This window comes from Thermodesulfobacteriota bacterium, from assembly GCA_040753795.1.
Taxonomy (GTDB): Bacteria; Desulfobacterota; Desulfobacteria; order Desulfobacterales; family Desulfosudaceae; genus JBFMDX01.
Genome location: JBFMDX010000001.1, coordinates 519,044 through 576,714, shown reverse-complemented (window position 1 = coordinate 576,714; position 57,671 = coordinate 519,044). Strand labels below are relative to the sequence as shown.

Below are 57,671 nucleotides of genomic sequence, written 5' to 3'. Positions count from 1 at the left end.
ATGACGATCTGGACGCGCTCACCATCGCCGTGAAAATGATGACGGATGACATCAAGGCATCCATCGCGGAAATAAAAGACCTGCAGGAAAAAGTGTACCGCATGAAAAAGATGGAGGCCCTTGGGCTTCTGGCCGGCGGCGTGGCCCACGATTTGAATAATATCCTGACCGGTGTTCTGTCCTATCCGGAACTGCTGCTGATGGACGCCTCGCTTTCCGAAAAAACAAGAAGAGGCCTGGAAATTATCCGTGGGGCCGCGGAACGGGCGGCCGCCGTGGTCAAAGATCTGATGAGCGTCGCCAGGGGGGTGGCTTCGGAGAAAATCGCCATCGTATTAAACGACATGATTGACGATTTTTTTCTGACCCCCGAATTTATCTCCATCCGAAATACCGCCCCCGGTATTCAGATCCGAACCGACCTTGATCCCGGCCTCAAACATATCACCGCCTCGAAAATCAGCATGTTCAAGCTGATGATGAATCTTGTCATCAATGCCGTGGAAGCCGTGGACGGGAATGGGCAGATCGCCATTTCCACGAAGAATCTTCGCCTGTACGGCGCTCTGTCCGGTTACGATCAGATCGAAAAAGGAGCATATGTGGTCCTGACGGTTTCCGACAACGGCCCCGGTATTTCCCCGGACCATCTGGAGCGGATCTTCGAGCCGTTTTATTCAACCAAAATCATGGGGAAAAGCGGAACCGGACTGGGGCTGACAATTGTATGGAACATCATCCAGGATCACCAGGGTCATATCAACATCGCCAGCAATGAACAGGGCACCCGCTTTGAATGTTTTTTCCCGGCAAGCGAAGGACCCGGGAAAAATGAAATGAAAATCACCCCCTGCAATACCTGCAATGGCCGCGGACAGCGCATTCTGGTGGTGGACGATGACCCGCTACAAAGGGAACTGCTGTGCGAGATTCTCAAAACGCTGGGCTACGCGCCGTCCGCGGTTCAAGGCGGCAGGGAAGCCGTGGAGATTGTCCAAGCGCAGTCTTTCGACCTGATCCTGCTTGATATGCTTCTGTCCCATGGCATAAACGGCCGCGAAACATACGAACTGATCCTGGAAAAAGTTCCCGGGCAGAGGGCCATCATTATCAGCGGATATTCCCAGACGGGTGATATGGCCGCCGCCATGGGAATGGGGGCAGGAGGTTTTATCGAAAAACCTTACACCATCGACAAAATCCGTCAGGCCATTATAAAGGAATTGTCGCGCTGAAGCTGACGCACGGACTTTACGGATAAACGCAAACCGTCAAACCTGCTCTGGTTGCAAGGAGGGGAAAGATGCCGATCAGAATCGACAACAGAAAAGAGATTACCGTCCTGCAGATGGACAACAACACGGAAAACTGTTTTAACAGCGAAATCCTGCGGCAGTTGAATGCCGCCCTGGACCATATCGATACCGACGAGGCCGTGCGGGGCGTGGTGGTGGCCGGCGCGTCCGGGCAGTTCTTTTCCGCCGGCATGGACCTTGCCTATGTCATGGGCCTGGAAACGGACGGCATCAAGCGGTTCTTCAAGGATCTGTTCACCTTCTTTCACCGGGTCTTTCTGTTTCCCAAACCCATGGTGGCGGCCATCAACGGACATGCCGTGGCCAGCGCCCTGGCCTTTTCCATGTGCCTGGACTACCGGGTCATGCGCAAGGAAAAGGCGGTCTGCACTTTTCCGGAAATCGATGTCGCCATTATTCCGCCGTCCGGGTGCCTGGCCATGGTCAACTACGTGATCGGTACCCGCCGGACCGACCTGGCGTTTCTGTCCGGCCGTAAATTCGACGGACCGGAAGCCCTGGCCGCCGGCATGGTGGACGAACTGGCGGACACGGACAATGTCATAGACCGGGCGGTGCAAGTGGCCGCCGAGCTGGGCGCCAAAAAACCGCGGCTGTTCGCCGCCTACAAGCGGCTGTTCCGCGGACGGACCGCCGATTGCATGCTGGCCGAGGACCTGCGCTACATCGAAGAAGAGATGGACGTGGCCATGTTTCAGAACTGCGACCTGGCCTGCCTGCAGTCCCTGCCCTAACGGACAGCGGCTATTCTTCCCGGCTCAATCGGTAAAAATCCCGGGCGTTCTCCGCGGCCGGCAGTTTCTCGATTCTCAAGCCGTCGATCCAGATCGGATAGGCGGATACACCCTTTTCATAACCCTTTACCATGACCTCCTCCGGCGTCTCCGGCATGGTCACGCCGTCCGGGAGGCGCCCCCGGCACCGGTCCATGGTGGCCGCCGATATCATGACATGCCCGATGGGGCAGACGCTTTCCATGCGGTTGGCCAGATTGGTGGCCTCGCCGATGGAAGTGAACTCCAGCTTTAAATCGCAACCGATGGCGCCCACCACCACCTCACCGGTATTGATGCCGATGCGCATAAAAAAGAACGCTTCGCCCCGTTCATCCAGCATCCGGTTCAACTCTCGCATTTTCCGCTGCATCTCCACCGCGCAGCGGACCGCCCGCTCGGCATGATCGTCCAGTTGAATCGGCGCCCCGAAAATGGCGACAATGGCATCCCCGATATACTTGTCCGGGAAACCGCCCCACTTCTTGATGATGGGAATCAGCGCCTCGAAATAGTGATTGAGCAGGCCGACCACCTTTTCCGCCGGCATATGACTGGTCAGCGTCGAAAAACCGGCGAAGTCCGTGAACATCACCGAACATTCCACCTGCTGACCGCCCAGGGTGAGCCCTTTCTCCGCCGCCCGTTCGGCCAGTTCCTCGGAGAGGATCCGGGTCAGGGCGTCCTTGAGGTTGACCATGTGCTTGACCGACAGAATCATGCGGTTGAACACCTCGATGAGATGCCGGAATTCATCTCCGGTTTCACAGGGGACCCGGTGATCAAAGCGCCTGGCCATGACCGCGTCCACGCCGGCGGTGAGATCCCGTATCGGCCTGGTCAGTCGCCGGCTGATCACCGAAGCCGTGACAATCAGCAGCAGGAGGACCAGAACCGCCCCGAAAATCAGTCCGACGGCAATGCGCCGCATCATGGCCACGACCGCGCCGGCATCAAAATCAACGTTAAACAGGGTGAATACGGCCGGGTTGGCACCCAGGGGTTCGGGTGCCAGCCACACCGTGAACCAGGAACCCCATTCATCGGTGTCGAATTCGGGCAGGTACCCGTTCTCCGGATCATGAATCCGGTTGTGGTGATAACCCGGCCGGCCCCCCCGCGCGGGGTGATAGGAAGTCCGCCAGCTTTCAGAATTGTTTTTGACCATATCAAACGGTTGCCCCGGGAACACCGCGTCCCAGCAGGGCAGGCTCTCCAGCACGTAGGCCAGATTGCGCGCGAAATATCCGGCATCGATCGCGTCCACGTCAAGCATCAGGTAAAGGTCGACGACCGCCAGCCCGTTCTCCTCCGCGGCCGTAGCCGTTTTCACCAGGATATCGCGGGTACGGCGAAAAGCCGCCAGCGTTTCCGGCCGACGGACGAATTGATCCATCCAGAAGTCATACCAGGCCGAAAGAAGCGCATAATCAAAATCCGCGTAATTCACCTTTGCTTCGGCGAATATCTCCCGGATTTCCTTTCCCGGCGGCAGCCGGTCCAGATCCAGCAGCAGGTAAAAGGCCATCCCCGGCGCCAGGGCCGTGAAGTCTTCCGGCGCCGTTTCATCCAGCGGCGTTCCCATGCCGACGGCATGTTCCGGAACCGATCGGACTGCTTCCAGCACAAACGCGTTGACGGCGGCCAGGTCCGCTTCCGGAACGGCCGCCCGGACACTGGACAGGAGCATCTCGCTTTGAGCGATCATCCGCCGCAGTTCATCCCAGGGGCGCTGTCCCAGGAGGATCACGGCGGGAACGGACGCGATCAACGTCAACAGCAGCGCGAACAGAATCAGTTTGGTCCTGAAGGTCAGCATCACCCCGTCCTCTGAAAAATGGAAAAGGCAAATTTAACAGGTTGTCCCGCCGGATTTCTGCGGCACCATCCGTTCCGGCCGGATGTTTTTCCAGTGACTGCCCACCGGGCAGGCCCGCATGCATTCGATGCAGTTGTCCACGTCCGTAATGTATGACTGGCCGGATTCAATCAGAAGGTCCCGGTGTTTGTTGTGGCCGGCCAGCATTTTTAAAAACCCCGGCACGTCGCGCAGTTTCCGGGGCAGCGGGCGTTTGAAGCCATAGGTCCAGTAGTTGAAGCAGGGGTCGACATTATACTGGCCGTCTTTCAACGCGCCGGACGGGCAGGCGTTGTCGCATCTGCCGCATTTTTTGCACAAGTTCAATTCCCGCGGCGGATCGGCCTCAAGGGGAGCCTGGGTGATAATGGCGCACAGCCGCTGGTGCGGGCCGAATTCCGGTGTCAGCAGCAGGTTGCTGGCGCCGATCTCGCCCAGGCCGCAGCTGACGGCCGCGTGTTTATGCGACAGGTGGCCGACCACTCTCGTCTGGACAAATTTTCTGCCGGTCGCGGGGTCTCGCTTGTGAATTTCAACCGGCTTGTCGGATGAAACCGGCAGGGTCAGAAAGCCTTCGGCTTCCAGCCACCGGCCGACCTTCTCCGCCGTCTGGTCCAGGAGCCGCGAGGTCTGCATTTTGCTGCGGGTCCAGAGCATGATGTCCGGCGCGACCACCGCGCCCAGGCTGTGGGCCACGGCCATGACAATCACGCTTCTGGCGCCCGGCATCAGCGCCGTGGCCGGCCGGGGCGGATAGGCCAGGATCAGGTTTTGGGCATCCGCGATGCCCACCAGGTCTACGCCTTCATCCCTGATCATTTTTTTTACGATTTCAGCGTTTACCATCCTTTATTCTCCCTTGTTTTTCAGGGCGGCCGGTATCCCGGATTCACAGGGCACTCTGGTGGCGCAGAGGCCGCAGCCGTAAATAAAAATATGGTAGTTTTTCAGGCAGTATTTCAGTGAGCGGGCCACGTGTTTATAGCAGGTTTCCTTGTCATGGGCGTTGTCCTCGCTGATGGCGCCGACCGGGCACCGTCTGGCGCACATGAGGCACTGCCGGCCCTGGTATTGAAGGCAGTAGGCATGGATGTCGTCAGGCCGCCGGCGGTTCGGCTGAAGCGGCCGGTGCACCACGAAACTGCCCAGCCGGTGAGCGCACCCCTTTTCCGTAATTAAAAAATCGTGCATGCCGAATGTGCCCAGGCCGGCGGCATAAGCGATATGCCGGTGGGACCAGGGCGAGGCCCAGCCTACACGGGGATAGCGCTTTTTGTTAAACAGCGGGGTGACATCCGGCGCGATGGCCAGGACCCCGTTTTGCATCAGGAAAGCAACAATTTCCCGGGTGAATTCCTGGCTGAAGATCTCGCCGGACAGCCGGGTCTGGGCCCAGCGTTCCGCCGGCCACTCGGCGCATTCGGCGTTCTGCTGTTTGGTCGCCCGGGTTATGGGCATGACATAGGAGACCACCGACAGCTCTTCCGCCGGCGGGGGCGTCACATGGTTCTTCCTGGCCTGCCAGGCCATGATCTCCATCGGCGTAAAATGATGGGGCCCGATGATGGATTTAAACGCCTGAAAGATCGGGTCATCGCCCCGGACAAAGCCCACCAGGGGTTCGTCGAAGATGGGTTCCGCGGCATAGGGGTATTCCAGGCGGTTTTCAGGATGGCCGGCGATCTGGCGCGTTATTTCACCGGTGAACCAGGCCTCGTCAAACGCCGGCGCCCGGGACGGCGACCCTGCCGGCCTGTTTAACGGCGGCTGTCGGGGGAAACCGAGCCCGCGCATCTCGCCGATGGCGCTTTTCATGCCCGCGAAATCCGAAAGCCAGGGAAAACGGCGGTACCTGTCTTTCATTTTACGTCGAATGGCCATGGATATTCCTTTTCCGGATTGGTTGATATTTTCCCTGATCGGTTACGTTATAGGGTATCTCTAAAGGATGCCCCGCTTCTTAGCCATGGCCACCATCTGCTCCATGCTGTCTCTGGGAAGCTGATAGCGGTCTTCCGTGGCCTTGGCCTCAAGGCAGAGCGCCCCTGACGGGCAGGTGATGACGCAAAGACCGCAGCCGATGCAGCGGTCCGAATTCAAGGCCGCCAGCCCGTCTTCATCCATGGTCAGCGCTTTGGTCTGGCACCGGTCGAGACAGGTCCCGCAGCCGGTGCAGGCGTCACGGTCCAATACGGCATAATGGTTGGAGGAGACGATTTCCGCCGGTTTGGGATGGAAGTTGATGGCCTGCAGCACCCCGCAGCAGTCCCCGCAGCAATTGCACATGCCGGCCGGGTTCTGTGCCGTGGCCGGCTGGGTGACAAGCCCCTGTTCCCGGGCCTTTTCCAGGATGGCGACGGCTTCATCAACGGTGATCCGCCGGCCCAGGTTATGGGCCAGGTAATATTCCGCCATGGTGTTGAACATGAAACAGGCTTCCACGATTTTTCCGCAGCCCTTGCCGAGCAGGTTCTGCTTCTTACGGCAGATACATGCGGTCACCACGATGGTTTTTTTGCTCTTTAAGATTTCGACGGCGTCATCATAGGCGGCCACCTGGTGGTCCGTTCCCAGGGACTGTCGCACCGGGATGGTCCGCAGGAAAGAACCCGCGTTCTGGATCATGTTAATGCCGAAGGCTTCCATGCCGTACTGGTTCATCAATTTGGCCAGTTCCCGGTCCATGCGGTTGACCTGATATTCAAAGATGCCGTGGACGAAGGGCGTGGCCCCGTAAAGCGTTGTCCCTTCCTGCGCTTTGGAAAACAGCAGGCCCCGGCCGGCCATGTCCGCCAACCTGGCTCTGGTTTCCTCTGCCGGCAAGCCCAGTTTGCCGGCAATGGTTTCCGCCGGCTCCAGCAGGGGCGATAATTCCAGAAAGAGCCGGGCGTCCTCGGCTGAAAACAGTCTCTTTAAAATCGTGATCTCCACGCCCGATGGCGTGGCCGGGAACCCGATGGAAAACAGGTCCAGTCTCTCCCGGAGCGCCTGGTAAATATCGGTGGGTGTTTTTTCGGACATTGTCTCTCCTTATTGTTTACAGGTTGCTCTTGTGGTCCCGTGTTTCAAACAGGGTAACACCAAACGGCTTTTTGTAAAAGGGGGGGGCGAACCGGATGCTGATAGCCTGATACGGCTGGCGGCAGGGCAACCGGCCGCAGGGGCTTTGTGGCCGGGCCGGGAGCGCGGGGTTAAGGCCGATGCAGGAGACTATTATTTGGAAATAGAACGGAAATTCGTATACTGTCCCCAATTCGGGCATATAAAATTGCTTAAAGAAAAATTCTGTTATGGTATTTTATTGACATACGATACAGGAAATGATATAAAAATGATTAAATTATTAACAAATAATGTAATAATTCATATGATATTTAAGACGTGGCAAAAATGATTTTTAGTCGTGATCTTGATTCCGAACTTCAATGCTGGAAAAAAGACGCCGACCGTAAGCCCCTGGTTTTGCGGGGAGCCCGGCAGGTGGGGAAAACCTTTGCGGTACGTCAACTGGCCGGCGGCTTTGACCACCTGATCGAGCTGAACCTGGAAAGGCCACGGGAGCGGGAGCTTTTTTCAGGCTGGAACAGCGGCCGGGAGCTGGTGGAACGGATCGGTCTTTACCGGGGGCATGAGATCATTCCGGGCCGGGATCTGCTGTTCATCGATGAAATCCAGCATTCACCGGAAGCGGTTCGCTCCCTGCGATACCTGCATGAAGACACCACCGGTCTTCACGTCATCGCCGCCGGGTCGCTGCTGGAAGTTTTTTCAAACCGGGAGGGATTCTCCTTTCCCGTCGGCCGGGTCCGGAACCTCTTCCTGTTCCCGGTCACTTTCGGAGAATATCTGCGGGCGAAAAATTCCGTCCTGGCCGGCCATCTTTTTTCCCTGGATCCGTTCGCGGCTTCGCCGAATCACGATCTTCTGCTGGAGGCTTTCAATACCTATGCCTTTGTCGGCGGCATGCCGGAAGCCCTGGCCGCGTTCGCGGAATCCGGCTCGTACGCCGCCGCCCGGAAAATTCATGACGACATCTTTATGGGTTATATCGAGGATGTCGAAAAATATTCGAATTTAGCCGCGGCCAAATACCTGACTCATGTCATCGACCGGGCGCCGCTTTATGCCGGTCAACGGATCACCTATGAAAAGTTCGGGGAGTCGGCTTTCCGGTCGCGGGAAATGAAGACGGCCTTTGACGTGCTGGAGCAGGCCCTGATCGTGTACCGAGCCCGTCCTTCCGTCTCCACCCGCCTGCCGGTCGTGGAGAAGCTGCGAAAGGCTCCCCGCCTCTATTTTCTGGATACCGGTCTGGTCAACTTCCGGGCAGGACTGACGACCTTTTTCGAGCAGCAATCCCTGGATCGGGTCTATCAGGGCAAGATCGCCGAACAAGTGACGGCCCAGGAAATCGCGGCCCGGTCTTTCCAGGCGCCGTCACTGCAATTCTGGATTCGGGAGACCGGAGCCGCGGAAACGGATTTCATCTACGTTTTTAAAGACATGGTCATTCCCATCGAAGTAAAGAGCGGCAAAACCGGACGCCTGAAATCCCTGAATCTGTTCATGGAAGCATCGCCGCATCCCTATGCCTTGAGGGTTTACGCCGGCCCGCCGCGCGTGGATACGGTCACAACGGACGCCGGTAAAACCTATTATCTGGGTTCCATCCCCTACTACTTCCTTTCCAGGCTGGATGATGTTCTGGAGTGGATAACGGCCGAAAAAATTCAGACATAACGGTCTTTTTGCAATCCTCGCTTCCATGAAAAATATCGTTCCGCCGGCTCCCGCGATTACATTGACACCCGGGGACCGGCCCTGTTATAGATGATAGCCCAGAAAGCACGGAAAGCAGGATCTAATCCCTATCCCTTAATCTTTTGAGAGGATTTCATGACGGAAAAAAAATCAAAGGCCACCACCATCATCCAGATCAACCAGGGCATTGTCGGGCCCAAGCCCCCGCTGACCAAAAGCCTCAGGATCAAACCTCTCGGCGCCTACCCGGACGTTGCCGAAGCTTTTCGGGAAACGGCCAGGCTCTATGCCAGCCCCCTTCTGGCCGGGCCGCCCGTCTGTGACGAACTGATGGATCTGATCATGCACATGTTCACGGAGGAAGAGGCCGATATCGTGCGGCATTTCAAGCCCATGATGCGGATGACCGCCGAAAAAGCCGCCAAAGCCAGTCATCGACCGGTGGAGGACGCGCGGAAGGTCCTGGACCGTTTAAGCCGCGAAAAATTCATTCTCCTGGCCATGGGCGACGGTCCGAAGCGCAAATACACGGTCATGCCCATTCTGCCCGGCACCTTCGAGGCGGTGATGATGGCCACGTCCATGGAGAATCTGTCCGACTGGCAGCGCCGTTTTGCCGAACTGTTCGAGCGCCTGGTGGAAACCGGATACCTGACCGATTATCTCAAGTACGACCTGCCCGCCGTGCGGTATCTTCCCGCCCATCACGCCATTGAAGCGCAGCAACTCGCCCTGCCTTCGGACCGACTGGAGGAGATCATGGACCGCTATAAGACCTTCGGCGTGACCATGTGCCAGTGCGGCATGACCGAAATTCTGGCCGGCCGGGGGTGCGGACGGCCGCTGGAAAACTGCGTGATGTTCGGAGAAGGCGTTGTCAATGTTCTGGCCAGGGCCGGGAAGGCGCGGATCATCGAAAAAAAGGAGGCGGTGGAGATCAAGCGGCAGGCCGAACAGGCCGGTCTGGTCAGCTGGATCTTCAATGAAGAATCCGGCAAGCACGGCAGTTCGTCCTGCTCCTGCTGCGGCTGCTGCTGCCATATGATGAAGACCGTCACCCAGTACAACATGCCGGCCATGATCGCGCCGCCGCGATACCTGCCGGTGTTTGACATGAAAACGTGCAACCACTGCGCCAAATGCGCCCTCCGCTGCCCCATGGGGGCCATCACCGTGGACACCCGGAACAAAACCCACCATCATGACCTGAAGCGCTGCGTGGGCTGCGGTCAGTGCGTGGTGGCCTGCGACAAGGCCCGGGCCATAGCAATGGAGCCGGTGAAGGAATACAGGAAACCGCCCGGAGGCTATGTGGCCCTGGGCGCCCGGCTGACGCCCAACCTGCTGCGGAGCTCCCTGAATGCCTGGCGGGCCCGCCGCTGAAGACTTTTCGAGAAAGGAAGAAAACAAGATGAGCGATACGGTTTTAAAAGAACTGAAAGATGGGGTGCTGGTTTTGACCTTGAACCGGCCGGACAAGAAAAACGCCTTTAACGCCGAACAATGGCAGGCGTTTGCCGATGCCCTGGCCGAGGCCAGAAAGAACGATGACGTCAACGTGGTGGTGATCACCGGCGCCGGGAATAATTTCAGTTCCGGTCAGGATTTATCCGACAGTAAAAGCCTGCCCGGAGGCGGTGGCGCATCCTACCGAACGGGCGAGGACGCCGTGATTGAATTCGACAAGCCGCTCATCGGGGCGGCCACCGGGGTGGCTGTCGGCGGCGGGGCCACCATATTGTTCTTCTGTGATGTGCTCTATGTGGGAGAAAGCCTGCGCCTGCGGGTGCCGTTTACCAGCCTGGGCATGGCCCCCGAGTTCGCCAGCACGTATATGCTGCAGGCCAGGATCGGGACCCAGCGGGCGGCCGAAATCCTGTTGAGTTCCAAGTGGATCGACGCCGATGAAGCCGTGGCCTGCGGAATCGCCAGGGCCAGATGCGGTAACGCCGAACTTCTGTCCACGGCCCTTGAGAAGGCAACGGAAATCGCGCAGTGGCCGGTCAACGCCTTAAAAGAGACCAAGCGCTGCCTGAACGTGATGCATAAAGCCGGTATCCGGGCGGCCCTGGACGCCGAGCACGATGCCATGAGCCGGCAGGCGGGAAGCCCGGAAAACACCGAGGCGGTCATGGCCTTTCTGGAAAAGCGGAAGCCGGATTTTAAAAAATTGATAAAAAAATAATCACCCCGGATGAAAAGCGGCGAAGGTCCGCTGCCGGGAGGGTTTGGCGCATGAACCGGTGATCGGAGCGAAGATGGAACACCAGAAACTTTTTTCACCCCTAACGATAAACGGCCTGACCATACCCAACCGGATCGTCATGCCGTCCATGGGGCTCGGTTATACCTATGATTTTTCCTTAAACGACCGGGTCAAGGCGTTTTACCGCGCGCGGGCGCTGGGCGGCGTCGGGCTGATGACCATCGGCCCGGTGGCCATCGACACCCAGTGCATGTCGCCGGTCATGCCGGGCCTGTTCGAAGACGGCCAGATCCCCCCGTTTAAGGAATTCATCGATGAAATTCATCGGACGACAGCCGCCAGGGTCGCCATCCAGCTCATGCACATGGGCCGCAACGCGATTCTCTTTAACGGGGAAGAGGCCATCGCGCCGTCTCCCATTCCCGGGAAAATGAACCGGCAGGCGCCCAGGGAAATGACCAGGGACGATATCCTCATGGTCATCGACCATTTCGCCCGGGCCGCCGCGCGGGCCAGGGAGGCCGGGTTTGATTTTATCGAGATCATCGGCTGCACCGGGTATCTGATCAGCCAGTTTTTGTCCCCCCTGACCAATGTCCGGACCGACGAATACGGCGGCTGCCTTGAGAACAGGATGCGTTTCGGCCTTGAAGTCATCCGGGGCGTCCGGGAGGCGGTCGGGAATGGCATGCCCCTGGGCATCCGCATCGCCGGAAACGATTTCATGGACGGCGGAAACACCAACCGGGAAGCCGCCCTGTTTGCCGCTGAAGCGGAAAAAGCCGGGGTAAACGCGATCAACGTGACCGGCGGCTGGCATGAGACGTATATCCCCCAGCTGACGACCCCGGTGCCGCCGGGCGCGTTTGTCTATCTTGCCCGGGGCATCAAAGAAAGCGTCTCCGTTCCGGTTTTCGCCTCCAACCGGCTGGGCAATCCGGATGTGGCGGAAAAAGCCTTAAGGGACGGATCCTGCGACATGGTCTGCTGGGGCCGGCCGCTGATCGCCGACCCGGAACTGCCCAATAAGGTCAGGCAGAAACGGTTTGACGAGATAACGCCCTGCATCGCCTGCAACCAGGGTTGTTTCGACCAGATCATCACCGGCGCCCCGGTCTGCTGTGTTTTAAACCCCATGGCCGGCAGGGAGGCTGAATTTACCATCCAACCGGCCGGGCGGCCTAAAACCATAGCCGTCGCCGGCGGCGGGCCGGCGGGCATGGAGTTTGCCGTCATGGCCGCCAGCCGGGGCCATCAGGTCACCCTGTACGAATCCGGAGACAAACTGGGCGGACAGGTCAACCTGGCCAAGGCGTCCCCGGGCAAGGAAGAAATCGGCAACATTATTAAAAGCCTCGAAAAACGGATGAAAAAAGCCGGGGTGCGAATCAGGCTTAACACCCCCCTTGACCGGGAAACGCTTACCGCCGTCAGGCCCGACCTCCTGGTTGTGGCCACCGGGGCAAAACCCGTTGAAGTCAACGTTCCCGGAATTGACAAGCCCCATGTGGTCAGCGCCTGGGACGTGTTGTCTGAAAAAGTGTGGGACATCGGTGAAAACGTCGTCATTATCGGCGGCAGCGCCACCGGGTGTGAAACCGCCCATTTTGTCGCGGCCCTCGGCGCGCCCGACGCCGCGACGTGCGCTTTTCTGATGTACCACCACGCCGAAGATGAAAAGATCTTAAACGCCCTGATGCATAAAACCGGGAAAAAAATTACGGTGATCGATATGGTTGACCGCCTGGCCGCCAATGTCGGACGCACCAGCCGGTGGGTTCTGGTGAAAAGTTTGAAACTGAGCGACGTGACCATGATGCCGGGCACCAGACTGGTGGAGATAACCGATGACGCGGTGATCGTTCAGGCCGGTGAAGAACGGAAAAACATTCCGGCCGACACCGTCATCCTGGCGCTGGGCGCGAAACCGAACGATACCCTTTCCGCGCAAGGTAAAGCGCTCGGGATTGATACCATTGTCATCGGCGACGCCAAAGCGCCCAGGAAAATCTCGGACGCGGTTTTCGAGGGGTTCGAAGCCGGCCTGAAGGTTTAGAGAGGAAACGGTATGGTCAGAAAATCCATTTTATGGTTTCTGCGGATATCAATTGCCTTCATTGCCCTGTTATCAATGAGTTCCTGCGGGAAAGAGGAAGGCGCGTCCCTGACCCTGCTGCAGGGAAAAATCGATGCCGCCGAAATAAAGGCCAAACAGAAAGTCATTGACGCCGCCGGCTCGGCGTTTGCTCTCGAGAACAACCGCAACCCGGAATCACTGGAAGAGCTGGTCGAGGCAGGCTACCTGGATGAGAAGGCCACCCTCGACAAAAACGGCAACCCCCTGCCTTTTGATCCGGAGGATCTGACCTTCAATGTCGGCTCATCGACTACGCTCATTTCAAAAAGTTGCAGTGCCTGCGGAAACCGGGTGTCAAACAGTTCGAAAGTCGGGGACACCTGTCCGCATTGCGGCGTCCGCTGGGGGTATGAAACAACGACGTACACCAACGCAAAATAAATACATTTACAAAAACGACATGACCGACTTTTCGCAGAAAATGGCCGAGATTCTCAATTATGGCGCCCTGAACCTGGCCATGGCCATTGGTTACAAGAACCGGGTTTTCGATGTCATGGCGAATTTAAACCGGCCGGCGGCCGTGTCGGACATTGCCGCCGCGGCCGGTCTTGACGGCCGTTATGTCCGGGAATGGCTGGGGATCATGGCCACCGGCCACATCGTGGAATTGTCAAAATCGCCGGGCGGCGACAACCTTTACTTTCTGCCGGAGGAAAACGCGGCCTTCCTGACGCGCAAGTCCGGCGGCAGCAACCTGGGGGTGTATACCCAGGAGATCCCCCTGCTGACCTGCTGCGCCATGGAGGCGGTGACCAGGGCCTTTCAGACCGGGGAAGGGGTCCCTTTTTCCCAGTACCCGGATTTCCAGGAATTCATGGGCCAGCTGGCGGACGCCAAGCATGAGCAGGTGCTGATTCAGAAATTTCTGCCCGGGGTGGACAACGGCCGCCTTCTGGGCCGGCTGGCCGATGGCATCCGGGTTTGCGACCTGGGCTGCGGCCAGGGGGTGGCGACAAACCTCATGGCCAGGGCCTTTCCCCGGAGCCGGTTTGCGGGCATCGACAACCATGAGGAAGCCATCCGCCGGGCCGGGGCCGCGGCCCGACAGATGGGGCTGTCCAATGTGGAATACCGTCTGTTTGACGCCGCCGCCATCGACGGCGACCCCGCGTTTTACCGGCAATATGACTATGTCTGCGCCTTTGACGCCATTCACGACCAGCGCCGGCCCCTGGATGCGCTTAAAGGCGTCCGGCACATGCTGGCGCCGGGCGGCCTTTTTTCCATGGTGGATATCAAGGCCTTCTCGGATCCGGCCGACAACCTGGGCCATCCCATGGGGTCTTTTCTGTACACGGTAAGCCTCATGCACTGCCTGCCCATCGGCCTTTACGACAACGGCGCCGGCCTGGGCATGATGTGGGGCCGGGAACAGGCCGAGAAAATGCTGAAAGAGGCCGGATTTGACCGGGTTGACGTTCTCGAGATGGACCATGACGGATTCAATCTTCATTATTTATGCCGGGTACTCACATCATCCGACCGGCGGTAACCCGCTTCCCGGCAGGACATCAACATGAAAAAATGGCTGACCGAACGACTCATCTGCCCGGAATGCACGGGCGAGGAAATCCCCCTGGACCTGACTGTCCATGAAGAACGAGACGACGACATCCTGGACGGGGAATTGACTTGCCCGGCCTGCCGCCGTGCCTATCCCATCCGCGGGGGAGTCGCCATCGTGCTGCCGGCGGCCTCACGGGACGTCCTTCATGAAACGTCGGGCTATAATTCCCGGATCATGCTCTCGGCCTACCTGTGGAGTCATTTCTCCGATCTTTTAAAAGATCCGGAGGCCACCGACGCCTATCGGATCTGGTCGTCCTTTTTCAGGGAATCCGCCGGCGACGCCCTGGACATCGGTTGTTCAGTGGGCCGGCTCTCCTTTGAACTGAGCAAAACCCATTCCCGGGTCATCGGCATCGACACCTCCGTGTCGTTTATCAAAACGGCCCGGGATTTGATGAAGCGAAAAGCCCTGGAATTTGATCTGGTCATCGAAGGACTGCTCACGGAAAAACGGTCCGGCCAACTGGACCCGGCCTTCCGCCTGGATCGTGTGGAGTTTATCGTGGCCGACGCCCTGGCCCTTCCCTTCCGGAAACAGGCCTTTGCCGCCGTCACTTCCATCAACATCCTGGAAAAAGTGGCCGTGCCGCTGAAACACCTGGCGAATGTCAACCGGGTGCTTCAAAAAAACGGCGCCATGTTCGTCTTCTCCGACCCCTTTTCCTGGGATGAATCCGTGTCTCCCCCGGACCTGTGGCTGAGCGCCGGGACAAACGGCAACGGCCGCCTCAGGGGCATCGACAGCATCGGAGCCTATTTAAAGGGAAAGGGCGGGGTTTTCGATCCCCCGCTGACGGTCATTGGATCAGGCCAGGTCCCCTGGAAGATCCGAAAAACGGAAAACCTGTGGGAGCACATACGCTCCCAGTTCGTGGTGGGGATACGATCGCAGGGGGGTTAACAGGTGGCCACCAGTAGAAAAGGTATTTGCGGTCTGTGCTTTCACAGTCCGGGCTGCGGCGTGACGGTCCATTTTGACGACGACAACAAAATCGACCGGCTGGAACCGGACCCGGAGGCGCCTCTGGGCGGCATCCTCTGCCCCATGGCAAGCGCGGCCAAAGAGATCATTTATTCAGCCAGCCGGTTGGCCCATCCCCTCAAGCGGGTGGGACCCAGGGGAACTTATGAATTTACGCCGATCTCCTGGGATGAGGCCCTGGATACGATCGCGCGGAAATTAAACGCCGTCAAACAGGCCCATGGCGCCGAGGCGGCCGGGTTCTACGCGGGTACCGGCTCCTATGAGCGTTCATTCAAGGACGCCTTCCAGCTCAAGGGATCGGAAATCTATCTGGCGTCCAGCATCCTCTTTCCCTTTGGTTCTCCCAATACGTTCGGCGTGGGGGCCCCGTGTTACACCTCCCTGGGGGTTCTGGCCCCGAAGCTGACCATGGGGTGCCTGCATATCGACATGTTTTCCGATGTGGACAATTCCGACCTCATCCTGGTGTGGGGTACGGACCCCTCCACTTCCACGCCGCCGGCCATGTTCGAGCGGCTCCGGACCGCCGCCGATGAAGGAGCGGAGATCGTGGTCATCGATCCCCGGAAAACAAGGGCCGCCGATCTTCCCGGAAGCGAGTGGCTCCCCATCCGGCCGGGATCGGACGGGGCGCTGGCGTTGGGACTGGCCCACGTTCTGATCCGCGACGATCTTTATGATGGACCATTTGTGAAACAGTGGACCCTGGGGTTCGACGACTTCGCGGATTATGTGGAGGCCTTTACCCCGGCCCACGTGTCCGGCCTGACGGGGATCCCGGCCGGCCGGATCGAGGACCTGGCCCGCCGCATCGTTCATGCCGAAGGGGCTTCCTATATCATGTACACCGGGCTGGAATACACCAGAAGCGGGGTTCAGAACATCCGGGCCGTCATGGTGCTGTGGGCCCTGGCCGGACAGATGGATGTGGAAGGAGGCCGGTGTTTTCTGAGGCGGGAGAGCATGATTCCCTTGAACAGGGACCACCAGATCCAAACCCCGGGGTTTGGGAAGTCCATCGGCAGCGGGAAATTCCCGGTTTATGCCCATTACTGCGGGGGTGAACCCCATGCCGGCCTGCTGCCCCGCGCCATTATCGACGGTGATCCTTACAAAATCCGGGCCCTGCTGGTGTATGGGGCATCGCTCATCACCGCCTGGCCCGATCCCGCCCTCTGGCGAAGGGCCTTGAGCGAACTTGATTTTCTGGTCACCATGGACCTGCAGCTCACCGCGGACGCGGCCTACGCCGATATCGTCCTGCCGGCTGCCACGGCTTTTGAGCAGGAGTCCTACTGCTATTACGGCGGGACCCTGCGCCTGCGGGAAAAGATGATCGAACCGGTGGGGGAAAGCCGGCCCGGGTTCCGGATTCTGCTGGACCTGGCCGACCGGCTGGGTTACGGCCATCTCTACCCCCGGACCCCCCGGGAGCTTCTGGAAACGCTGTTGAAGGATTCCGGCATAACGGTGGCGGACCTGGAAGCGGCCGACCGGCATGCGGTGACGATCGGCAAGGCCCCCATGGAATATCGCAAATGGGAAAAGGGCCTGCTGCGAAAAGACGGCCGGCCCGGATTCGAAACGCCCTCCGGCAAATTCGAAATCCGGTCCACGGTGTTGGAGCGTTACGGCTACAACGGTCTTCCCGTTTATGAAGAATCCGTGGAAACCGCTGTCAGCAATCCGGAGCTGGCCAGACGGTTTCCCCTGGTCCTGGGCACCGGACCCTTTAAGCCGGACATGAAATCCTGCCTGCGGGCCATTCCCGCTTTCATAAAAAAGTATCCTTATCCCGCCGTGGAGATGAACACCGCCGATGCCCGGGACCGGGGCATTCAAACCGGGGACCGGGTCATCATCAGGACCGCCCGGGGAGCCGTGCCCATGCGGGCCCATGTAAGCGATCGAATCATGCCGGGGTTTGTCTATGCCCCGGCAGGCGGCGGCGGCCCCCTGGGCACCGAAGAATGGCGCCAGGCCAATGTCAACGAGCTGGCGGATATGGGCCAGTTTGATGAAATCTCCGGCTTTCCGGTTTATAAAACCCTGCTCTGCCAGGTTTCCAAAAAGAAACGGAGCCGGTCCGGCATCGCCGTTCAGGACCCCACCCTGGGTTGCGTGGGCTGATCGTCATCTATTCACAGGCATGCCAATAAAAAAAAGGCCCCGGAGAAATTTTCTCCGGGGCCTTTTTACGTCTTGTGGCAGGCCGGGCTGATTGGCGACGTCACTCACCTGCCGCCATGACCAGAGCGTTTCAATCAGGCCAGGTCAAAACGATCCGCGCTCATGACCTTGTTCCAGGCCGCTACAAAATCATTCACGAACTTTTCCTGGCCGTCCTCACAGGCGTAAACCTCCGCGACGGCGCGAAGCTGGGAGTTGGCCCCGAAAATCAGATCGACCCGGGTGGCGGTCCACTTGAGTTCACCGGTGGCCCGGTCACGGCCTTCGAACACGCATCCGTCTTCCGCGGTCGGCTTCCAGACCGTGCCCATGTCAAGCAGGTTCACGAAAAAGTCATTGGTGAGCGTCTCCGGCCGATCGGTGAAGACACCGTGTTGAGACTGGCCGAAGTTGGCGTTTAAAACACGCATGCCGCCGACCAGAACCGTCATCTCCGGCGCGGTCAGGGTCAGCAACTGGGCCTTGTCAACCAGCAGTTCCTCGGCCGAAACACTGTACCTGGCTTTGAGATAATTACGGAACCCGTCGGCCAGCGGCTCCAGCACGGCAAATGACACGTCGTCGGTCTGTTTCTGCGACGCGTCCGTACGCCCCGGCTTGAAGGGAACGGTCACTTTGCAGCCGGCATTTTTGGCCGCCTGCTCGACGGCGGCGCACCCGCCCAGCACGATCAGATCGGCCAGGGAGACCTTCTTTCCATCGGACTGTTCTCCGTTGAACGCCTTGCGGATCTTGTCCAGTTTCTTTAAAACAGCGTCCAGTTGCTCCGGCTGGTTGACATGCCAGTTCTTCTGCGGCTCCAGGCGGATACGCGCCCCGTTGGCCCCGCCGCGTTTGTCCGAACCGCGGAACGTGGCGGCCGAGGACCAGGCGGTGTAGACCAGTTGAGAAACCGACAGACCCGAGGACAGGATCCTGCGCTTCAGGTCGGTGATATCCCTGGCGCCGATCAGTTTGTGATTGACCGCGGGCAGCGGGTCCTGCCAGAGGAGTTCTTCCCTGGGGACTTCCGGTCCGAGATAGCGCGAGCGGGGCCCCATGTCGCGGTGGGTCAGCTTGAACCAGGCCCGGGCAAAGGCATCGGCAAAGGCCTTGGGGTCCTGGCTGAACCGGCGGGCGATGGGTCCCATGACCGGGTCATAGCGAAGAGAAAGGTCCGCCGTGGTCATCATGGGCCGGTGTTTTTTGGACGGGTCATGGGCGTCCATGACCATGTCCTCTTCGGCCACGTCCTTGGCCAGCCATTGATGCGCGCCGGCCGGGCTCTTGACCAGCTCCCATTCGTACTTGAACAGCACCTTCAGATAGCCCATGTCCCATCGGGTCGGGTACGGCTTCCAGGCGCCTTCGATACCGCTGCCGATGGTGTCGCCGCCCTTGCCGGTGCCGAAGCTGCTCTTCCAGCCGAGCCCCTGCTGCTCGATGGGGGCAGCTTCGGGTTCCGGTCCCACATGAGAGGCCGGACCGGCACCGTGGCACTTGCCGAAGGTATGACCGCCGGCCACCAGGGCCACGGTCTCCTCGGGGTCCATGGCCATACGCGCGAAGGTTTCGAGAACGTCGCGGCCGGAGGCGACCGGGTCCGGGTTGCCGTTGGGCCCTTCCGGATTGACGTAAATCAGGCCCATCTGCACGGCGGCCAGAGGATTGTCCAGCTCCCGGTCGCCGGAGTAGCGTTTATCCCCGAGCCATTCGCTCTCGCTGCCCCAGTTGATGTCCTCCTCCGGTTCCCAGACGTCCACGCGCCCGCCGGCAAATCCGAAGGTTTTAAAGCCCATGGACTCCAGGGCGCAGTTGCCGGCCAGGATCATCAAATCAGCCCAGGAGATCTTTTTGCCGTATTTCTTCTTGATCGGCCAGAGCAGCCGACGCGCCTTGTCCAGATTGACGTTGTCGGGCCAGCTGTTCAAAGGGGCCAGGCGCTGGGATCCGGACCCGGCGCCGCCGCGGCCGTCACCCATGCGGTAAGTGCCGGCGCTGTGCCAGGCCATGCGGATGAAAAGCCCGCCATAGTGGCCGTAATCGGCCGGCCACCACTCCTGGGAGTCGGTCATCAGGGCAACCAGATCCTTTTTTACGGCCGCCAGGTTCAGTTTCTTGAATTCTTTGGCATAGTTGAATTCCCCGCCCATGGGATTGCTCTTGGCATCCTGCTGATGCAGCATCTTCAGATTCAACTGGTTCGGCCACCAGTCCCGGTTCGACATCCCCCCGCTGGCAGTAGATCCCATTATCGGTCGTTTGCTGTCTTGATCCATACGTTCCCTCCTTTTTTGATGAGTCCCCTTAATTTATGGCGCGCTGCTGACAGAAAAAATCCTATCTTTTTATCTTTTTGGACAGGCAGTCACCGCAGACACCGAAAAAGTCCAGCCGATGGTTCAGGATTTTAAAGCCCGTTTCTGAAGCCACCTCTTTTTTCATGCTGTCGAGGCTGTCCAGGTCCGGGTCGACAATTTTCCCGCATTTAACGCAGATGACGTGTGGATGAGAATACGGTTTGTTGCCGTCATAGCGATTGCTCCCGTCCGGAAACCCCAGTTCAAGAACTTCGCCAAGAGACTTAATCAATACAATGTTTCTGTAAACCGTGGCCAGACTCATGGTCGGAAAGTCTTTTTTGATCCGGCTATGGATATTCTCCACGCTGGGATGGCCTTCGCTTGTGGCCAGAATTTTTACAATGGCCAGCCGCTGGGGCGTTATCTTGTGGCCGCTGTCCCTTAATTTTTCAATGATGCGTTCAAATCTTTCTTTTTTGTCTTTCAACTTGAAAACCACCGACCATAAATGATAATTATTATCAAATAACATTAACTCTTCTTTAAGTCAACCCCTTTTTATCAGTGCTTTTTTTGCCCCGGCCCGGATTCCCATTCCTGTTGTTCTATGGTAACGGCATCAAGGTAGAGCTTGACCGTATTTAAGGTGTTGACAAAGACCTGCTTGCCGGCATCGGCGACGACCTGCCCGCCGACGTCGCCGCACAGCCGCAAAAAAGCGGCCCCGACCACGATGGCGGGATCGGCTTCGTCCATATTGGTGTTCAGGGCCTCGGTATAACATTGGGCCCGCTCCCGGATGGTCGCGAAATAGTCAACGGCCGGTCCGGGGGTTCCGGCTGAAGCCATGGCGGAAATCCGGCCGGCAAACCCGTGCAGGGAAAGCCAGAAGGCCTCGGACAGATCGGTTTTGAGGGGATGGTCGGCCAGAAAATAAGCCACCGCCCAGCCGGTAAACACGATCCGCAGCAACTGGATCTCATACTCGACCTTTGATTTGTTGATACACTCGTCATCATCGGGCAGCCTGGCCAGTTCACGCTTGATCACCTCGCGGTTCGTGGCCACGCCGGTCAGCACGTCAACGGCCCGTTCAATTGTATGAGCGGTTTTATTTTCAGTCATGGCAACCTCATGAAAAACGAATATGTTTTTAACCGGATATTTCACCCCAAGCCCGGTTTGTAAATATTCTTCCCGGAGCGTAACGACAAAAAGTCTTTGTGATTATGAACTGATAACGTATATAAAACATACTGTAACATGGACTTGATAAAAAGGGGAAAAGTGATGAGCGGACAAAAAGCAGTGCAAGTGATCATTATCGGCGCCGGCACCGGGGGGTTGAGCACGGCCCTGGAGCTGGCCGGAGCGGGTGTAAAGGCCACCGTGATCGAACAACGGAGTGAAGACCATTTCGGGAACACCTGGTGCAATGACGTGGAGGTGACCACTTTTCTGGCCGCCGGCCTGCCGGAACCGCTGGACGAGCACCTGGCCTTTCGTTATGACCATCCCTATTTTGTCCGCAGCCGGGACGGCAACGTCGAGTACCGCATCGACGGCCTGAAACTCTATCCGCTGATGATGTCAAAGTACCAGGAGCATCTCAAAAAAATGTGCCGGGAACGGGGCGTCGCTTTTCTTTTTGACACCGAGGCGACGGGCCTGCTGACCGAGAATGACGCGGTGGCCGGAGTTACCATCAAAAACAGAGACAGCGGCGACCAACAAAACCTTTCGGCTGATATGGTCGTGGCCGCCTGCGGCGACAAGGCCGCCATCTTCAAATCCCTGCCCGGAGCCGGCCTGATCGATCTTGACATCGAGGACGCGGATTATGTTTTTGCCCTCCAGGAGTTGTGGACGGTTGACCGGGACCGGGCCGCCCGGGTGATGCGCGAAAAACATATCGTCGACAAGGGCGTCATCTGCCATGTCGGGGTTTCCGGCCCGTATTCGATCCTGCTCTACCAGCTGGATCTGGACAGGGGCCGCTTCGGCATCTTAAGCGGCACCAAGATTCAGAATCCCGGGGTCAGCCACCCGCGCCGGGTCATGGACGAGAAAATCCGGGACCTGGGCTTTTGCCTCGAAAAAACCTATGCCGGCGGCCGGCATATTCCTTTACGGTACCCGCCTTTTTCCATGGTCTGCGACGGCTTTGCCGTAGTCGGCGACAGTGCTTATATGGCCAATCCGCAGAACGGCAGCGGCACCTACACCTCCATGGCGGCTGGTAAGCTTCTGGCCCGGACCATTGCCAACATCATCCGTACCGGTTCGCCTTTTGACACCGCCTCCCTCTGGGAATACAACCATCGCTTCCACACTACCATCGGGGCCCAGCTGGCCGGCCTGTATGTTTCGCAGAAGATCACCCGCGGTCTTGTCCAGGATGATGTGCATAAGCTGCTGACCGCCGGAGTGCTCCGGCCAAAGGATATTGTCGACGCCTACGAAACCCGGGCCGTCAACCTGACCGTATCAGACGCCCTGGGCCGGTTTTTCAGCGGGCTGTCCGTTCTGCCGGTCCTGCTCAAGTTCACCAGAAACGGGCTGCGGGTGCAGCAGGCCGTCCGGCACTACCGGAAGTTTCCGGAGACCTTTGACGCGGCTGCTTTTAACCGATGGAAGGAAAAGGCCGCGGCCATCTTCCGTTTTTAGACCACCGGAGATGGAAGGGCTGGTCTGGTATTTCAGGGAAAAGTCCGGAAATAAAATCCGGGGGAACCCCCACGGACTCTATTCGAAGGCGACATTCAGAAAACAGCCGCCACCGCTGCCGCCACCCCCAACTTTTTCAGTGCCAATGCCGGCGGGATCGACCACAACGCCATTGGCAACACCGTCCAGATCGCCAAACCCGCCATCCTGGATTTCGATGGTTACGGACTTCATGTCAGGCGCGAATGTGGCATGATCGCTGTAATCGATCCACCCGTCTATAGGGTCATACTTGTAAAACACGGAATCTGCCGGTGCTTTTTTATCCAAATAAATGATTACCTGAACGGTATCCCCCGGGTTTGCGGTTTCAATTCTGAAATTAATCAACCCCCAGGGCATGTTGGCCGGCATTCCGTCAATGATCTCCTGGCTATTGTTGCCCAGGGATTGCAGAAAAGTGATATTTCCAGAAGTTTCAATGGCGACATTCTTGTTTCCGACTACCGTTCTCACGCTCCTGAAATGATTCCCTTGGGTGTCCGGCTGTCCGTCCCCGTTCAAATCCCTTTTCCCGGTCGGTTCCTGATCATCCGGCATGCCGTCCCAATTGGCGTCATTTTCCACGCCACCCGTCACAAAAAAAGATGGCGTTGAATATTCCGATAAACACCCGCTGCCGCAATGTATATTAGCTCTCCAGTAATATGTCCAGTAGGGTTTCAGCACTCCCGGGGGTACCCGGTGACTGAACAGATCACCTTCAAATACATTCCGGTCATAAAGCAGGTTTTGAAAATCGGAATCTTCACTTATTTGCCAGCGGGTCTTGTCAACCGTGCCGCAGGTTATGGGATCAAGGCCCTTATCAATCACGAGGACCGGCGTCAATGACAGATCCTTAACACCACTTGCCGGGGAAATGGGTTGTGGCGGTTCTTCACATGAGTCCTCATACGGTGAACTTATCGTTACATGAACGGATGCGGATGAAGACAAACCATCATCGTCGATAACGGTCAGGGTAAACGTCAGCGGCACTTCTCCCGTGACAACTGACGGAGATGTAAATTGGGCAACCATGCTGTTGACGTCCGTCAGGGTGACAACCGGTCCATCCGTCTGTTCCCATAAATAGCTCACGATGGTTCCGTCCGGATCATATGAGTGGTAGCCATACAGATAAACCAATGTTTCACTGTCAACAGCCTGATCCGGTCCGGCATTTGCCACCGGCCCCTGGGGGGCGGCAGAGACGCAATCCGGTGTCCCATTACCGTCGGTATCCGTGTCCGGTGTACCGCAGCCGCAAGCACCCGGAGACGTTTTGAGCCGATCATTCGGGCAACCATCAGAGCAGTTCGGTGTTCCATCACCGTCGGTATCCGTATCCGGCGTACCGCAACCGCAAGCACCGGAGGTGATTTTTAAAGGATCATTGGGGCAGCCGTCGGTTATGTCCGGTTCGCCGTCTCCGTCCGTATCCGGAACAAACTCATCCGCCCCCATGTCCGGTGAGGCATCCCGGGTATGGCCGTCTATGTCCGTGGCCGGCGCGCCGGTTGCCGTTCCCTGGTCAATACCGGGCGAGCCGGCTTGAAGGTGCACGTCACCGGCCGTGGTCGGGGCGGCAGCCGGATCTGGCGGGACAACGAAAAGCGGATCAACATCGATGTTGCCCCCGTTGTCCGTCCCCAGGGACGTGTCCCAGGCAGCGCTGCCGCCGCTGCCCTTGACAATACAATTCGTAAACGAGGGCAAAGGGGTGCCATTCAGGAGGATTTCGCTCCCAAACGTTGGAGAAGCGTTGTTCCATAATATGCAATTAATCAATTGAACAGCGCTCGATTCACTGTAAATTCCTCCGCCGCCGTTATTAGGAGGGCCATAACCCCAGTCGTCATCCACAGTCCTGTTGCCGCTGATGGTACAATTGGTCAGGATCGGTTCGCAGACAACGTAACTGAAACCATAGTTGCTGTTCCACATGCCCCCGCCCAACTGGAAAGCCTGGTTACCGCTGATAATACAGTTGGTCAACTTTGGGCGGCATGTTCCGTATGGAGCATTATTGCAAATGCCGCCGCCTGAATTGGCCTCATTGCCGCTGATGACGCAGTTTAAAAGGATCGGGCTGCAGGTGCACTGGTCGTTAGTATTATTGCAGATTCCGCCGCCGAAAGAGCTGGAATTGCGGCTGATGACGCAGTTGGTCAGGGTTGGATTTGACGTGGATCCGGAATTGGTGCCATTAAACACTCCTCCTCCTGACCAGTCCGCATGATTATTGGAAATGGTGCAGTTGCTTATTGTCGGGCTGCTGACAGCACCGCTGCCCAGGCTATCATTATAAATACCACCGCCGACCGCATATCCGCTGTCGGCATTACCGGCTGTAATGGTGAATCCATCCAGTACCGTCTGTGGGCTGACGCCATCGAAAGTAACCACTTGATACGCGTTTTCGCTGTTGTCGCCACCGCCGGTATCGTCCTGATTCAGGTCACCGCTCAGGATAGTGATATTGTTGCGCCAGTCCCGTTGATCGAGACCAGTTTCCAAAATACCGCCGCCGGCCCCGTTCGTGCCGCCAAATCCGCCGTAAACTTCCACATCACTTGGGATATCAAAGGAAGATGAGCGTGCCCCGTCGGTCTGGCCGGCGCCCTCGTCCGGATAGTAGGTGCCGGCCGCCGCCCATATCTGGTCGCCGGGCACGGCAATAACCAGAGCATCCTGCAGGGTTAAGAAAGCGTTCCCCCAGGAAAGTCCGTCATTATTACCCGTAGCGTCGGCATCTACGTAATAAATGGCGGCAATGGCACAATTAATGAATAAGGGCGACGATAAAAGCCCGATCGCTAAGCATAATGTGACCAAGGAAAATGCCTTATTAATTCGAAAGCCCATCTTTCCCCCCCAATCCTGTTAAGTGCTGTCAAATTTTTGCGAATGGTAACAAACGGGGGAAAGAGCCGTCAAGCTTTAATTGATTTTTCGATTAGTCTTATTGATTAATCAGGCGGGATTCCATCGTATCAAGCTCGTACCGCGCTTCTAACCGTCCATCTCGATCGCAAGAGAAATCACGTGGGGTTTTCGGGACACTTCCCGGGCAGCGGAATCGCTCCGACTTCAGTCAAATATGTCTCAACCTGAAAGTCCCTGTTGCCGGCTGATTTCTGCCCGCGCTGCATTCCGGCGCCATGATAGTGATTGGAAGTCCGCTTAGCCCTTCATTTGCTTCAGGTGCCTGAGCAGAGTCGACAAATACCGGTAATGACGAAGGATCGGGCAGATCCTCTGCGTCTCATACCGATCTGATCCAACTATGTCCGTCCTACATTCCCCTGCCCGACGATGGTCCGATTCCTCGCGTTGACACCCGACAGCAGCGCTGCTATAGATAACGGGCGTAAACGATAACAACTTATCCTGTAACCTTTTTCCTTCTGAGCACGATGACCTTACCCCCGACTCAACCGGAATTGTCCCTAAGCGAAAGGCTTTTTGCCGCGACGGGAATTTATGCCCTCTTTTTCGCATCCTATACGCTTGCCAACCGGACGGTTTCTCTTGAGTCAGCCGTCAACCTGACCCTGCCGGTGGACAGGGCCATCCCGTTCATCCCTGAATTTGTTTACCCCTTCTATCTCCTGTATGGTTTTATCGTTCTGCCGTCATTTCTGATCAAAAGCCGCCGGCTTTTTTACCGTTCGGTAGCGGCGTTTTCGTCGCTGATCGTGATGTCGGCCGTTATTTTTCTCCTTTTTCCGGTGTACGTGCCGCGCCCGGAATTTGTACCGGACGGACTGGCCGGAAACATGGTGGCTTCCATTTACCGCATGGACAGACCGATCTGCGGTTTTCCCAGTCTTCATGTATCAACGTCCCTGCTGGCCACCCTGGTGGTTTTCCGAAACAGTAAAGCCCAGGGTATGTTGTTTTCCGTCATGTTCCTTCTCACTTCAGCGGCCACCCTGTTCATCAAACAGCATGTTGTGCTCGACGCGGCCGGAGGAATCGTCATGGCCCTGCTGATCGACCGTCTTTTCGTCAGCGAGAGAATGCCTTCGCTCCGGCCGTTGCTCAAGGCCGGCCGTCTGATGGTGCTGTCGGCCAGACGTCCTCCGGAAGCGCTTCGTTCGCAACGGATTTGCTTCACTGAATGCGTGACCCCCGGAGGCACGCAATACGATTTGTATGATCCCGTTTCGCCGGCGCAAAAGACGTTTATCGTTATCCATGGGTTGACCCTGCAGGGAGAAAAGGATGCGCGGCTGACTGCCTTCGCGGAACAACTCGCCGTATCCGGCATCAGGACCGCCGCCATCGCCCTGGCCGGGTTAAAACAATGCCGCTTCGACGATGCCGACACGCGCGCCATTGCCGATCTGGCCGTGGCGTTGTCCTCGCAATACGGCGACCGAACAGGCATCATCGGTTTTTCCTTCGGCGCGGGCCTGGCCCTGGTCGCGGCCGCCGGTCCGGAGGCGCGTCATCTGATCGACCCGATGATTCTTTTCGGTCCTTATTACAGCCTGGAAACAGTTCAATCGGAAATTTTTCTGCTGGCATTGCGGCAACCGGTCAGTGAAGAAGAATGGAACAACCATATCTGGATCCGCCTGGTCACCGTTTTCCGGAACATGGACGGCCTGGCCCTGGACACCGCTACCCGGCGGAAAGTCAGCGAGATGCTGACGCATTACTGCCATGAGCCCTCTATAGCGGTCAAACACGAATTTTACGAAACGACTCTCCGGCACATCGATGTGAGAGAAAACGGCTTCGCCCCCCTCAACCTGCCTGCCGGAGCCGCCCTTTCCCCTGAGAACAAGCTGGATCTCGTCCAAAGCAGGGTGTTGCTTCTCCACGATTATTATGACGCCCTGATTCCCCCGGACCAGTCACGGCTGATTTTCCGGGAATTGGAAAGCAGCGGCAACGGGAAAGACCACCGGCTTCTGATTACGCCCCTGTTGTCCCATGTCACCCCGGGAACCTCTTTGAAAGTGTTTGATATTTTCCCTTTGCTCAATATATTTTCAAAAATATACGAATAATCACCTCACGGGAAAGCGGTTATGACCGGAAACGAATACCCCTTGGAAAAAATGGTGCTGGCATATCTGATCCTCCTGGCTGTTCCCGTGGGAATCTATATGTCGGTTTTCTGGAACGTTCCCGCCATGCGCCCGGCGCAAGCGCGGCAAGTTCTTACCGATCAAAGGAAGCCCGCCGTACTGATCGATGTCCGCCGGCCGGGGGAATTCCTCCAGGGGCACATCAATGGAGCCGTCAACCGGCCTATTGACGATATCCTGTCGCCATCCGCCGGCCGGAGCATTTCCACCCAGTACCCGGGCCAGACGCTTTTTTTTATCTGTAGCGCGGGATTTGACAGCGCCAGGGCGGTACGGCAAGTCATGAAGGAGTCGGCGCAACCCGTGTTCAATATCACCGGCGGCATGCAGAAATGGCCCGAAGGCACGGCCGGCGGAAGCGGCCCCTATTTCAGCCTGATCAGGGGAAACAGCCCGCCGCAACCGTTTCCGGAAATGCCGGCGCCCATATCCGTTCAAATCGCCGCCTGTGCGGCGGCCTTTGCCGTGAAGCCACTTTACATGCTGCTGACCGCCGTGCTCATTTTTTATTTAAGAAAATCAGCGGCCATGGCCGGTAAAGCTTTGCGGTTATCCATGATATTCTTTCTTGCCGGGGAAAGCTTTTGCGCCCTCAATTACCTTTTTTTCGGGGAGGATGCCTGCCTGATCGAATACCTTCACATCGCCGGCATGGTGGCGGCCTTTGGTTTCGCTTTTTCCGCTGCCTTCCAGTTCATGGACCTGAAACTGATGAACATGGCGGAAATGAAAATTCGCTGTGCCGCCACCAATGTATGTCCGGCCTGCTACAAATACGCCGACGCCCCCTGCCGGGGCACTCAGGTTCTGGCCTTTATCTCTCTTTCGCTGATGACGTGCGGCGCCATGCCGCTGCTGGCCTCTCCACGCCTGGATTCATATAACACGGACATTTTCGGTACCATGTACCATTATGCCCATCCGGTTGTTTTCCAATATTTTGAAATCCGTTACGCCCCGCTGGCGGCCATGCTCCTCTTCGGCCTGGCGTTTCTGTCCTGGCGGCGAAGCGGTTTCACGCCCTCCCTGTCGGCCGTCCTGCTGTTTTCCATCGGGGCGGGGATGCTGTGTTTTTCTTTCTTCCGCCTGTTTCTGTTTGCCGTCTATGCTGACGCCCTCTGGTGGTATATTATCTGGGAAGAAATCACGGAGCTGCTTTTTATCACCGGCATCTGTGTCCTGTTATGGATTTCGAGAAAGTCACTATCGTGTCCGCCGCAAAAACCGGTACAGCACGGATCATGATTTTTACCGGGAAACTTGTTCTGTGCCTGCTACCGGCGGCACTGACGCCGCTGTGGGGTTTCCTGATCGCGGATGGATATTTAAATTTCGGGAGCGGGGATAAGGATCTTTTTCTCCTGGTTCCCTGGAGCCTTTGGGCTTTGCTGTATACGATCATCTTTATCGCGGCCTGGATAAAACGAAAAAATACTGGGACCATCGTTCTCTATTCGTCTGTCGGCGCTGCCGGAATTCTGGCCACGGCTTGGCTGGCCCTGTTTATATGGGCCCACACCATTTCCAATGTTTACAAACAATAATATTCCGCCGATCAATACGCGGAGACTTGAGCTTAGAAATCCGATGTCACCGGGTTTCCAACTCGATAACAAAGGGAACTACGTGGAGTATTCGGGACACTTCCCGGGTCCGGCCGATTTTCCAGTTCCGGCAGGACGCCCGTCCGTCCAGCAGGGAGTTGATCTCATTGACCAGGCCCTTGACATCAATCACCGGATGCCGGCTCAGCACATTCGGCAACCCATAGGTCAGGTTGCAGGCCAGGCATTTCCCCGGTCGCTGGCGCAGGTGAAATTCGAAATTCAACTGATTGCCGGTATGGCCGGCAAAGGCCAGGCCGATATCATAGGCGCCTTCATCTGAATCACCGTATAGCGCCTCGAAAAATTGATCGGCCTTTTCTTGAGGAAAAATCTTTTCCAGGGCCGCTTCGGTAAAAAGCGACTGGTAATCACGGTCATTCATCATCATTTACACCCGCGTTAAATAAATGCCCCTATTGTTTTCATCCTTATCAAAAAGGGTAAGCCGCCTGAGAATGAATTTTTCAAGGCGTCGAATTTATAGCAAGAAGGAGCGGGGGTGTCAATAATCCGGCGGTCGTGTCCACCGTATTCCGTGATTTTTGTTCCATAATCTGATAGCATCTTCAAACTTAAGGCAATCCAATTCCAGCACGGATCAATCGCCTAAATCGTTCAAGGGAGACGGCATGAAGGAATCCAAGTATTTAAAAGACACCATGCAGAATGTGGAAAAACTCCTTACCATCCCTTTGATGAAGGAGTTCAAGAGCAAAGCCCTGGGAAACATCCTCAAGCAGAGCAAGATCTGCCAGTATGATGACGGGGAAACGATCATCAGGGAAGGTGACGTCAGCCCCTTGCTTTATTTTCTCCTTTCGGGCGAAGTCCGGGTGATGAAGGACGGCGAGGACCTCGCGACCTTGAAACGCAAGGGGGATGTATTCGGCGAGATGAGCATGTTGACCGATTCGCATCGTTCGGCATCGGCCACCGCCGTCGGCGAGACCACCTGCCTGGCGGTGGATTCTTCCCTGATCAACAATTTTTCCGAACACGACAAACTGGCGTTCTGCTGCATCCTTTACCGCGTGCTGGCGGAGGTGGTTACGGAGCGGTTGAAAAAAACCAGTGCGGACATCATCAGGTTAAAAAAAGAAAACGAGGAACTCAAGGCGCGGCTAGGAGTATAGGAGGGATAAAGGTCATGATATGGTCCGGTTCAGAAATAAAGGGATAACGTCATCATCGACCCGGCCGGGGAAATTATTCGCCACGCTGTTCGGCCTTGTTTTCATGGGCATGGGGCTTCTGTTCGCAAGTTTTATCGTGCGGCAGACCATGACCGACTTCAAGATCCTGTCCTGGGAGAAAACGCCCTGCGCCATTATTTCCGGCCGGGTGACCACGGTCAGCGACGGGTATGCCTTCGAGGTTGAATATGCCTATCGGGTCAAAGGCGCCGACTACCATAGCCGACAGTTCAAGTCCGGCTTCTTCAGCAGTACTCATGATGATGTCTCCAAAGCCGACGCCCTGGCCAGGCGATATGCGCCGGGCGCGGACGCCTTCTGCTTCGTGAATCCGGACAATCCGGCCGAAGCGGTTCTGGCCCGGGGCAGCCTCTGGACGGGGCTGCTGGTGCTGTTCCCCATGATTTTTGTCGTTATCGGCGGTGCGGTTATTTACGGGGCCTGGACCGCTGGCGCCGGGAAAACGAAAGCCTATTCCCTTTCGGCCAAAGCCTCCCGGTCGAAATACGGCAGGTTTTTCCTGGCCGGATTTTTCCTGATCTTCCTGGTAGCCGGGTCGGCCTTCGGATACTTCCTGGTGTTTCCGGCATTAACAAAATATCTGAACGCGGACAATTGGGTTGAAACGCCCTGCGTCGTCCAGTCCAGCCGGGTCAAAAGCCATGACAGTGATGACGGCACCACCTACAGCGTGGATATCGTCTATGAGTATAATTTCAATGGCCAGCCTTTCCGCTCGGGAAAGTACAGGTTCATCGGCGGTTCCTCCAGCGGATATGCCGGCAAGGCCGCGGTGGTCGACCAGTACCCGCCCGGCCGGCAAGCCATCTGCTACGTCAACCCGGACGATCCGGCCGAGGCGGTACTAATACGGACGATGGGGCCGGAAGCGTTGATGGCCCTGATCCCGCTGATCTTCATGATCGTGGGCCTGGGCGGATTCATTTATGCCCTGAGAACGGGTAACGCCGCCGGAGCGATTGGTTCGGCCGGCACATCACGAAGGTTGCCTGCCCGGGTTGATGTCGGCAGCGGCCGGATGATCCTGAAGCCGCAATCATCGGCTGCCGGGAAAATCATCGTCAGCATGGCGGTGGCGGCTTTCTGGAACGGGATCGTTTCGGTCTTTGTTTACCAGGCCTATGCCGGCTGGCGGACCGGGAACCCGGATTATTTTCTCATGCTGTTTTTAATCCCTTTTGTCCTGGTCGGGCTGGTATTGATCGGCGGCATCTTCTACTTTATCCTGGCCGCGTTCAACCCCAGGCCGACGATCAGCCTGGAGACCCATGTTCTCCGGCCGGGGGACGCGACGGACGTGGACTGGAACACCTCCGGAAACGTCTACAATATCCGTGAGTTCAAGCTCCTGCTGATCGGTGAGGAAACCGCCACCTACCGCCGGGGCACAGACACCTGCACGGACCGGCAACCCTTTTATGAAAAAGTCCTGGCGGCATCCGCGGACCCGGAAACCCTTCGCCGTGGCCAGACGAGTCTGCGGATTCCGTCCCCGACCATGCACTCCTTTAAGAGCGACAACAACGCCATTGTATGGAAAATCCGCCTGCAGTGTGAGGTGCCCCGCTGGCCGGACATAAAAGAGGATTTTGAGATCACCGTCTATCCCCTGGAAAGCGAGGCGTCATAATATGGATGGGCTGTCCCTCAGCATAAAGGACGACCGGGATGTTTTTGCGCCGGGCGAGACGGTTGAAGGAAAAGCCGCCTGGCAGGCGGATTCCCCGCCCGGGAAAATCTTTCTCCGGCTGTTCTGGTTCACCCGGGGCAAAGGGACCGAAGACGTCGGCATGGTTTCTGAAGTTGTTTTCGACCACCCGCCGGCAACCGGCGCCCGGCCGTTTAGCCTGGCCCTTCCCCTGAGCCCGTATAGCTTTTCCGGGCAACTGGTGTCCCTGACCTGGGCGCTGGAACTGTCGGCGGAAGGGTCGGATCAAACGGCCGTCAAGGAAATCGTCGTGTCCCCCTTCGGGCAGGAAATCGACCTTACCGCAACCGTTCCGGAAGAGGCCCCATGAAATCCCGCGTCAATCCTTTTGCCAGCCGCCACATCGAATCACTGCCCTATCAGTTCACGGCCCTTTCCTTAAACGCCGTCATGGAACGGCTGGCCGCGCAGCGCTATCGCGGAGCCATCATCGGTCCCTGCGGAAGCGGCAAAACCACCCTGCTGGAAACCATCGGCCGCCGGCTTGAGCAGACCGGTTTTTGCTGTTGCTACCTGTATTTGAAAAAGGAGAACCGGCCGGTTTACACCCCCTGGCCAAAGCCGCTTTCCGGTCGGGACGCCGCGAACACCGCTTTTTTGATCGACGGGACGGAACAACTTTCCCGTCCGTCCTGGTTTGGGCTCTATTTTAGAATCCGAGCGGCCGGCGCCATCGTGGTGACGACTCACGGCAAATCCCTTCTGCCGCCCCTGGTCCATACCCGGACCTCCCCGGCCCTTTTGCATGATCTGGTGCGGCAACTCACCGGCAAGGCGGAAACAATCTCGGAGCCGGCCATTGTCGATCTTTATCGCCGTCATCAGGGGGATATCCGGCAGGCCCTGCGGGAACTGTATGATGTGTGGGCGGCGCGGGCATAATGGGACGTCTTTTTTTGATCCGCTATCTGACCGACACTATTCTCCGGTCCCACGGCTGCCCCGTTTTCCGCGGATAGGCCAGGTAGGGAATAATTTTTGAATTCTTGAAGCTGCCGGTGCCGTCGTAGGTGATGGAAACCACGGGCACGCCGGTGTTCTCTTCGATCTTTCGCGACATGGCCTGGGTCACGATGGAGGGGCAGCAGAAGGCCGGATTGGTCTGGACGAACAGGGCCACATCCGGAAAATGTTTCCGGATGTAGTGAACCTTGAGGATGTTGTCCATGGATTCGCCGGTGTGCTCGATCCCCAGATGATAGCCGGCCAGGATCTTGCCGGGGTCGTCCCTGAAGGCGTGCTCCGGTTCCCGCAACACCCGTTCAAAATGACGGTAGTACCTTCTCTCCATCCACTGGACCGACGACATCAGCGCCCTGGAGGAAAAGGTGTGCCAGTATTTCCCCTCCCGGAACCATTTGCGGAAATAGGGCCCGGCGATCATCCGCGCGTAAGTGCTGTAAGGCGTGGTGATGACCTCCCCGCCGTTCTGCTCGATAAAGCGGATCAGGTTCTGGTTGATAAAGCGGTTGTCGCGGACATACAGGTCGCCGAAGATGGCCACCTGGGGACGGCGGGGTTCTTCACTGATGTCCACCGCCTCGAAAAGCGCGGTAGCGGCCGCGGCCGCCTCTTCCCAGTCCCGGCGGCCCAGGAAAGCGTCGACGCCGATCCGGACGCTTTCGGCCAGGGCCCGGTCCGTGGCGCCGGCCTCGCGTTCATAAGGCCGCAGGCGGCAGGCCATTTTCCGCAGCATCCCGCCGAACATGAAAGCAAAGTAGGCGTACAGCGACATCTTCGGGGAGATGTCGCTTAAGGTGATGTCGCCGCTATACACCTCCGCCTTTTCCAGGCCGTTGCCGAAGTCGTTGACCAGCCGCTTGATGTGGTAAGGGTAGAGCTTGAGGTTGCAGGCGATTTCGCCGCCGGCCATCCACAGCACCGTCCGGTCCGGTTCGAGGTGGTGGTGGCCGACATAATCGGCGAACTCCTGGGCGATGATGTTCAAGGGAATGCACTGGCCGGTATTGTGCCGCAGGCTTTTGCGGACGGAGGACTCGGTCTCTTCCAGCAGACGGGCGTCATAACCGTCCCGCTGCATGGCGGCGACCAGGAGGCGACAGGTGATGTCGTCCCAGTTGGGCATGAGGACGGTTTTGCCCTCGAGCCGGCTGGCGTGGGCGGGCTGCAGGCAGCGGCAGGATGCCCGGGGAACCGGGGGCACGACGCTGCTGTTGTGGTTGCGGAAGGCCCGGACGGCCGCCTCGATGCGGGTTTCGTAACCCACGCTGGAGCCGTGCTCGTCGATCTGGAGAATGAGATAGGGCTTGCCGTGCAGGTCCATGACGCGGCGGAAGTAGTCCATGACAAAGGAATCCGGCGTGCACATGAACGAAGTCAGCAGAACCGGATAAAGGGATTCGGTCTGGGCCGCGACCACGGCGGATTTGAGTATTTCAGCGGCGTGTTCCCAGTGGATTTCATCCAGCAGGGGCTTTACGGTTTCAAGATCCGCCGTGGCGGGATCGAGCATATCCTGATAAAAAACCTTAATGCCGAGGGCTGAAAATATATCGGGGATGTGCTTGTTCATTTCCCGGCTCAGGACCGTATAGGGCCGGCCGAGCAGCACCACCCGGATATCGCCGGAGGAATCCTGCCGGTGCCGGCGGTAGCTGTCCCGCAGCCGGTCACGCCCGGCGCCGCGAAGGGCCAGGGCGTTTTCGTAGGCCGTATTGACTTCCATGAAACCCACCGGTTCCGCGCAGACGGATTTGAGCATCCGGTAAAGCTCCCGCTTGGTGTGGAAATGGCTGTACAGGTAGTTGACCAGGGGCGTCAGGACGCGGGACGGCTCCAGGTCGGCCACCAGGGCCGGCGCGTACTGGGTATAATAGCAGTACTGGCGGCGGGTGTGTTTCTCCTTGTCGCGGTTCTCAAAATAGGTCGGCACGAAGACGTAATCGGCCCGGTCCAGCAGATGGCGCACATGACCGTGCAGGGCGGCCACCGGCGCGCAGAATTCGGCGCCGGTCAGCCGTTTACCGGTTTTCACCCCTTCGGCAAAACGGTCACTGACAATGGTGCGGATGCCCAGCTGCGCGAAAAAATGGGTCCAGAACGACAGATCGTCCACCAGTTGCAGGGCGGCCGGGAGGCCGATGGTGACGCTCCGGGACGGCGCGTCCGACGGCGGCGGCTTGAGGATGTCCCGGCGGGCGGACATGAGGTCGAACCCGGAAGTATTGTTGCCGACGAAGCGGCGGGTTTCGTAATCGCGGCCGCACAAAAATCCGTAAGCCACCGTCTCGGTGCCCACGACGGCCACGGTGATCTTGCAGTGATTGGCGCACAGGTCGCAGATCTCATTGCGGATGGGAATCTGCGCCCGGTAAAGCTCAATACCCCGGAATTGAGAAACAAATCCATCCTGTTCGCGGGCGGTTTCGGCCAGGGTGAGGGCGGTGCCCAGGGCGCCGGTCAGGTGGCAGTAGCGGGATACATGGATAGGCTGATTGAGCCCCTGCTCAAAGGCCGCCACCAGGGCCCGGTTTTTGGCCGTGGCCCCCTGGAACAGGACGGTGCTCCCGATCTGGCTCGGGGTGGCCACTTTGGCCAGGTAGTTTTCCCGGACGGCATGCAGGCTGGCGGCCAGCATCTCCTCCCTGGCGTACCCGACGCTTAAAAAATGGTTGATGTCCCGCTCCATGAAAACCGTGCATCGGTCGCTGGTCATGGGCGACCGGCACCCTTTCGTGCGCGCGGGGAATTCGTCCAGAGGGCACTGGAGCCGGCGGGCCTGCTCCTCGATAAAGCTGCCGGTGCCGGCGGCGCACACGGTGTTCATGGCCGAGAAAGTCACCCGTCCGTCTTTTAAGGTGGTGAACTTGGCATCCTGTCCCCCGATTTCAATGATGGTGTCCACGGCCGGGTTAAGCGCCACCGCCGCCCGGGCGTGGGCGGTGATTTCATCCAGGATCAGGTCGGCGCCCAGGACGCGGCCCACGAACTTGCGGCCGGATCCGGTGGTCCCGGCCCCGCGGACGGCGATGGTGACGCCCTTGCGGCGGCCGAGGTCTTCAACGGCGGCTAGAACGGACTGGATGGCGTCCACCGGACGACCGGCCGTGCGGGTATAAAAACCGGCCAGGACATCGCCGGCCTCGCCCATTAACACCGCCTTGGTGCTGGTGGACCCGATGTCGACCCCGAGAAAAGGCGTCCAGGTGGTTGCGGCGGACGCCGGAGCATAGACGTCGACCTCAACCGTGCCCGGTGCCCCGTCCCTTTCCGGGGAAAAGACATATTGTTCGTGGGATTCAAAATCCGGGTATTGGGAAAGGGTCAACTCCAGGGGACGGTAGGCATAAGAGCGCTCGACGGCGGAGCTGGAAATAATGTCGTCCGGATGAAGGAGGCGGACAGAATCGGAAGCGGCCTTTATCCCGGCAAGGCAATGCAGGGCCGCGCCGTAAGCCCCGTACAGATGGGACCACTGGTCCGCGATAATGTCCACGCCGGTGAGGGTGCCGATATGCCCGGCCACCGGCCGGTTGTGCGATACCCCGCCGCAGAGCACCATGGGCGGGCGCGGGTGTTCATTGGTAAATAACGTGTCGACGATGTTGCGGGCCAGGCCGTGGCACAGGCCGTCGCAGATGCTTTCCAGGGAGTAGCCCTCCTGCTGGGCGTGGATCAGGTCGGTTTTGGCGAACACGGCGCAGCGGCTGGCGATGCGGGGAATGCCGCCGGTGTTGCCCAGGGCGCGGGCGCAGAGGTCCTCGATGCCGGCCAGGTTAAGGCGCCCGGCCTGCTGGTCCAGGAAGCTGCCGGTTCCGGCGGCGCAGGAAGTGTTGGAAAGATACTTGCGATAATGACCGTTTTCATCAAAGAGAATCAGCCCGAATTTTTCACCGCCCACGGACAGTATGGCCCCGGCTTCGGGGTGGCGCTCCCGGGCCGCGGCAATCAGGGCCACCTGGTCATCATACCGGAACCGGGCGTTAATGACCGGCGGGGTGGATGAGGTAGCGGCCACCGCGCCGATGGCCGGCAGATCGACCGGCGCCAGCATTTGCCGGAGGGTGTCGGCGATATTGCCGTTGTGAAAGCGATAACCGCTTTGAATGATATGTTTTTCCGGAGAAATAACGACCAGCCCGGCGCTAACGGACCCGATATCAATACCTAAAACGTGTTTTTTAACAATCATCAGCACCCTCCCCCCAAGGGCATCCTAAAATATAAAATAACTTTTTTATTATCAGTCAGTTGTACAGGAATAAGGTCAACTTACGGTGTCGTTGAGACCGGTATCCGAAAGAGGTTTTACAAAACTTTTACAATTCTATTGTAATTTTGTCAAGAAAATGTGAAATCAATAAAAACATCTGCCATCCTGGTCATGACGGGGGGATGACAAAAGCCTAGCCCGGATATTTCATGAAAATTTTCGACATAAAATTGGCGTAATATTCATCAATCGGCTCATGACAGTTTGTATTTTCAAAAACATCTAAATTTTGCTCTAACGGCTTGTCTTTTATATAGAGATTTATCCATGTCGAAAAATTTCATGAAATATCCGGGCTAAGGAGTTGCGGATGGTGCCGAACGATTTTGTGCGCGCGTTTCTGTTTAACGATGCCGACATTTTACCAGGCGACGGAAAAATATCAGTGCCCATGGCCATGGACGCCGGCAAAGAGGGCTGGGTCGGTCTGCCCCACGGCGGCATCGGCATGGGCGCGATTGTCGAACTGGCGACGTTTTTTGACCATTGTACCGGGCAAAACGACTTGAGGTACCCGGTCCATTGCCGTTTCCGCATGGGAGGCAGCGAGGTAAAGGTCGGCGACACGGTACGGGTGGAGGCGGTTCCGACCGCGACCGGCATCTCCGGCCGCATCAGCGCGCCGGGGGCAAAGATGCCCTATATCACCGGCGAAATTGAATTCGGAAGGGACAACCTGGGAACCGATGAATACCAGCGCGACTATGTCCCGGACAACTTTTCTCAGCTGTCGGGAAACCTGGCGCATATCCCCTATTACCGGAACTGTTTTGTGTGCGGGGTCGAGCGGTCCATGCCGGGCCTGAAAAGACAGTTCCATCTCTGGCAAACCCCGCGGGACGGCATTGCCTGCGCCTTTGCCGGATTTAATTCTGAAGACGAGAAAACAATTCATCTCTTCAGCCGCAACGGCTGCCTGCATCCCCTGCCCCTGTTCGCCGTCCTGGATGAAACCATGGGCTGGGGCGGTTTTATGGCCTATGGCCACGGCGGGGTGTCCGTGCGTCTTCAATATACCGTGCTCAGGAAAATCGGCGTCCATGAAAAAGTAGTGTTTTTCGGCCGCGGAGAACAGGTCAAGGGCCATATCGACAAACGCCTGTTCTTCTGGGCCTCGGGCTGCGGCGCGGTAATGCGGGACGACGGCACCTTTGAAACGGTGGTTGTCTCCTCTGGGCAGTGGTATGGCATCAAGGCCCTGACCGAACAGATGAAGAATGAACTCATCCCCAAAGAGCAGAACGAGAAAATTTTCTCAATGGCCGGGGTTCCGTGGCCATGATGCGGGTTGCCGTCGATCCGGGCTATTCAGCCCAGATGATCACGCTTTTTTCAAAATCAATGATGTATTTGAATTGGCGGAGAAAATCCAGGCCCAGCAAACCGTCGAATGGCGCCTCCTTGCCGGTGTACGTTAGAACGGTAATCCAGGGCTTGGGAATGGTTTTGGATCCCACCGTGATAAAATCGATGGGAAGATGCCGGGTCTTGATCTTATCCCCGCCGGCGACAACCATACTGCCGCGCCGGCCGCCGATGATGCCCAGTTGCTCCGCAATATTGTCGTGAATGGTGGTCACATTGGCGCCGGTGTCCAGCAGCAGATTGGCCTGAACGGTTTTGCCCAGATACCCCAGGGTCACGGGGACCAGGATCTGGTTGTCACCGGTGATGGCAACGGAAGTTATTCGTTTTTCTATGGCCTGTTTTTTCCCGGCCTCTTCTTTTTCCAGGTCCCGGAGGCGTTTCTCCTGCTGGTACTTTTCCCGTTCTTCCGACTGCCGGCGCCTGATTTCCTCCAGCCTGGCCGCTTCCGCCTCGATCATGCGCTGCCGCTCTTCTTCCGGGAGATCGTCGTAAGGCTCCTTGTGGACCTGAACGCCATCCTCGCGGGACTGGGGGATGCCTCCCTGGCTGTCCGTATAGGTTTTCACACCGTTTTCATCGACGTATTCATAGAACTCGCTCCCGGAAGGAAGGGGCAGGAAGGCAAAGAGTAAGACACATATCAGAAACAATGGCTTTTCTGGCATATTGGATAGACCCATCATTTACCCCTAATAATATGAGGCCTTCAAACCAGAGTCAAGATTACGCCGCCAGCACGAGGAACCGGTTAAATTGTTTTCTCCCCAAAAAAATTTGTTTTAAATGCTAAAAACAACTATCTTGATGATGTTTCGTTCAGGAGAAAGCCATGCGTTACGAAGGACAGATTTACCGGCCCTTTTCCGAGGCCGACAGCTATCTGCTGCAGTGCACCATCGGGTGCTCGCACAACGGTTGTGCCTTTTGCGGCATGTACAAGGACCGCGGGTTCCGGATCCGGTCCCTGGATGAGATAAGGGAGGACATCCGCATGGCCCGGGAGCATTACGGGGACGTGGAAAAAGTCTTTCTGTGCGACGGGGACGCGGTGTGCATGGACACGGAGGCGCTTCTAAATATTTTACAGGCGCTTTACGGAACATTTCCCTCCCTGCGTCATGTGGGCACCTATGTGGGCCCCCAGAGCACCCTGGCCAAAAGCGCGGCCGACCTGGAGCGCCTGCGGCAGGCCGGCCTGACCAAGGCCTACCTGGGGGTGGAGTCCGGCGATGACGAGGTGCTGAAGGCCGTCAATAAAGGGGTAAACGCCGCGCAGATGCTGGAAGCGGGCAGGCGCCTGGTGGAAACGGGCTTCAACCTCTCGTCCATGGTGCTGCTGGGAATCGCCGGAACCGGAGAAAAGGCGAAACAACACGCCGCCCTGACCGCGGAAATCACCAACCGGATGAGGCCCCGTTACCTGGCGGCCCTGACTTATACCCCGGTGCCGCGCACGGCCCTGTTCAGAAAAGTCGAGTCCGGAGAGTTTATCCTGCCCGACCCTTTCCAAACCCTGGAGGAAATGAAGGTGATGTTTGAAAACATCTTCATCGACGGCCTGACCTTCATCGGCGCCCACGCCTCCAACTACCTGCCCGTCAGCGGCAGACTCCAGAAAGACAAGGCCGCGATGCTGGACACCGTCAATGCCGTGCTGGCCGCCCGCGACATGAGCGCCCTCCGGCCCGACGCCATGCGGGGGCTGTAACCGCAGCCCCTTTACCACGGCCTTTTTTCCTGATATGCTGTTTTAGTCGTCTTACCATCCGGTTTTTTCCGTTTATGTTATCGGTCCGTAGCCAATCTTTCAGTCAACAGGGGCTTCGGATGATTTTTTTGTTTGTTGCGCTTCAGCCTCCGCTGGAATGACAATGTGAAAGCCTTGTGCTGTTTGGCCTGTTTTTAAGAAAGGAAGTACCATGAAAGAAATAGATGCCCGCGGCCTGTCCTGCCCGGCCCCGGTTTTAAAAACAAAGGCTGTTCTGGAAGCCGAACCGCTCACCGGCGTAACGGTTGTGGTCGACAACCCGGCCGCCCGGGAAAATGTGCTGCGGTTTCTGGGGTCCCAGGGTTTTACCACGAACTCGGCCCAGCAGGGGGAAGACTATCGGATCACCGGCACCCGCCCTTCCGCCACGGTGGCCGCGCTTTCTCCGGAAAAGCACCGGGAGCACGGAAAAATCATGGTCCTGTGCGCCACCGACCGCCTGGGATTCGGCGACGACACCCTGGGACAGAAACTGATGGTCAACTTCATCCGCACATTAAAAGAGATGGGCGACGACCTGTGGCGAGTGGTGTTCGTCAACAACGGCGTCAAGCTGACCGTTGACGGATCGGCCGTTCTCGATGACCTGAAAGCTTACGAATCCGCGGGCTTGAAAATCATGGTCTGCGGCACCTGTCTGGATCATTTCAGTCTTCTGGACAGAAAACAGGTGGGCGAAACCACCAATATGCTTGACATCGTCACCGCCATGCAGCTGGCCGACAAGGTCATCAGCCTTTAAAGCCGCTTTTTACATGTTACCAGCGGAAGGGTAAGACGCCATGGGCCATCTGACCCCTCAGGAAATCATTGTTTTGTTTCTTTCCCTGGGGATTCTCCTCGGCGCCGCGCGACTGCTGGGAGAACTGGCCCAGAAACTGCGCCAGCCGGCGGTGCTGGGGGAACTGCTGGCGGGTGTCCTGCTGGGGCCGACGGTCCTGGGGGCGCTGGCGCCGGGGATCAGCGCCTTTCTCTTCCCCGCCGGCGGTCCGAACGCCATTGCCCTGGAAACCGTCGCCACCCTGGCCATTGTCCTGTTCATGCTGGTGGCCGGCATGGAAGTCGACCTTTCCACGGTCTGGGCCCAGGGCCGGGCGGGGTTCAAGGTGGGCGTCACCAGCATGGTGATTCCCTTCCTTTTTGCCCTTGCCCTTGCCTGGCTCAATCCGCAGTCCCTGGGTCGCCAGTCGGAAGCGCCGCCGCTGGTTTTTGCCCTGTTCCTGGCCACCGCCTTCGCCATTTCCGCCCTGCCGGTCATCGCCAAAACCCTGATGGATATGAACCTGTATCGCAGCGACCTGGGGATCGTCATCGTCAGCGCCGCCATTTTCAACGACCTGATCGGCTGGCTGGCGTTTGCCGTTGTCCTGGGGATGATCAATCCCGTTCCCGGTTATGAGGGCCGGATACTGATGACCATATCCCTGACGCTCCTGTTTGCCGGCGTGGTGCTGACTATCGGCCGCTGGCTGATCCACCGGGCGCTGCCTTTTCTGCAGGCTTACACCGTATGGCCCGGCGGCGTCATGGGCTTCGCCCTGACCCTGGCCCTGCTGGGCGCCGCCCTGACCGAATGGATCGGCATCCACGCCATTTTCGGCTCGTTCCTCATCGGTATCGCCATCGGGGATTCTTCCCACCTGCGCGAACACACCCGGGTCACCATCGAACATTTTGTTTCCTTTATCTTCGCGCCCGTATTTTTTGCCAGTATCGGCCTGAAAGTAAATTTTCTTGAGCATTTCGACGCTTCCCTGATAGCCACCGTGCTGATGGTCGCCTGCGCCTGCAAAATCATCGGCGGCACCCTGGGCGCCCGGTGGGGGGGGATGACACCCCGCGAATCCTGGGCCGTGGGGTTTGCCATGAATTCCCGCGGCGCCATGGAAATTATCCTGGGCATACTGGCCCTGGAGGCAGGTATTATCCGGCAACGGTTGTTTGTGGCCCTGATCATCATGGCCATCGTCACCTCCATGATGAGCGGTCCGATGATGCGATATGTTCTCCAGCCGACAAAAAAACGACGGTTGACCGGCCTCCTTTCCGCAAAGCTCTTTCTGCGGCAACTCCAGGCCGATTCGCGGCGAACGGCCATAGGTGAATTGACGGCCGCTGCCTGCCGAGCGATCGGCCTGGATCCGAAAACAGTAGAAGCCGCCGTATGGGAGCGAGAATCAATCACGGGAACGGGCATCGGCAACGGCGTGGCCATCCCTCATGCCCGGTTGGAAGGTCTGAAGAAACCGCTGGCGGTGGTGGGCTTTTCAGACGCCGGCATCGATTTTGACGCCCCCGACGGCCGGCCGGCGCACCTGATCTTCCTGCTGCTAACGCCGGCCGATGACCCCGGCGCCCAGTTGGAACTGGCCGCCAAAATCGCCCGCATCTTCCGCGACCCGGTCATGCTGGACCGGGTGCTGCAGACCCGGCGATTCACGGATTTCCTGGCGCTGCTCAAAAGTGTTTCCGCCGGTCCTGAAGCCATATAAGAAAAGATTCTCATAAAACCGAAGGCGCTTCCCCCATCATCCTTACATCCAGGGGCACCCCTTTTTTCTCATCCCGGACAAGTCGCAGGGCGGACTGGGGGCAGGCATCCACGCACACGCCGCAGCCCATACACTTGTCCCAGACAAGACGGGGCCGGCCCTCATCTTTCTCCATGGCGTTGAAGGGACATCGGGCCACGCATTTAAAGCAGGCATTGCAGAGGTCGTAATCCGTTTCCGGGATAAACCCCGAAGAGCACATGAACTTTATTCCAAAATGGTTCATGAACTCCATGCCGGCGCAGCAGCATTTGCAGCAGTTGCAGATGGCCCAGATCCGGCCCAGGGTCGCGTCCTTGAACCAGACCGACTGCACGTGGCCCCGGTCATGTTCCTCCCTGATGATTTGCAGGGCTTCTTCCCGGGTGATCCGCCGGCTCAGGCGGGGGCTGTGTTCGAGAACGAAATCGACAAACGGCTGGCCGGTGATAATGCACACCTGGGTCGGCTGACAGGGGTTTTCCCGGGTGGCCCGGCAGGCGCACGCCATGACCGCGAAATCAGTGGCCGGGCCGATGACAAAGTCCCTGGCCGTGGGATAGGGAATGATCTGTTCGCCCAGGTCCTGGAGAGGAATGGACCGGTCAATGGTGACGATGGCGGCCGCCTGGTCGACGGTAACGGTCTTGGCATGATAGGCCGGCCGGATCAGGCGGTCGACGATCAGCGGCCCCAGCACGGGAACCCGCCGGGACAGGTTCAGCCCCAGAGCGACATACTGTTTCAGCCAGCGGAAATAAATGTAGCCGTGCAGGAAGGAGCGGGGATCGAGCACTCGCTTCCAGCCGGCCGCCCGGATGAACCGCGTTGTAGAGGCCCGCGGATACGGCCGGCGTTCGCCGATCAGCAGGATGACCAGAGCGATGAGGATATAAGCGCCCAGCAGCAGGCCCAGCACCGTTGCGACGATTTTCAGCATGGAGGGTTCTCCGGTCGCTAGGGTTTCGGCGGTTTATAGCCCGGCCCGCTGACGGAAAACGGGGAAACCCGGCCGATGATGCGCCCGATGCCGAGTTTCAGTTTCGGGCCGAACGGAATATTACCGCCTTTTACCTCCATATACCGGTCGGCGTAATAGTCCGGCACCGTTTTAGAGGGCGGAGCATAGGTCTTTCTCTCCCTTAAGGACATGGCCTTGTTCTTGTCGCAGGCGGTGACGCACAGCCCGCAGCCGATGCAGCGGGCGTAGTTGATCGTCACCGGCGGGGACTTCTTCTCCCACCCGATGGCGTCCATGGGGCATATCCGGGCGCACTTGCCGCAGGCATCACACTGGTCGGCGGCCACCGCGGCTTCAAAACGGCTGCCGGTGATGATGGTGGGGATGTTGTAGTCTTTAAGCATTTTCAGGGCGCCGCAGCAGCAGGAACAGCAGGAGCACACCTGCAGCGGGTTGGCCAGATTATCGGTCATGTTGACCAGTCCCGCTTCGGCCGCCCGGATTTTGGCGTCAATGTACTCCTGCTTTGACACCCGGCGGGCCAGTCCTTTTTCAATGCAGAAATCCGCCAGCCAACCCATGGCCGAGCAGACATCCAGGGGCTTGTCGCACCCCTGGCCCACCAGCCGCTTTTCCTGCCGGCAGGCGCAGGCCTCGACCAGGCAGAAGCTGTTGTTGCGATCAATGGTTTCCATGAAGCTGTCGGTGGGCAGGGGAACCACGCCGCCGGACACCTCCAGGGATTTGTTCACCGGAATGATCCGCATGAAGCGGATATTTCTGTCTTTTAGGCGCTGCTCCAGCCAGGGCATCAATTCCGCGTAGAACTCCCCGAAAAGGGCGGCGAACCTGGCAAAATACTCCCGCCGCTCCGCGACCTGCTCCTCGTTTTTCGACCGGATCATCTGGGTTTCAAAGATCCCCGGCACAAAATTCATGAACGTATAGGTCTGGATGCCCTTGATCTTAAGACTGGTGATCAGCAGGCGTTCGGCCAGGGATTCCAACATGGGGGCGACCTCGGCCACGTCCCGGTTGACGCGACGGGCGATCCTTCCGGCGGTGGCCGCCGAAAAGGTCAGGGCGTTAACCAGTTGCGCCTCTTCTTCGGTAAAGGCCATGGCAACCAGGGTTTTCAACGATTCGGGCACCAACACATCCGGCCAGTGCTCCTTGAACATGAATTTCTCCGCCAGTTGAACATGCGCCCTGGTGATATTCATCGTTTTCCCCTTTCTCCTGGAGGGCCGGTTGCGGTCCGCGCCAGGCTTGGTTACCCCGGTCTCTATTAATTCACCCTGGAACTCCGTTTTGATGACTCTCCCAGAGACGTTACCATAACATATTGGAAAAAATACCGACGGAAGGCAAGCGGGAAGATGAAATTTGTAACGCCGGGGTTTGACGGGCGACCGGCGGTCGCCCCTGCGGGATGCCGGGGACCGGATCGACATAAGGGGACGACAGCCAGACTGGGCCTGGACATCCCGAAAGCGGACGGTTTATGGCGGGGATGCCGGAGCCATGGATGGCGGCATCCGCACGGCGACCACTTCTCCCCGGGCGCGGACAACGCCCTCGGCCGAGAGAGTGGTCTCCACAACGACTTTTTTGCCTTTGATCTCTTTTACCCGGCCCCGGATTTCAAGCACCGGGCCCAGAGGCGTGGGCTTGAGGAAGTCCACGTGCAGCGAGGCGGTGACAAACCGCAGGGCCGGTTCCGTTCCCATGGGCCGGTCTTCTGCCCGGTAGGCGACGGCAGCGGCGGTGCCGGTGCTGTGGCAGTCGATGAGAGAGGCGATCAGCCCGCCATAGACATAGCCGGGGATGGCGGTGTGAAACGGTTGAGGCTGGAACCGGCAGACCGTTTCTTCACCGTCCCAGTAGCTCTTGATCCGGTGGCCCCGCGGGTTGAGGCTGCCGCAGCCGTAACACCAGCTGACGTCTTCGGGGTAGTAGTCCTGAAAGGCTTTGTCGGTCATATTGTGCTCCCGCATTTTTCAGAAAATTAGGACAAAAGTTTTAAGTATTAAGTGTTAAGTTTTAAGTGTTAAGGGTTAAGGGTTAAGGGTATCTCTAAAAATTAGAATTTTAGTTCGAGGTCAAGGCGTGCGAAAATTTTAACCGGATGAATACATTGAAGTATTTCGAGGATTAAAATTTGAGCGCAACGCCGACATCGAGCCAAAAGGCAATTTTTAGAGGTGCCCTTAAGTATTAAGTTTCAGGTTTGAGGTTCGGATTTCAAGGAACAAGATTTATAATATTCGGACATGAAGGTTTGACAGTCCGGAACCACATTAACCGCCCTCCAAACCTAACACTTAAAACTTAACACTTAATACTTAAAACTTAATACTTAAAACTTAATACTTAAAACTTAAACAAAAAGCCTTTCCCCGACACATCAGGATGATGACCGGGAAAAGGCTTTTGCGGTAAAACATAGATCGCCGTTAAATTTCGAGCCAGGAATCGGAATAAAGGGTGTGGCCCAGAATGACCTTGGCGGTCTTGACGTAGTCCTGAAGTTCCTTGGTCGGCGCGTCCGGTTCGGTCCCGTCCATGACGGCCAGAACCACGTCCTTGATGTCCTGACGGTTGCCCTTGGCAATGTCGGTCAGTTTCGTGTCCAGAGGATCGGAAATGACCGAGTACATGCCGTAGCGTTCCAGCATGATCATGTAGGTCTGGTTCAGGATGGGCCGCAGGTGGGAGGGTGGGCCGTTGGAAATGTTGGACAGACCGCAGGTGCTTTTGCAGCCCGGGGCGATGTCGCCGATCATCATCTGGAAATTGAGCAGGCTCATCACCTGGTCCTGCTGAACGTTGACCGGGGTGACGATGCCGTCAAACCACATGCGCTCGTTGCCGATGCCGGCTTCGTTGGCCACGGTCATCAATTCCACGGCCAGAGCGGCGCGCTCGTTCTCGTCCCGGGGCAGGCCTTCCGGACCCCACATCAGGGCGATGAAATCGGCATTGTGTTCGGCCGCCAGCGGCACCATGCGGTTGTAACGTTCCGGCCGAACCATGATGGAGTTGACCAGGGGCGGCTGGGAGGTCGGCTGATACACTTTCAGGCCGGCTTCGATGGCGTCGATGTTGGAGGTATCCAGGGCCAGGGGCAGATCCACCACTGCCTGCACCGTCTGGATGACCCAGGGCATCAGCTCGATGCCGTCCTTTTTGGCCGGCCCCAGGTTAATGTCGATGTAATCCATGCCCTTGGCTTTCTGGTCCAGGGCCTCTTCCTGGATCGGCTTGGGATCGCGCTCTTTGAACGCCTTGCCGATCTTCTTGGAGATGACGTTTAAACTTTCACCAATAAGTATCATATCAATTTTCCTTATGCTTGCTGCCGGGGTTAATAAAGATGTCCGGGAAGGAGGGATTTAATGAGCCCTTCCTTACCCGGACAATTCTATTCCATACATTCTACTTCTTTGCTTTTTCTTTCAGGAAGGCGGGAATCAGCGACGCTTCCCGGGGACCGACGGTAATGGTCCAGCCGGCCAGCTCTTCCTCGACCTCGCCGGCGATGGCGGCGGCGTAACCGGGGATGATCAACTCCCTGGTCTTGGCCTTGTCCATGATACCGGACTTTTTCACGAAGGCGCCCACGTCGTCACCGGCGAACTTTCCGGCCGCCCAGGCGGTCATGACGGACAGACCTTCGGAATCCTTGATCAGCAGCCATGACGGCACCTTGCTGTTTTCAATTTCACCGGAAACGATGAAGTAGGTCAGGGCAAAGTTGGTGGTCACCAGGATCGGTGAGTTCTCGCCGGGGTTGTTGATCTCGTAAATGCCCTCGGTAACGGTCATGGGCCGCTGAGGATCGGTAAAGATGTTGAGGCGTTCCAGCAGCAGCGGGAAGACCGTTTCACCGGCGAAATCGGACATGACCACGATGCCGCCGTACTTGGCCACGAACATGGCGGCGATCATGGCTTCCACATCAACATTGCCGGCCATTTCACAGGGGAAAGTAATGGTGGGAAAACCCAGGGACCGGTTCTGCGCCTTGAGGGCCGCGCGCCGGATGGCCACCTGGTCTTCCAGGGCCTGTTTGACTTCCCGGGCGCCCGAATCCAGGACGATGTCCTTGAGGCCGGCGGCGGTCAGTTTGTCCGTCAGGGGAATCAGGTCGGCCACGGAACCGGCCTTGACGCCCAGGGGCAGATCGGCTTCCTTGGCGATCTTGCACATATCGTCGATATTGGCCTTGGTCGCCCCGAACAGGAGGGGACGCTTGAAGCCGCAGGCCTCAACTCCGGCTTTCATGGCGGCGGGATCTTCGGTCATCAGGATGACGTTGAATTCCGAAGTCTCGGCCACGACCTTGGCGGTGGCGGCAAAGGCCTTGGCGTCGCCGGTGTCTTTCACGGCCACCATCTCCGGCCGCAGGTTCAGACCGACGCGCTCATACTGGATGGCGTTCCAGGCTTTCAGCTTGGCTTCCAGATCCTTCTTGCTGATCTTGCCGTCGACCATGGCCGCCAGGATGGTGGGGTTGTAAAATGTTTTCTCATGGCGGCACAGGACCGTTTCTCCGCCGGTAACCCGGGCGCGGACGCCCTTGCCCAGCTTGACGGGGCGGATGGGAGGCGCGGAGGCCTCGGCCAGCTTTTCCTTGGCCTCGTCGGAAACGTACGGGCAGCTGTCAAGCTCCGCCTTGCCGGCCGCCAGGTTCATGGCAAAGGCCAGGCAGGTGGGAGCACCGCACTCCTTGCAGTTGGTCTGCGGCAGGAGTTTGAATATCTGAATTCCGGTTAAACCCATTTCTCTCTCCTTCTTTCCTTATATTAAAATCCAAAACGTTATTTAATCGTGTCACACCCCAAGCCGCGATAAAGGGACCGGGGGGTTGCCCCGGTCCCGGTCATCGCAACATTACATGAGGGGTTCCATGGAAAGCGCCGGATGGCCCTTTTCCTCCAGGAACGGCCGGATCTCTTCTTCCGTAACCCCGACGGTTTCGTCGGCGATCTTATCATACAGATCCGGAACGCCCAGCAGTTTGGCTCTGGCGTCGATGCGATCCTTGAGTTCTTCCTTGAGCATCTTGGGCATCCAGACCATGCGCAGCAGTCCGCCGTCACCCTTGAGGAATTTGCCCTGGGTGATGTTGTACTTGGAATGGCCCACGAAGCCCGGGGAGACCGCGCCGCCGCCCATGACGCCCGCCAGGGTGGTGAACTTCATGCCGCAGGGGGTGTCGCCGGTGTAATCCCGGCCGACCGTCATGACGCCGTTCAAACCCGGCAGCGTGGCCGCGATACATTCGCAGCAACCGCAGGTCGTCATGGGATCATGAACCATGGAGTAGAAGTTGTAATGGGTTACCGCGCCGCGGGAGGCCTTGAAGACAAACTCGTTGACGCCCTTCCACTGACCCAGCTTCGGATCGATGCACTCACCCTTGACGATGGGCTGGTTGGGTCCGGTGGGGTTGATCTCAAAGGACGCCTTGCAGTCCATCCAGTTATAAGCGCCGCACAGGCCGGTCCGCTCCGGGCTGATGGAGCAGACATGGTTGGGCGCGAAGGACTGACAGAGAGTGCAGGAATAGTAGGTCTCCACGTCTTCGTCGGTCATCTTGTCGACGCGCTCATCTCTCTTCTTGTACTCGGCCCGGGCCTTGGCGGTCAGCTTGTCCACGTCGTCTTTATTGGTGAACAGGGTGACCTGGACCTTGTCCAGAATCTTGCCGAAGTCCTGATGCATTTTGGCATGCAGAACCACGCCGATATCTTTCAAGGTAAACCCTTTTTCAACCGCGCCCTTGCCGACGCGCACCCAGGAGATATCGCGCTGGCCGACATGCATGATGCCCTGGATATAGTTGACCAGGTGGTGAATCTGCCGTTCCAGGATCGGCTCGAAATCTTCCTGGAATTCGCGGCCGGCGATCTGGACATAAATGCCCAGGGGCAGAACGTCGCCTTCCTTGAGATCGGGAATGTCCTTGCCCACCACGGTCACCTTGCCGTCTTCGATCTCCTTCATGTCGGCCGACTTGACCAGTTCGGTGCACTGGGTCTTGCCGCCGCCCATCTGGGAATGCAGGTCCTTGCCGCGGATGCGCTCGCCCTCGTAGGCCGGACCGAAGGAGCAGGGGATGTCGATCTGGGAAACCGTGACCTTGAGGCCGCGGACTTCCACCGAACGCTGGACCATCTCGTCATGCTTGACGTTGGCCACCACGTGCTCGTAGGTGCAGATACCCGTGGGCAGGATCTCGGGAACGTCGGTGTCGGCCAGGGTGGGGAAACCCCAGTTAACGCAGCCGGCGGCCGCGCAGGCCCACTCGGTTCCGATATCGCCCAGGGCGTTGACAAAGGCGAAAACGCGATCCTTGTTGTACATCAATATTTTCTTGTAATCGCCGGGCTGGACGCCGCCGAAGGCCATGGCGGCCCGGTTGGCGAAGCCCAGGGCGAAGACGGCCGACGAAATATCCGGGCCGAAGGGAACGATACGGGTGTTCCAGCCGACCTGGACACCGGCCTCGATGAGCTGATCGATGAGGGTGGTGCCGTTGTGATTGGCGGCGCAGAAGATGTAAAGGTTGCGCTTCTGATAATCTTCCACGATCATCTTGGCAATCTCGGGATTGGGCGCCGCGCCGACCATGGCGGCAAAGCCGGGGGCCGAACCATCGACGAATTCGACACCGCGTTTTCTCAAAATAATATCATCGGCCGGGCCGACCCACTTCTTGCCGTTTTCCAGGTCCGGGTCTTCCTGGGGAAAGTAAAAGTCCGGCTGCCGGACGATACGCAGGGCTTCCTTGATTTCATAGGCCAGGATGGACGCCATGCCGGCATCCAGCAACGGCCCCAGGTAGGGCAGATGGTTTTTGCCCTTGATATGAGGGGGCAGCAGCTTGCGGGCAAAAGCCATGGGCGCCTTCATGTCTTCCAGCGTCTTGACCTTCATGCCGGTCAGGGAATAGATGACCGGCAGAAAATACCCGGTATTGGGGAACTCCACTTTGGTATCCGCGTTCATGGATTCCAGCGCGTTGACCAGCTCGCCTTCCACCTGGGATACCACTTTATAACCGCCCTGAATGGCGGCAAAGGCAACTAACTTAGACATATTGTCCTCCTTCGTTGAGGCTTTTTATCATGTGAAAAGTAATATCCGCTTATGCATCCAGTGCCTGGCGGTCGGCCATATCCATGAGAACGCGTTCCCTGGCCTTGTCGATGCCCAGGGCTTTCCGCTTCTTGTCGATATGGGCGATCATCTTCTGCGCGTGTTTGACCGGATCCGGCTCGCAATCCCATTTGCCGCCATATATCTTTTCCATTTCCTTGTACAGGTAGTCCTGGAATACCGGTGCGCCGTCCAGGGGGAGATGGTTGCCGAAAACGGTATACACGCCTGAAGAGACAAAATAATGACCGATGGCGATGGCCTTCTCGCTCATCCACTCGGGCGCGGAACCGGCCGCGGGAATATCACAAAGATCTTTTCCCAGTCCGCCGGCTTTAATCACCTCGGTGGCCGCCAGCAGAATGCGGGTGTTGTCAACGCAGGAGCCCAGGTGAAGGACCGGGGGGATACCGACGGTTTCGCAGACTTCGGCCAGACCGGGACCGCAGTACACAGCCGCCGTTTCCGGCGTCAGCAGTCCGTGCATGGCGCAGGTAATGGCCGAGCAGCCGGTGGTTAGGACCAGAACGTCATTCTTGATCAGCTCTTTGACGATCGTGATGTGGTTTTCGTTGTGCTTAACCCGGGCGTTGTTGCAGCCGACCACGCCCGCCAGACCCCGGATACGACCATTAATGATGTTGTCGTTCAGGGTATAGTAGGTGCCGCGGAAGGAACCGCCCAGGTGGTATTCAATGGACTCGACGCCGAAACCGGCGATCTGAACGGCCTTGTGCCGGGGAATGACGACTTCGGCTTTACGATTCTTAAAGTTTTCACAGGCCATCCTGACGATTTTCACGGCGTCGTCCATGGCATGATGTTCACTGAATTCAATATGGATGACGTTATCCTGTTCCATCTTGGCGATGGGATGGGTGGTAATCAGCTTGGTGTGGAAGCACTTGGCCACGTTGGCCAGGTTCTGGAACACGCACTGGATATCCACCACCATGGCGTCGCAGGCGCCGGTCACGATGGCCAGTTCCTGCTGCAGGAAGTTGCCTGCCGTGGGAATGCCGTGGCGCTGCAGAATCTCGTTGGCCGTACAGCAGATGCCGCCGAGCTGGATGCCGTTGGCTCCGTTTTTCTTGGCGTAGTCGAGCATCTCTTTGGACTGGGCCGCGGCCACGATCATCTCGGACAGGACCGGTTCATGGCCGTGAACGATGATGTTCACGTGGTCTTCCTTCATGATGCCGAGGTTGGCTTCAGACTGAAGGGGCGTCGGCGCGCCGAACATGATGTCCTGCAGGTCGGTGGCCATCATGGAGCCGCCCCAGCCGTCGGCCAGGGACGTCCGGGTGCACTGCTTGACGATATTCTTGTAGTCCTGATCCACGCCCATGTGGGTGCGGTGCATGACCTCGACGACTTCCCGGTCGATATTCCGGGGAAGCACGCCCATCTTTTTCCATTTTTCATAAAGCGGCTTGGGCGCCCGTTTCAGGTAGGCCAGTTCGCCTTCGGGCTTGCCCCACTCGGCCAGAATTTTTTCAGCCAGTTCCAGAGCGATTTCATCAACGTTTCTGTCCTGAGTCTTGCCGTCCACCTCGACCGTGGTGGCCACGTTAAACCAGGGAGCGATCTGGAGCATGCGGCTGACATCTTTGATGGTGTAGTCATGGGTCTCTTTCCGGGCCACGGAAAGGAAGACCTCGGCCACGCTGCGGCCGTGATCGGAATGGGCGGAGGTGCCGGCCGCCACCATTCTGGCGAAGTTGCGGGCCGCGATGGTATTGGCGGTCGCTCCGCACAGGCCTTTTCTGGTGTCTTCTCCCTGAATGCCATCCTTGGGAAGCGGAAGCCGGCAGGGTCCCATGCCGCAGTTCTTGCAGCAGGTGCCCTGCTCGCCGATGGCGCAGGCCTTCATGGTTTCGGCTCTGTCAAATACGGTTTCAATCCCCAGTTTCTGGGCCCGGGCGAGCATCTCCTGAGTCGCGGGCTCGATCGAAACCTTGACAGGATCGGCTACCTTCGGCGCTTTTTCAACTTTAGCTACCGTAGCTTTTTTTTCTTCGTCTGCCATTAGAGGTTCCTCCTCATATTTAATATATTTTAATAATATTTTTTATATCTTCGGCGATAGCCACCGATGTGTCATTATCTTCGGATACGATTATCCCCGTCTGTGCAGCTTGTTTAATCTGGCAACAATTCTGTCCAGATCGGTCATCTGCTCGGCGGCGGCGGTAAATGTGTAAAGCGCCTGGCTCGTCGGCTTCCTTGCCGCAGCCAGTTTCTCGCGCTCTTCGGCCCGTTTCAGGCGCAGAACGTTCTCCTCTTCATCACGCTTGGCCCGGGCTTCGGCTTCGGCCTTTTTCTCAGCTTCGGCCGCGGCTTTTTTCTGGGCTTCAGCTTCGGCCTTAGCCTTGGCGGCCGCTTCCACTTTGGCCTTGGCGTCGGCTTCGGCTCTGGCCTTGGCATCCATTTCCGCGCGGACTTTGGCTTCGGCCGCGGCCGCGGCCGCATCTACGGCCGGGGCTGCCGGAGCAGCCGGAGCAGCTGCCGCCGCCGGAGCGGCCGGTGCGGCCTTAGGCGCCGGAGCCGCTTTCTTGGCTGCCGGAGCCGGAGCGGCTTTTTTGGCCGCCGGAGCCGCTTTCTTGGCCTCGACTTTCTTTTCCTCTTCAATCGTCAGATCGGGCTTGGGGGCCAGAGCGGCGTAGTCGATCTTGGCCGGTGCCAGAAGCTGCTTGATACCGGCCACGTCCTTGAGGGAGCCGCCGTCAGCCAGTTTATCGATGAAGGCCTTGACCATGCGGACCGCTTCCGGATGACGCATAATCAGAATGTTGCTGCCGGCCATCAGGTAAGTGACGGCGCCGACGGCTTCCATCAGGACGGCCCGTTTTTCCGGATCACCCAGGGCCGGGGCCTCATCCACGCCTTGTTTGGCTTCCTTGCAGCGCCAGACTTCGTTGCCCAGGTTGTTGATGATGGGGTACTGGAGCTTGTCGTCGCCCTGGCCCATGGCCGCCATGCGCAGGCGCTCCATTACTGAATAGGTGTATTCCATGCCGTAGCCCAGACCGCCGGTGGTCGGATCGATGACGATCCGGTCCGTGGGCATGCCCAGGTTTTCCAGCAGGATGTTGATCTGCTTGGCCAGGTTGACGTCGATGGGAGAGGAAGAGATGACGGCATGGCCGTAACCCATGGCGGCGGCGCCTATGCCCTTGTGGTTCTTCTCTTCCACCGGTCCCAGGGTCAACTGAACGTTCTGGCACTCTTCGGCGATCTTCTTGAAGACTTCCTCGTCCTTTTCCGCGTTGGCGCTGCCCCAGACGATAACCGGCACCTTAACCGCCCCGGTCACTTTCTTCACCACGGCCACCGCGTCGGCGGCACTGGCGTTCTTGCCGTTGGGATCAATACTTTTGAGCTGGAGCACGACCATGTCGGCGCCGAACTCAACGCACTTCTTGGCCCAGGCGGCCGGATCGGAAAGAACATCCTTGAACGGCGCCACGGCCCAGGCCGGCCAGTCCTCGGGCTTCATGTCCCAGAGTTCCATGGCCACCTTGGGCTTGTTCGGCATTTCCCCTTCAAACAGGTAGAAAGGTGAGGTCGTCTCTCCGCCGACTTTCACGGCAGTTTTGCCTTTTCCAATGGCAATTTCCTTGATGCTGCCGGCATAAGCTTGTTTTGTGATTTCAAAACCCACAGCTTACCTCCTTAGTAAGATTAGTTCTTTTTCCCGGCTGCCTGTCCCCGGCAAGAGTCTGTCCCCGCCGTGGATCGGCCAGCCAAATAATAGCCTTTATATATCAAAACCCCTTCCATAACTAAATTTCTTTATATTTCAATTGGTTACGATAAACAAAACCGTATTGCGCACCAAAAAAAATACTCTATATCCATATTAATACCATGTCAATACAATTTGATGGTTTGGCCATCCCTTTCCGTTGAGAACACGGACCGGGGGAAACCGGCTCAAACCTGTCCGCATGGACCGTAAAGCCGCCCCGAAAAAAAACGGGGGAACGACATCATGTCGTCCCCCCGTCTGGTCGATCCACGGAGCATTTTCCAATAAAATGGCTACTTGCCCAGATTTTTATAAGAACCGTCGACGATTTCCGGTTCCGGCTTATAAATGGCCAGGCCGAATCTCTGGTGCAGTTTGTTGAGCGCGTCGCTCAGCTGTTTGGGATCCAGTCCCGCGCCCAGGGCAAAGGGACCGGCAAAGGCCCGCATGCAGTGAACCATGCCCTGATCGATATCCTCCACGGAACCCGCGATTTTCTCTTTAAACACCCGCACCGCTTCATTGATCTGAATGGCCAGAAAATCCATGGGGCCGATTTCCTGACAGCGCTCGGCGTCGCTGATTTTGGCCTTGCCGCCTTCCCAGGTATAAATCCCCTGACCGCTCTTCATGCCGAGCTTGCCGCTGTCCAGCAGTCCCTGCAGAGTCTTGCCGGGTTTGAACTCCGGTGAAAGGGTCTCGGAATAATATTTGAGGGTATGATAGAAAACGTCGATACCGACATAGTCCGCCAGCTCAAATGGGCCCATGGGCATGCCGGTGGATTTCATGACGGTGTCGATGCTGTCCGGCTTGATCTTGCCCTCATCCAGGATAGCGCTGATCAGGGCCTGGTTGGGCGCGCCGATACGGTTGACGATGAATCCCGGAGCGTCCTTGAGCACCTTGATGGGAATCTTTTTTATCTTTTTGGTCAGCTCACAGAGCAGGTCCACGTTGGCGTCGGCTGTTTTCTGGCCGTAAATGATCTCCACGCCCTTCATGGCCGGAACCGGGTTGAAGAAATGCATACCGATGAACCGTTCCGGATGACTTACCGCCGTGGCGATTTCGGTGATGCTCATGGTGGAGGTATTGGAAGCCAGCAGGGCTTCCGCCGGCGCGGCCGCCGATATTTCCGCAAAGACCTTTTTCTTCAGGTCCATGATTTCCGGTACCGCTTCGATAACCGCCTGAACGTCCTTGACCGCTTCGGCGTTGCTCAAGGATGTGCTCAGGTTGCCCAGCACGCCGGCCTTGGCCTCGGCGGTGAGTTTCCCTTTGCCGACCAGGAAATCCAGGCTTTTGTTGATGGTGGCCATGCCTCTATCGACAAACTCCTGTTTAATATCCACCATGGTGACCTTGATCCCGGCCATGGCGCATACCTGGGCAATGCCGTTGCCCATGGCGCCGGAACCGACAACCGCTACCTTCTTAATATCATCCAGTTTCATCAACCAACCTCCTTCATCAAAGTATTCACATTATGGCCTTGTCGCATCTTCAAGAATGAACCCGGCATCTGCTATTTAAGTTCTTTTCTGGACAAATTCAAGATGTTTCTGGCCACAATCAGGTGCTGAATCTGACCGGTACCTTCAAAAATATCCAGGATCTTGCTGTCGCGCATCCATTTTTCAGCCAGGTGTTCCCGGGAAAATCCCAGGGGACCGAGCAGGTCGCAGCACTTCTGCGTAATCAGCGTGCCGTAGCGGCCGGATTTGGCCTTGGACATGGAGGCTTCCAGGTTATTGAACATCTTGTTGTCCGCCATCCAGGCCGCCCGCAGGGTCAGGAGCCGCATGGCCTCGAGGTTGGCTTCCATCCAGTAGAGTTCTCTTTCGAGGCTGCTGACATTGTTCGGGTTTTTCTGATAATCGAGCTTGCAGCCGGCTTCCGTCAGTTTTTCCCTGGTGAAATCAATGGCCGCGCCGGCCACGCCGTTGGCCATGGCCGCCACCATGGGCCGGGTATTGTCAAAGGTTTTCATGACGCCCTTGAACCCCTCGGTGCCCTTCTTGACTTCGGCGCTGCCGAGGATGTTCTCCTTGGGAATGCGGCAGTTGTTCAGCACGAAGGTGCCGGTATCCGAAGCGCGGATGCCCAGCTTATGCTCCAGGTGCTCCAGCTTGAACCCGGGCGTACCTTTTTCCACGATAAAGGACTTGATGCCGTTTTTGCCGGCTTCCTTGTCCACGGTGGCCCAGACGACCACGGCGTCGCAGCGGTCGGCGCAGGTAACGAAAATCTTTTCACCGTTTAACACCCACTCGTCTCCGTCCAGTTCAGCGGTGGTGCAGATGGAACCGGAGTCCGATCCGGAGGCGGGCTCGGTGATGGCCATGGCCGCCCACTTGTCGCCGTATTTTTCCATCTGTTCCGGCGTGGCCACGGCCGCGATGGCGGCATTGCCCAGGCCCTGGCCGGGAATGGTCAGCATCAGGCCCACGTCGCCGTAGCACATCT

At 57.8% G+C, this 57,671-nt stretch carries 43 protein-coding genes (2 of these 43 running past the window's edge); 22 read left to right on the top strand and 21 right to left on the bottom strand.

What is annotated here, in order from left to right:
• Window positions 1-1,235 carry the 3' portion of a response regulator gene (locus AB1724_02495; protein ID MEW6076663.1) on the top strand. Its footprint begins 100 nt before the window's first position, so only the last 1,235 of its 1,335 coding nucleotides appear in the window; the start codon falls outside the window, past its left edge; the stop codon is at window positions 1,233-1,235.
• Between the two features lie 68 nt (window positions 1,236-1,303).
• Window positions 1,304-2,050, top strand: coding sequence for an enoyl-CoA hydratase/isomerase family protein (locus AB1724_02490; GenBank protein MEW6076662.1), 747 nt, complete (start codon window positions 1,304-1,306; stop codon window positions 2,048-2,050).
• 10 nt (window positions 2,051-2,060) lie between these two features.
• Here the strand turns inward: AB1724_02490 and AB1724_02485 are convergent, their stop codons facing one another.
• Genes AB1724_02485 through AB1724_02470 form a run of 4 tightly spaced genes read right to left on the bottom strand, consistent with a single transcriptional unit; the run spans window position 2,061 to window position 6,968 of the window.
• Complete coding sequence (locus AB1724_02485) at window positions 2,061-3,908, bottom strand: adenylate/guanylate cyclase domain-containing protein (protein ID MEW6076661.1); 1,848 nt, start codon at window positions 3,906-3,908, stop codon at window positions 2,061-2,063.
• 33 nt (window positions 3,909-3,941) lie between these two features.
• Window positions 3,942-4,793, bottom strand: coding sequence for a hypothetical protein (locus AB1724_02480; GenBank protein ID MEW6076660.1), 852 nt, complete (start codon window positions 4,791-4,793; stop codon window positions 3,942-3,944).
• 3 nt (window positions 4,794-4,796) lie between these two features.
• The gene (locus tag AB1724_02475) at window positions 4,797-5,828 is read right to left on the bottom strand and encodes an epoxyqueuosine reductase (protein ID MEW6076659.1); all 1,032 of its coding nucleotides are present in this window, start codon (window positions 5,826-5,828) and stop codon (window positions 4,797-4,799) included.
• A gap of 60 nt (window positions 5,829-5,888) precedes the next feature.
• Window positions 5,889-6,968 carry a 4Fe-4S dicluster domain-containing protein gene (locus AB1724_02470; GenBank protein ID MEW6076658.1) on the bottom strand — a complete coding sequence of 360 codons (1,080 nt, stop codon included), beginning with the start codon at window positions 6,966-6,968 and terminating at the stop codon, window positions 5,889-5,891.
• A 369-nt stretch (window positions 6,969-7,337) separates the two neighbouring features.
• Here AB1724_02470 and AB1724_02465 point away from each other — a divergent pair, with 369 nt between their 5' ends.
• The 8 genes from AB1724_02465 (at window position 7,338) to AB1724_02430 (ending at window position 17,738) form a co-directional block, all read left to right on the top strand.
• A complete protein-coding gene (locus AB1724_02465) occupies window positions 7,338-8,687 on the top strand; it encodes an AAA family ATPase (GenBank protein MEW6076657.1) in 1,350 nt (449 codons plus the stop codon).
• A 156-nt stretch (window positions 8,688-8,843) separates the two neighbouring features.
• Window positions 8,844-10,091 (top strand): 4Fe-4S dicluster domain-containing protein, encoded by a 1,248-nt coding sequence (locus AB1724_02460; protein ID MEW6076656.1) that lies wholly within the window; start codon window positions 8,844-8,846, stop codon window positions 10,089-10,091.
• A gap of 28 nt (window positions 10,092-10,119) precedes the next feature.
• Window positions 10,120-10,893, top strand: coding sequence for an enoyl-CoA hydratase-related protein (locus AB1724_02455; GenBank protein MEW6076655.1), 774 nt, complete (start codon window positions 10,120-10,122; stop codon window positions 10,891-10,893).
• Between the two features lie 73 nt (window positions 10,894-10,966).
• Window positions 10,967-12,970, top strand: a complete 2,004-nt coding sequence (locus AB1724_02450) for an FAD-dependent oxidoreductase (GenBank protein ID MEW6076654.1) — start codon at window positions 10,967-10,969, stop codon at window positions 12,968-12,970.
• A 12-nt stretch (window positions 12,971-12,982) separates the two neighbouring features.
• Window positions 12,983-13,432, top strand: coding sequence for a hypothetical protein (locus AB1724_02445; GenBank protein ID MEW6076653.1), 450 nt, complete (start codon window positions 12,983-12,985; stop codon window positions 13,430-13,432).
• 19 nt (window positions 13,433-13,451) lie between these two features.
• Entirely contained in the window at window positions 13,452-14,546 is a 1,095-nt protein-coding gene (locus AB1724_02440; GenBank protein ID MEW6076652.1) for a methyltransferase domain-containing protein, read from the top strand.
• A gap of 24 nt (window positions 14,547-14,570) precedes the next feature.
• Complete coding sequence (locus AB1724_02435; protein ID MEW6076651.1) at window positions 14,571-15,524, top strand: methyltransferase domain-containing protein; 954 nt, start codon at window positions 14,571-14,573, stop codon at window positions 15,522-15,524.
• Between the two features lie 3 nt (window positions 15,525-15,527).
• Window positions 15,528-17,738, top strand: coding sequence for a molybdopterin-dependent oxidoreductase (locus AB1724_02430; GenBank protein ID MEW6076650.1), 2,211 nt, complete (start codon window positions 15,528-15,530; stop codon window positions 17,736-17,738).
• Window positions 17,739-17,872: 134 nt separating this feature from the next.
• On the opposite strand, the gene katG is transcribed toward AB1724_02430, so the two are convergent.
• The 3 genes from katG to AB1724_02415 all read right to left on the bottom strand — a co-directional run bounded on the left by katG (window position 17,873) and on the right by AB1724_02415 (window position 21,205).
• On the bottom strand, window positions 17,873-20,056 hold the full coding sequence (gene katG, locus AB1724_02425) for a catalase/peroxidase HPI (protein ID MEW6076649.1): 2,184 nt from the start codon (window positions 20,054-20,056) through the stop codon (window positions 17,873-17,875).
• Window positions 20,057-20,117: 61 nt separating this feature from the next.
• A complete protein-coding gene (locus AB1724_02420; GenBank protein MEW6076648.1) occupies window positions 20,118-20,567 on the bottom strand; it encodes a Fur family transcriptional regulator in 450 nt (149 codons plus the stop codon).
• A 74-nt stretch (window positions 20,568-20,641) separates the two neighbouring features.
• Window positions 20,642-21,205 carry a hypothetical protein gene (locus AB1724_02415; protein MEW6076647.1) on the bottom strand — a complete coding sequence of 188 codons (564 nt, stop codon included), beginning with the start codon at window positions 21,203-21,205 and terminating at the stop codon, window positions 20,642-20,644.
• Between the two features lie 165 nt (window positions 21,206-21,370).
• Between AB1724_02415 and AB1724_02410 the strand changes: the two genes are divergently transcribed.
• A complete protein-coding gene (locus AB1724_02410) occupies window positions 21,371-22,747 on the top strand; it encodes an NAD(P)/FAD-dependent oxidoreductase (protein ID MEW6076646.1) in 1,377 nt (458 codons plus the stop codon).
• Window positions 22,748-22,825: 78 nt separating this feature from the next.
• Here the strand turns inward: AB1724_02410 and AB1724_02405 are convergent, their stop codons facing one another.
• Window positions 22,826-25,627: a choice-of-anchor U domain-containing protein gene (locus AB1724_02405; GenBank protein MEW6076645.1), complete on the bottom strand. Its 2,802-nt coding sequence runs from the start codon at window positions 25,625-25,627 to the stop codon at window positions 22,826-22,828.
• Between the two features lie 581 nt (window positions 25,628-26,208).
• On the opposite strand from AB1724_02405, the gene AB1724_02400 reads away from it, so the two are divergent.
• Genes AB1724_02400 through AB1724_02390 form a run of 3 tightly spaced genes read left to right on the top strand, consistent with a single transcriptional unit; the run spans window position 26,209 to window position 29,438 of the window.
• Complete coding sequence (locus AB1724_02400) at window positions 26,209-27,813, top strand: phosphatase PAP2 family protein (protein ID MEW6076644.1); 1,605 nt, start codon at window positions 26,209-26,211, stop codon at window positions 27,811-27,813.
• 21 nt (window positions 27,814-27,834) lie between these two features.
• Window positions 27,835-29,139: a rhodanese-like domain-containing protein gene (locus tag AB1724_02395; GenBank protein ID MEW6076643.1), complete on the top strand. Its 1,305-nt coding sequence runs from the start codon at window positions 27,835-27,837 to the stop codon at window positions 29,137-29,139.
• Entirely contained in the window at window positions 29,136-29,438 is a 303-nt protein-coding gene (locus AB1724_02390; GenBank protein MEW6076642.1) for a hypothetical protein, read from the top strand. Before AB1724_02395 ends, AB1724_02390 begins: the two co-directional genes overlap by 4 nt.
• Before the next feature lie 46 nt (window positions 29,439-29,484).
• On the opposite strand, the gene AB1724_02385 is transcribed toward AB1724_02390, so the two are convergent.
• Window positions 29,485-29,889, bottom strand: a complete 405-nt coding sequence (locus AB1724_02385) for a pancreas/duodenum homeobox protein 1 (GenBank protein MEW6076641.1) — start codon at window positions 29,887-29,889, stop codon at window positions 29,485-29,487.
• 241 nt (window positions 29,890-30,130) lie between these two features.
• Here AB1724_02385 and AB1724_02380 point away from each other — a divergent pair, with 241 nt between their 5' ends.
• The 4 genes from AB1724_02380 to AB1724_02365 are packed head-to-tail and all read left to right on the top strand — an operon-like array spanning window position 30,131 to window position 33,305.
• A complete protein-coding gene (locus tag AB1724_02380; GenBank protein MEW6076640.1) occupies window positions 30,131-30,634 on the top strand; it encodes a cyclic nucleotide-binding domain-containing protein in 504 nt (167 codons plus the stop codon).
• A gap of 19 nt (window positions 30,635-30,653) precedes the next feature.
• Window positions 30,654-32,345 carry a DUF3592 domain-containing protein gene (locus AB1724_02375; GenBank protein MEW6076639.1) on the top strand — a complete coding sequence of 564 codons (1,692 nt, stop codon included), beginning with the start codon at window positions 30,654-30,656 and terminating at the stop codon, window positions 32,343-32,345.
• 1 nt (window position 32,346) lies between these two features.
• Window positions 32,347-32,733, top strand: coding sequence for a hypothetical protein (locus tag AB1724_02370; GenBank protein ID MEW6076638.1), 387 nt, complete (start codon window positions 32,347-32,349; stop codon window positions 32,731-32,733).
• Entirely contained in the window at window positions 32,730-33,305 is a 576-nt protein-coding gene (locus AB1724_02365) for a hypothetical protein (GenBank protein ID MEW6076637.1), read from the top strand. Before AB1724_02370 ends, AB1724_02365 begins: the two co-directional genes overlap by 4 nt.
• A gap of 22 nt (window positions 33,306-33,327) precedes the next feature.
• Here the strand turns inward: AB1724_02365 and AB1724_02360 are convergent, their stop codons facing one another.
• Window positions 33,328-37,575: an acyl-CoA dehydratase activase gene (locus AB1724_02360; GenBank protein MEW6076636.1), complete on the bottom strand. Its 4,248-nt coding sequence runs from the start codon at window positions 37,573-37,575 to the stop codon at window positions 33,328-33,330.
• A 391-nt stretch (window positions 37,576-37,966) separates the two neighbouring features.
• Here AB1724_02360 and AB1724_02355 point away from each other — a divergent pair, with 391 nt between their 5' ends.
• Complete coding sequence (locus AB1724_02355) at window positions 37,967-38,938, top strand: hypothetical protein (protein MEW6076635.1); 972 nt, start codon at window positions 37,967-37,969, stop codon at window positions 38,936-38,938.
• A gap of 22 nt (window positions 38,939-38,960) precedes the next feature.
• On the opposite strand, the gene AB1724_02350 is transcribed toward AB1724_02355, so the two are convergent.
• Complete coding sequence (locus tag AB1724_02350; protein MEW6076634.1) at window positions 38,961-39,674, bottom strand: aspartyl protease family protein; 714 nt, start codon at window positions 39,672-39,674, stop codon at window positions 38,961-38,963.
• Between the two features lie 179 nt (window positions 39,675-39,853).
• Between AB1724_02350 and AB1724_02345 the strand changes: the two genes are divergently transcribed.
• The 3 genes from AB1724_02345 (at window position 39,854) to AB1724_02335 (ending at window position 43,284) form a co-directional block, all read left to right on the top strand.
• Entirely contained in the window at window positions 39,854-40,732 is an 879-nt protein-coding gene (locus AB1724_02345; protein MEW6076633.1) for a radical SAM protein, read from the top strand.
• A gap of 211 nt (window positions 40,733-40,943) precedes the next feature.
• Window positions 40,944-41,534 (top strand): sulfurtransferase-like selenium metabolism protein YedF, encoded by a 591-nt coding sequence (yedF, locus tag AB1724_02340; protein MEW6076632.1) that lies wholly within the window; start codon window positions 40,944-40,946, stop codon window positions 41,532-41,534.
• A 40-nt stretch (window positions 41,535-41,574) separates the two neighbouring features.
• On the top strand, window positions 41,575-43,284 hold the full coding sequence (locus AB1724_02335) for a cation:proton antiporter (GenBank protein MEW6076631.1): 1,710 nt from the start codon (window positions 41,575-41,577) through the stop codon (window positions 43,282-43,284).
• A gap of 10 nt (window positions 43,285-43,294) precedes the next feature.
• On the opposite strand, the gene AB1724_02330 is transcribed toward AB1724_02335, so the two are convergent.
• From AB1724_02330 to AB1724_02285, 10 genes are all read right to left on the bottom strand, one after another.
• Complete coding sequence (locus AB1724_02330; GenBank protein ID MEW6076630.1) at window positions 43,295-44,263, bottom strand: 4Fe-4S binding protein; 969 nt, start codon at window positions 44,261-44,263, stop codon at window positions 43,295-43,297.
• 17 nt (window positions 44,264-44,280) lie between these two features.
• The gene (locus tag AB1724_02325; protein ID MEW6076629.1) at window positions 44,281-45,507 is read right to left on the bottom strand and encodes a 4Fe-4S binding protein; all 1,227 of its coding nucleotides are present in this window, start codon (window positions 45,505-45,507) and stop codon (window positions 44,281-44,283) included.
• Between the two features lie 279 nt (window positions 45,508-45,786).
• Complete coding sequence (locus tag AB1724_02320) at window positions 45,787-46,266, bottom strand: PaaI family thioesterase (protein ID MEW6076628.1); 480 nt, start codon at window positions 46,264-46,266, stop codon at window positions 45,787-45,789.
• A gap of 474 nt (window positions 46,267-46,740) precedes the next feature.
• The gene (locus tag AB1724_02315) at window positions 46,741-47,622 is read right to left on the bottom strand and encodes a dihydropteroate synthase (protein ID MEW6076627.1); all 882 of its coding nucleotides are present in this window, start codon (window positions 47,620-47,622) and stop codon (window positions 46,741-46,743) included.
• Window positions 47,623-47,722: 100 nt separating this feature from the next.
• Window positions 47,723-49,069 carry an acetyl-CoA decarbonylase/synthase complex subunit gamma gene (gene acsC / locus AB1724_02310; protein MEW6076626.1) on the bottom strand — a complete coding sequence of 449 codons (1,347 nt, stop codon included), beginning with the start codon at window positions 49,067-49,069 and terminating at the stop codon, window positions 47,723-47,725.
• A gap of 111 nt (window positions 49,070-49,180) precedes the next feature.
• A complete protein-coding gene (gene acsB, locus AB1724_02305; protein ID MEW6076625.1) occupies window positions 49,181-51,391 on the bottom strand; it encodes an acetyl-CoA decarbonylase/synthase complex subunit alpha/beta in 2,211 nt (736 codons plus the stop codon).
• 49 nt (window positions 51,392-51,440) lie between these two features.
• The gene (cooS, locus tag AB1724_02300; GenBank protein ID MEW6076624.1) at window positions 51,441-53,480 is read right to left on the bottom strand and encodes an anaerobic carbon-monoxide dehydrogenase catalytic subunit; all 2,040 of its coding nucleotides are present in this window, start codon (window positions 53,478-53,480) and stop codon (window positions 51,441-51,443) included.
• A gap of 90 nt (window positions 53,481-53,570) precedes the next feature.
• On the bottom strand, window positions 53,571-55,115 hold the full coding sequence (locus tag AB1724_02295) for an acetyl-CoA decarbonylase/synthase complex subunit delta (protein ID MEW6076623.1): 1,545 nt from the start codon (window positions 55,113-55,115) through the stop codon (window positions 53,571-53,573).
• 380 nt (window positions 55,116-55,495) lie between these two features.
• Window positions 55,496-56,659, bottom strand: coding sequence for a 3-hydroxyacyl-CoA dehydrogenase NAD-binding domain-containing protein (locus AB1724_02290; GenBank protein ID MEW6076622.1), 1,164 nt, complete (start codon window positions 56,657-56,659; stop codon window positions 55,496-55,498).
• 71 nt (window positions 56,660-56,730) lie between these two features.
• Window positions 56,731-57,671, bottom strand: partial view of an acyl-CoA dehydrogenase family protein gene (locus AB1724_02285; GenBank protein MEW6076621.1) — the 3' portion only. Its footprint extends 253 nt past the window's final position; 941 of the gene's 1,194 nt are visible here — the last part of the coding sequence; its start codon lies beyond the right edge, outside the window — the gene reads right to left on this strand; its stop codon occupies window positions 56,731-56,733.

Bases quoted from the DNA above. Each gene is read 5' to 3' on its own strand.
- AB1724_02315 (MEW6076627.1), bottom strand. From the start codon at position 47,622: ATGATACTTATTGGTGAAAGTTTAAACGTCATCTCCAAGAAGATCGGC.
- yedF (MEW6076632.1), top strand. From the start codon at position 40,944: ATGAAAGAAATAGATGCCCGCGGCCTGTCCTGCCCGGCCCCGGTTTTA.
- AB1724_02360 (MEW6076636.1), bottom strand. From the start codon at position 37,575: ATGATTGTTAAAAAACACGTTTTAGGTATTGATATCGGGTCCGTTAGC.
- acsB (MEW6076625.1), bottom strand. From the start codon at position 51,391: ATGTCTAAGTTAGTTGCCTTTGCCGCCATTCAGGGCGGTTATAAAGTG.
- AB1724_02395 (MEW6076643.1), top strand. From the start codon at position 27,835: ATGACCGGAAACGAATACCCCTTGGAAAAAATGGTGCTGGCATATCTG.
- AB1724_02385 (MEW6076641.1), bottom strand. From the start codon at position 29,889: ATGATGATGAATGACCGTGATTACCAGTCGCTTTTTACCGAAGCGGCC.
- AB1724_02475 (MEW6076659.1), bottom strand. From the start codon at position 5,828: ATGGCCATTCGACGTAAAATGAAAGACAGGTACCGCCGTTTTCCCTGG.
- AB1724_02335 (MEW6076631.1), top strand. From the start codon at position 41,575: ATGGGCCATCTGACCCCTCAGGAAATCATTGTTTTGTTTCTTTCCCTG.
- AB1724_02485 (MEW6076661.1), bottom strand. From the start codon at position 3,908: ATGCTGACCTTCAGGACCAAACTGATTCTGTTCGCGCTGCTGTTGACG.
- AB1724_02435 (MEW6076651.1), top strand. From the start codon at position 14,571: ATGAAAAAATGGCTGACCGAACGACTCATCTGCCCGGAATGCACGGGC.
- katG (MEW6076649.1), bottom strand. From the start codon at position 20,056: ATGGATCAAGACAGCAAACGACCGATAATGGGATCTACTGCCAGCGGG.
- acsC (MEW6076626.1), bottom strand. From the start codon at position 49,069: ATGGGTTTAACCGGAATTCAGATATTCAAACTCCTGCCGCAGACCAAC.
- AB1724_02410 (MEW6076646.1), top strand. From the start codon at position 21,371: ATGAGCGGACAAAAAGCAGTGCAAGTGATCATTATCGGCGCCGGCACC.
- AB1724_02290 (MEW6076622.1), bottom strand. From the start codon at position 56,659: ATGAAACTGGATGATATTAAGAAGGTAGCGGTTGTCGGTTCCGGCGCC.
- AB1724_02345 (MEW6076633.1), top strand. From the start codon at position 39,854: ATGCGTTACGAAGGACAGATTTACCGGCCCTTTTCCGAGGCCGACAGC.
- AB1724_02355 (MEW6076635.1), top strand. From the start codon at position 37,967: ATGGTGCCGAACGATTTTGTGCGCGCGTTTCTGTTTAACGATGCCGAC.
- AB1724_02415 (MEW6076647.1), bottom strand. From the start codon at position 21,205: ATGACTGAAAATAAAACCGCTCATACAATTGAACGGGCCGTTGACGTG.
- AB1724_02325 (MEW6076629.1), bottom strand. From the start codon at position 45,507: ATGAATATCACCAGGGCGCATGTTCAACTGGCGGAGAAATTCATGTTC.
- AB1724_02445 (MEW6076653.1), top strand. From the start codon at position 12,983: ATGGTCAGAAAATCCATTTTATGGTTTCTGCGGATATCAATTGCCTTC.
- AB1724_02440 (MEW6076652.1), top strand. From the start codon at position 13,452: ATGACCGACTTTTCGCAGAAAATGGCCGAGATTCTCAATTATGGCGCC.
- AB1724_02380 (MEW6076640.1), top strand. From the start codon at position 30,131: ATGAAGGAATCCAAGTATTTAAAAGACACCATGCAGAATGTGGAAAAA.
- AB1724_02370 (MEW6076638.1), top strand. From the start codon at position 32,347: ATGGATGGGCTGTCCCTCAGCATAAAGGACGACCGGGATGTTTTTGCG.
- AB1724_02480 (MEW6076660.1), bottom strand. From the start codon at position 4,793: ATGGTAAACGCTGAAATCGTAAAAAAAATGATCAGGGATGAAGGCGTA.
- AB1724_02490 (MEW6076662.1), top strand. From the start codon at position 1,304: ATGCCGATCAGAATCGACAACAGAAAAGAGATTACCGTCCTGCAGATG.
- AB1724_02455 (MEW6076655.1), top strand. From the start codon at position 10,120: ATGAGCGATACGGTTTTAAAAGAACTGAAAGATGGGGTGCTGGTTTTG.
- AB1724_02450 (MEW6076654.1), top strand. From the start codon at position 10,967: ATGGAACACCAGAAACTTTTTTCACCCCTAACGATAAACGGCCTGACC.
- AB1724_02320 (MEW6076628.1), bottom strand. From the start codon at position 46,266: ATGACCGACAAAGCCTTTCAGGACTACTACCCCGAAGACGTCAGCTGG.
- AB1724_02365 (MEW6076637.1), top strand. From the start codon at position 32,730: ATGAAATCCCGCGTCAATCCTTTTGCCAGCCGCCACATCGAATCACTG.
- AB1724_02465 (MEW6076657.1), top strand. From the start codon at position 7,338: ATGATTTTTAGTCGTGATCTTGATTCCGAACTTCAATGCTGGAAAAAA.
- AB1724_02375 (MEW6076639.1), top strand. From the start codon at position 30,654: ATGGTCCGGTTCAGAAATAAAGGGATAACGTCATCATCGACCCGGCCG.
- AB1724_02460 (MEW6076656.1), top strand. From the start codon at position 8,844: ATGACGGAAAAAAAATCAAAGGCCACCACCATCATCCAGATCAACCAG.
- AB1724_02330 (MEW6076630.1), bottom strand. From the start codon at position 44,263: ATGCTGAAAATCGTCGCAACGGTGCTGGGCCTGCTGCTGGGCGCTTAT.
- AB1724_02390 (MEW6076642.1), top strand. From the start codon at position 29,136: ATGATTTTTACCGGGAAACTTGTTCTGTGCCTGCTACCGGCGGCACTG.
- cooS (MEW6076624.1), bottom strand. From the start codon at position 53,480: ATGGCAGACGAAGAAAAAAAAGCTACGGTAGCTAAAGTTGAAAAAGCG.
- AB1724_02400 (MEW6076644.1), top strand. From the start codon at position 26,209: ATGACCTTACCCCCGACTCAACCGGAATTGTCCCTAAGCGAAAGGCTT.
- AB1724_02470 (MEW6076658.1), bottom strand. From the start codon at position 6,968: ATGTCCGAAAAAACACCCACCGATATTTACCAGGCGCTCCGGGAGAGA.